General features: G+C 61.9%; 63 protein-coding genes and 1 tRNA gene (2 of these 64 cut by a window edge). 8 read left to right on the top strand and 56 right to left on the bottom strand.

From position 1 onward, the window contains the following. The 40 genes from JL811_RS14105 to JL811_RS14300 form a co-directional block, all read right to left on the bottom strand. On the bottom strand, window positions 1-68 hold the 5' portion of the coding sequence (locus tag JL811_RS14105) for an ATP12 family chaperone protein (RefSeq protein ID WP_202689351.1). Its footprint begins 640 nt before the window's first position; 68 of the gene's 708 nt are visible here — the first part of the coding sequence; its start codon is at window positions 66-68; its stop codon lies beyond the left edge, outside the window. Next, a complete protein-coding gene (locus tag JL811_RS14110) occupies window positions 65-1,114 on the bottom strand; it encodes an RluA family pseudouridine synthase (RefSeq protein ID WP_202689352.1) in 1,050 nt (349 codons plus the stop codon). The genes JL811_RS14105 and JL811_RS14110 overlap by 4 nt, the downstream gene beginning before the upstream one ends. Then, a complete protein-coding gene (crcB, locus tag JL811_RS14115) occupies window positions 1,111-1,485 on the bottom strand; it encodes a fluoride efflux transporter CrcB (protein WP_202689353.1) in 375 nt (124 codons plus the stop codon). The genes JL811_RS14110 and crcB overlap by 4 nt, the downstream gene beginning before the upstream one ends. Before the next feature lie 52 nt (window positions 1,486-1,537). Next, window positions 1,538-2,854 (bottom strand): replication-associated recombination protein A, encoded by a 1,317-nt coding sequence (locus tag JL811_RS14120; RefSeq protein ID WP_202689354.1) that lies wholly within the window; start codon window positions 2,852-2,854, stop codon window positions 1,538-1,540. 39 nt (window positions 2,855-2,893) lie between these two features. After that, window positions 2,894-4,270: a Do family serine endopeptidase gene (locus JL811_RS14125; protein WP_202689355.1), complete on the bottom strand. Its 1,377-nt coding sequence runs from the start codon at window positions 4,268-4,270 to the stop codon at window positions 2,894-2,896. Window positions 4,271-4,354: 84 nt separating this feature from the next. Beyond that, window positions 4,355-4,942, bottom strand: a complete 588-nt coding sequence (locus tag JL811_RS14130) for an acyl-homoserine-lactone synthase (protein ID WP_202689356.1) — start codon at window positions 4,940-4,942, stop codon at window positions 4,355-4,357. Window positions 4,943-4,993: 51 nt separating this feature from the next. Then, window positions 4,994-5,599 carry an autoinducer binding domain-containing protein gene (locus tag JL811_RS14135; RefSeq protein WP_202689357.1) on the bottom strand — a complete coding sequence of 202 codons (606 nt, stop codon included), beginning with the start codon at window positions 5,597-5,599 and terminating at the stop codon, window positions 4,994-4,996. A gap of 201 nt (window positions 5,600-5,800) precedes the next feature. Next, entirely contained in the window at window positions 5,801-6,220 is a 420-nt protein-coding gene (rplQ, locus tag JL811_RS14140; RefSeq protein WP_202689358.1) for a 50S ribosomal protein L17, read from the bottom strand. A gap of 177 nt (window positions 6,221-6,397) precedes the next feature. Beyond that, complete coding sequence (locus tag JL811_RS14145; protein WP_202689359.1) at window positions 6,398-7,414, bottom strand: DNA-directed RNA polymerase subunit alpha; 1,017 nt, start codon at window positions 7,412-7,414, stop codon at window positions 6,398-6,400. Between the two features lie 119 nt (window positions 7,415-7,533). Next, window positions 7,534-7,923, bottom strand: coding sequence for a 30S ribosomal protein S11 (gene rpsK, locus JL811_RS14150; RefSeq protein WP_202689360.1), 390 nt, complete (start codon window positions 7,921-7,923; stop codon window positions 7,534-7,536). Between the two features lie 12 nt (window positions 7,924-7,935). Further along, the gene (gene rpsM / locus JL811_RS14155; RefSeq protein WP_202689361.1) at window positions 7,936-8,304 is read right to left on the bottom strand and encodes a 30S ribosomal protein S13; all 369 of its coding nucleotides are present in this window, start codon (window positions 8,302-8,304) and stop codon (window positions 7,936-7,938) included. A 181-nt stretch (window positions 8,305-8,485) separates the two neighbouring features. Continuing rightward, complete coding sequence (locus tag JL811_RS14160; protein ID WP_202689362.1) at window positions 8,486-9,139, bottom strand: adenylate kinase; 654 nt, start codon at window positions 9,137-9,139, stop codon at window positions 8,486-8,488. Between the two features lie 14 nt (window positions 9,140-9,153). Beyond that, the gene (secY, locus tag JL811_RS14165; RefSeq protein ID WP_202689363.1) at window positions 9,154-10,512 is read right to left on the bottom strand and encodes a preprotein translocase subunit SecY; all 1,359 of its coding nucleotides are present in this window, start codon (window positions 10,510-10,512) and stop codon (window positions 9,154-9,156) included. A gap of 110 nt (window positions 10,513-10,622) precedes the next feature. Then, on the bottom strand, window positions 10,623-11,102 hold the full coding sequence (gene rplO, locus JL811_RS14170; RefSeq protein WP_202689364.1) for a 50S ribosomal protein L15: 480 nt from the start codon (window positions 11,100-11,102) through the stop codon (window positions 10,623-10,625). 272 nt (window positions 11,103-11,374) lie between these two features. Then, window positions 11,375-11,575 (bottom strand): 50S ribosomal protein L30, encoded by a 201-nt coding sequence (gene rpmD, locus JL811_RS14175; RefSeq protein ID WP_202689365.1) that lies wholly within the window; start codon window positions 11,573-11,575, stop codon window positions 11,375-11,377. 2 nt (window positions 11,576-11,577) lie between these two features. Further along, on the bottom strand, window positions 11,578-12,150 hold the full coding sequence (gene rpsE, locus JL811_RS14180; protein WP_202689366.1) for a 30S ribosomal protein S5: 573 nt from the start codon (window positions 12,148-12,150) through the stop codon (window positions 11,578-11,580). 11 nt (window positions 12,151-12,161) lie between these two features. Next, on the bottom strand, window positions 12,162-12,521 hold the full coding sequence (rplR, locus tag JL811_RS14185) for a 50S ribosomal protein L18 (protein WP_202689367.1): 360 nt from the start codon (window positions 12,519-12,521) through the stop codon (window positions 12,162-12,164). Between the two features lie 11 nt (window positions 12,522-12,532). Continuing rightward, window positions 12,533-13,066: a 50S ribosomal protein L6 gene (gene rplF, locus JL811_RS14190; RefSeq protein WP_202689368.1), complete on the bottom strand. Its 534-nt coding sequence runs from the start codon at window positions 13,064-13,066 to the stop codon at window positions 12,533-12,535. A gap of 10 nt (window positions 13,067-13,076) precedes the next feature. After that, window positions 13,077-13,475, bottom strand: coding sequence for a 30S ribosomal protein S8 (gene rpsH, locus JL811_RS14195; RefSeq protein WP_202689369.1), 399 nt, complete (start codon window positions 13,473-13,475; stop codon window positions 13,077-13,079). Window positions 13,476-13,487: 12 nt separating this feature from the next. After that, the gene (gene rpsN, locus JL811_RS14200) at window positions 13,488-13,793 is read right to left on the bottom strand and encodes a 30S ribosomal protein S14 (protein ID WP_202689370.1); all 306 of its coding nucleotides are present in this window, start codon (window positions 13,791-13,793) and stop codon (window positions 13,488-13,490) included. Window positions 13,794-13,809: 16 nt separating this feature from the next. Next, a complete protein-coding gene (rplE, locus tag JL811_RS14205; protein WP_202689371.1) occupies window positions 13,810-14,370 on the bottom strand; it encodes a 50S ribosomal protein L5 in 561 nt (186 codons plus the stop codon). Further along, window positions 14,370-14,675: a 50S ribosomal protein L24 gene (gene rplX / locus JL811_RS14210; RefSeq protein WP_202689372.1), complete on the bottom strand. Its 306-nt coding sequence runs from the start codon at window positions 14,673-14,675 to the stop codon at window positions 14,370-14,372. Before rplX ends, rplE begins: the two co-directional genes overlap by 1 nt. A gap of 1 nt (window position 14,676) precedes the next feature. Next, on the bottom strand, window positions 14,677-15,045 hold the full coding sequence (rplN, locus tag JL811_RS14215; RefSeq protein WP_022705624.1) for a 50S ribosomal protein L14: 369 nt from the start codon (window positions 15,043-15,045) through the stop codon (window positions 14,677-14,679). 67 nt (window positions 15,046-15,112) lie between these two features. Then, window positions 15,113-15,352, bottom strand: coding sequence for a 30S ribosomal protein S17 (gene rpsQ, locus JL811_RS14220; protein WP_202689373.1), 240 nt, complete (start codon window positions 15,350-15,352; stop codon window positions 15,113-15,115). 11 nt (window positions 15,353-15,363) lie between these two features. Next, window positions 15,364-15,570, bottom strand: a complete 207-nt coding sequence (gene rpmC, locus JL811_RS14225) for a 50S ribosomal protein L29 (RefSeq protein WP_202689374.1) — start codon at window positions 15,568-15,570, stop codon at window positions 15,364-15,366. 331 nt (window positions 15,571-15,901) lie between these two features. After that, window positions 15,902-17,482: a hypothetical protein gene (locus JL811_RS14230; protein ID WP_202689375.1), complete on the bottom strand. Its 1,581-nt coding sequence runs from the start codon at window positions 17,480-17,482 to the stop codon at window positions 15,902-15,904. Window positions 17,483-17,666: 184 nt separating this feature from the next. Then, entirely contained in the window at window positions 17,667-18,080 is a 414-nt protein-coding gene (rplP, locus tag JL811_RS14235; RefSeq protein WP_202689376.1) for a 50S ribosomal protein L16, read from the bottom strand. 12 nt (window positions 18,081-18,092) lie between these two features. Beyond that, window positions 18,093-18,803: a 30S ribosomal protein S3 gene (gene rpsC, locus JL811_RS14240; RefSeq protein ID WP_202689377.1), complete on the bottom strand. Its 711-nt coding sequence runs from the start codon at window positions 18,801-18,803 to the stop codon at window positions 18,093-18,095. Next, window positions 18,803-19,183: a 50S ribosomal protein L22 gene (gene rplV / locus JL811_RS14245; protein ID WP_202689378.1), complete on the bottom strand. Its 381-nt coding sequence runs from the start codon at window positions 19,181-19,183 to the stop codon at window positions 18,803-18,805. Before rplV ends, rpsC begins: the two co-directional genes overlap by 1 nt. A gap of 3 nt (window positions 19,184-19,186) precedes the next feature. After that, the gene (rpsS, locus tag JL811_RS14250; protein WP_202689379.1) at window positions 19,187-19,465 is read right to left on the bottom strand and encodes a 30S ribosomal protein S19; all 279 of its coding nucleotides are present in this window, start codon (window positions 19,463-19,465) and stop codon (window positions 19,187-19,189) included. A 3-nt stretch (window positions 19,466-19,468) separates the two neighbouring features. Then, window positions 19,469-20,305: a 50S ribosomal protein L2 gene (rplB, locus tag JL811_RS14255; protein ID WP_202689380.1), complete on the bottom strand. Its 837-nt coding sequence runs from the start codon at window positions 20,303-20,305 to the stop codon at window positions 19,469-19,471. A gap of 127 nt (window positions 20,306-20,432) precedes the next feature. After that, on the bottom strand, window positions 20,433-20,729 hold the full coding sequence (locus JL811_RS14260) for a 50S ribosomal protein L23 (protein WP_202689381.1): 297 nt from the start codon (window positions 20,727-20,729) through the stop codon (window positions 20,433-20,435). Further along, a complete protein-coding gene (gene rplD, locus JL811_RS14265) occupies window positions 20,726-21,361 on the bottom strand; it encodes a 50S ribosomal protein L4 (RefSeq protein ID WP_202689382.1) in 636 nt (211 codons plus the stop codon). The genes JL811_RS14260 and rplD overlap by 4 nt, the downstream gene beginning before the upstream one ends. After that, the gene (gene rplC, locus JL811_RS14270) at window positions 21,351-22,211 is read right to left on the bottom strand and encodes a 50S ribosomal protein L3 (RefSeq protein ID WP_202689383.1); all 861 of its coding nucleotides are present in this window, start codon (window positions 22,209-22,211) and stop codon (window positions 21,351-21,353) included. The genes rplD and rplC overlap by 11 nt, the downstream gene beginning before the upstream one ends. A gap of 12 nt (window positions 22,212-22,223) precedes the next feature. Further along, window positions 22,224-22,532, bottom strand: coding sequence for a 30S ribosomal protein S10 (gene rpsJ, locus JL811_RS14275; RefSeq protein ID WP_103259193.1), 309 nt, complete (start codon window positions 22,530-22,532; stop codon window positions 22,224-22,226). A 70-nt stretch (window positions 22,533-22,602) separates the two neighbouring features. Beyond that, window positions 22,603-23,778: an elongation factor Tu gene (tuf, locus tag JL811_RS14280; protein ID WP_202689384.1), complete on the bottom strand. Its 1,176-nt coding sequence runs from the start codon at window positions 23,776-23,778 to the stop codon at window positions 22,603-22,605. 88 nt (window positions 23,779-23,866) lie between these two features. After that, window positions 23,867-25,990 (bottom strand): elongation factor G, encoded by a 2,124-nt coding sequence (fusA, locus tag JL811_RS14285; protein WP_202689385.1) that lies wholly within the window; start codon window positions 25,988-25,990, stop codon window positions 23,867-23,869. Between the two features lie 9 nt (window positions 25,991-25,999). After that, a complete protein-coding gene (gene rpsG / locus JL811_RS14290) occupies window positions 26,000-26,470 on the bottom strand; it encodes a 30S ribosomal protein S7 (RefSeq protein WP_202689386.1) in 471 nt (156 codons plus the stop codon). Between the two features lie 11 nt (window positions 26,471-26,481). Further along, on the bottom strand, window positions 26,482-26,853 hold the full coding sequence (gene rpsL, locus JL811_RS14295; RefSeq protein ID WP_136393618.1) for a 30S ribosomal protein S12: 372 nt from the start codon (window positions 26,851-26,853) through the stop codon (window positions 26,482-26,484). Window positions 26,854-27,175: 322 nt separating this feature from the next. Then, window positions 27,176-28,096 (bottom strand): DMT family transporter, encoded by a 921-nt coding sequence (locus JL811_RS14300; RefSeq protein ID WP_202689387.1) that lies wholly within the window; start codon window positions 28,094-28,096, stop codon window positions 27,176-27,178. Between the two features lie 181 nt (window positions 28,097-28,277). On the opposite strand from JL811_RS14300, the gene JL811_RS14305 reads away from it, so the two are divergent. Further along, on the top strand, window positions 28,278-28,634 hold the full coding sequence (locus JL811_RS14305; RefSeq protein WP_202689388.1) for a YigZ family protein: 357 nt from the start codon (window positions 28,278-28,280) through the stop codon (window positions 28,632-28,634). A 489-nt stretch (window positions 28,635-29,123) separates the two neighbouring features. On the opposite strand, the gene rpoC is transcribed toward JL811_RS14305, so the two are convergent. The 14 genes from rpoC to JL811_RS14375 all read right to left on the bottom strand — a co-directional run bounded on the left by rpoC (window position 29,124) and on the right by JL811_RS14375 (window position 48,339). Continuing rightward, window positions 29,124-33,353 carry a DNA-directed RNA polymerase subunit beta' gene (rpoC, locus tag JL811_RS14310; protein ID WP_202689389.1) on the bottom strand — a complete coding sequence of 1,410 codons (4,230 nt, stop codon included), beginning with the start codon at window positions 33,351-33,353 and terminating at the stop codon, window positions 29,124-29,126. 90 nt (window positions 33,354-33,443) lie between these two features. Next, window positions 33,444-37,577 carry a DNA-directed RNA polymerase subunit beta gene (rpoB, locus tag JL811_RS14315; RefSeq protein WP_202689390.1) on the bottom strand — a complete coding sequence of 1,378 codons (4,134 nt, stop codon included), beginning with the start codon at window positions 37,575-37,577 and terminating at the stop codon, window positions 33,444-33,446. Window positions 37,578-37,835: 258 nt separating this feature from the next. Then, a complete protein-coding gene (gene rplL / locus JL811_RS14320) occupies window positions 37,836-38,213 on the bottom strand; it encodes a 50S ribosomal protein L7/L12 (RefSeq protein WP_202689391.1) in 378 nt (125 codons plus the stop codon). 66 nt (window positions 38,214-38,279) lie between these two features. Further along, window positions 38,280-38,795 (bottom strand): 50S ribosomal protein L10, encoded by a 516-nt coding sequence (gene rplJ, locus JL811_RS14325; RefSeq protein WP_202689534.1) that lies wholly within the window; start codon window positions 38,793-38,795, stop codon window positions 38,280-38,282. Window positions 38,796-39,062: 267 nt separating this feature from the next. Continuing rightward, window positions 39,063-39,758: a 50S ribosomal protein L1 gene (gene rplA / locus JL811_RS14330; RefSeq protein ID WP_202689392.1), complete on the bottom strand. Its 696-nt coding sequence runs from the start codon at window positions 39,756-39,758 to the stop codon at window positions 39,063-39,065. A 3-nt stretch (window positions 39,759-39,761) separates the two neighbouring features. Further along, the gene (gene rplK / locus JL811_RS14335; protein WP_202689393.1) at window positions 39,762-40,214 is read right to left on the bottom strand and encodes a 50S ribosomal protein L11; all 453 of its coding nucleotides are present in this window, start codon (window positions 40,212-40,214) and stop codon (window positions 39,762-39,764) included. Window positions 40,215-40,312: 98 nt separating this feature from the next. Then, window positions 40,313-40,846 carry a transcription termination/antitermination protein NusG gene (nusG, locus tag JL811_RS14340; RefSeq protein ID WP_202689394.1) on the bottom strand — a complete coding sequence of 178 codons (534 nt, stop codon included), beginning with the start codon at window positions 40,844-40,846 and terminating at the stop codon, window positions 40,313-40,315. 186 nt (window positions 40,847-41,032) lie between these two features. After that, entirely contained in the window at window positions 41,033-41,230 is a 198-nt protein-coding gene (gene secE, locus JL811_RS14345; RefSeq protein ID WP_202689535.1) for a preprotein translocase subunit SecE, read from the bottom strand. Between the two features lie 158 nt (window positions 41,231-41,388). Further along, window positions 41,389-41,464: transfer RNA gene (locus JL811_RS14350), tRNA-Trp, on the bottom strand. A gap of 239 nt (window positions 41,465-41,703) precedes the next feature. Beyond that, window positions 41,704-42,879 (bottom strand): elongation factor Tu, encoded by a 1,176-nt coding sequence (tuf, locus tag JL811_RS14355; RefSeq protein ID WP_202689384.1) that lies wholly within the window; start codon window positions 42,877-42,879, stop codon window positions 41,704-41,706. Between the two features lie 88 nt (window positions 42,880-42,967). Next, window positions 42,968-43,531, bottom strand: coding sequence for a hypothetical protein (locus tag JL811_RS14360; RefSeq protein WP_237684976.1), 564 nt, complete (start codon window positions 43,529-43,531; stop codon window positions 42,968-42,970). A 110-nt stretch (window positions 43,532-43,641) separates the two neighbouring features. Continuing rightward, window positions 43,642-44,790: a M48 family metallopeptidase gene (locus JL811_RS14365; RefSeq protein ID WP_202689396.1), complete on the bottom strand. Its 1,149-nt coding sequence runs from the start codon at window positions 44,788-44,790 to the stop codon at window positions 43,642-43,644. Continuing rightward, window positions 44,791-45,978 (bottom strand): DUF898 family protein, encoded by a 1,188-nt coding sequence (locus JL811_RS14370; protein WP_202689397.1) that lies wholly within the window; start codon window positions 45,976-45,978, stop codon window positions 44,791-44,793. 45 nt (window positions 45,979-46,023) lie between these two features. Beyond that, entirely contained in the window at window positions 46,024-48,339 is a 2,316-nt protein-coding gene (locus JL811_RS14375; protein ID WP_202689398.1) for a DNA topoisomerase IV subunit A, read from the bottom strand. 163 nt (window positions 48,340-48,502) lie between these two features. Here JL811_RS14375 and JL811_RS14380 point away from each other — a divergent pair, with 163 nt between their 5' ends. The 6 genes from JL811_RS14380 (at window position 48,503) to JL811_RS14405 (ending at window position 52,851) form a co-directional block, all read left to right on the top strand. Continuing rightward, window positions 48,503-49,114 carry an SH3 domain-containing protein gene (locus tag JL811_RS14380; RefSeq protein WP_202689399.1) on the top strand — a complete coding sequence of 204 codons (612 nt, stop codon included), beginning with the start codon at window positions 48,503-48,505 and terminating at the stop codon, window positions 49,112-49,114. A 115-nt stretch (window positions 49,115-49,229) separates the two neighbouring features. Then, entirely contained in the window at window positions 49,230-50,063 is an 834-nt protein-coding gene (locus JL811_RS14385; protein WP_202689400.1) for an SDR family NAD(P)-dependent oxidoreductase, read from the top strand. Between the two features lie 115 nt (window positions 50,064-50,178). After that, on the top strand, window positions 50,179-50,382 hold the full coding sequence (locus JL811_RS14390; protein WP_202689401.1) for a twin transmembrane helix small protein: 204 nt from the start codon (window positions 50,179-50,181) through the stop codon (window positions 50,380-50,382). A 16-nt stretch (window positions 50,383-50,398) separates the two neighbouring features. Then, complete coding sequence (locus JL811_RS14395; protein WP_202689402.1) at window positions 50,399-50,995, top strand: cob(I)yrinic acid a,c-diamide adenosyltransferase; 597 nt, start codon at window positions 50,399-50,401, stop codon at window positions 50,993-50,995. Window positions 50,996-51,163: 168 nt separating this feature from the next. After that, on the top strand, window positions 51,164-51,925 hold the full coding sequence (locus JL811_RS14400; protein WP_202689403.1) for an electron transfer flavoprotein subunit beta/FixA family protein: 762 nt from the start codon (window positions 51,164-51,166) through the stop codon (window positions 51,923-51,925). Further along, on the top strand, window positions 51,925-52,851 hold the full coding sequence (locus tag JL811_RS14405; protein ID WP_202689404.1) for an electron transfer flavoprotein subunit alpha/FixB family protein: 927 nt from the start codon (window positions 51,925-51,927) through the stop codon (window positions 52,849-52,851). Before JL811_RS14400 ends, JL811_RS14405 begins: the two co-directional genes overlap by 1 nt. A 98-nt stretch (window positions 52,852-52,949) precedes the next feature. On the opposite strand, the gene JL811_RS14410 is transcribed toward JL811_RS14405, so the two are convergent. After that, a complete protein-coding gene (locus tag JL811_RS14410; protein WP_202689405.1) occupies window positions 52,950-53,780 on the bottom strand; it encodes a DUF6473 family protein in 831 nt (276 codons plus the stop codon). Window positions 53,781-53,980: 200 nt separating this feature from the next. Here JL811_RS14410 and JL811_RS14415 point away from each other — a divergent pair, with 200 nt between their 5' ends. After that, window positions 53,981-54,856, top strand: a complete 876-nt coding sequence (locus JL811_RS14415; RefSeq protein ID WP_202689406.1) for a 3-hydroxybutyryl-CoA dehydrogenase — start codon at window positions 53,981-53,983, stop codon at window positions 54,854-54,856. 55 nt (window positions 54,857-54,911) lie between these two features. Here the strand turns inward: JL811_RS14415 and JL811_RS14420 are convergent, their stop codons facing one another. Further along, on the bottom strand, window positions 54,912-55,064 hold the 3' portion of the coding sequence (locus JL811_RS14420) for an HPr family phosphocarrier protein (protein ID WP_202689407.1). The gene runs 117 nt beyond the window's last position; the window shows 153 of its 270 coding nt (coding positions 118-270); its start codon lies off the right edge, out of view; the stop codon is at window positions 54,912-54,914.

Here is a 55,064-nt window from a genome sequence, read left to right on the forward strand (position 1 = left end):
GCAAAGCCGCCCTCGACCGCCTCGGTGCGGGCCTCGGTCCAGAACCGTTTCGGAGCCCAGGCTGTCATTTGTGCAGTTTCTCGAACGGGTCGGCGGGCACATCGTTCGGGCCCCAGTCCAGCGCCTTCCATGTCCGGTCCATATGGTCGGGCAGCGGCGCGGTGAAGGTCATCGCAGCCTTGGTGATGGGATGTTCGATGCTCAGGCTGCGGGCGTGCAGATGCAGCTTCTTGCTGACCTCGCCGCCGATGGACGCCCCCCAGCCATCGCCAAGGTTTTCCGACCCCGAGCCGCCATATTTGCCGTCGCCCAGAATGGGATGGCCCAGTTCCGCCATATGGGCGCGCAACTGATGGGTGCGCCCCGTCACCGGCTCCAGCGCCATCCAGGAAAGGCGCGTGCCAAGAAACCAGAGCGTGAAGAAATCGGTATGCGCCCGCTTGGCATCGGGGAAATCGGCCATCTTGGCGGGATGGATGCAGATCATCTTCTCCCCCTCGCCGCCACGCCCGCGCCCCGGCGCCTTCATCAGCCCGTATTTGACAGACCCCTGACGCGGTGACGGCACGCCCGCGACCGCCGCCCAATAGATCTTGCGGGTGTTGCGGTGGCGCAAAGCCTCGGACAGCGCGCGCGCCACACGGTCGGTGCGGGCCAGCATCAGGACGCCTGATGTGTCCTTGTCCAGCCGGTGCACCAGTTTCGGGCGGTCCTTGTAGCCGAATTTCAGCGCCTCGGTCAGGCCATCCACATGTTTGTCGCCCTGCCCCGATCCGCCCTGACTGGCCAGACCCGGCGGCTTGTTCAGGATGATCAGATGTTCATCACGGAAGATCACCGCATTCTGGATCATCTTCGCATCCGCGGCACTTATGCTGTCGGACAGCGGGCGTGACGGCGCATCGCCTTGCGGAATGGGCGGCACGCGGATCACCATGCCGGGCGCGACCCGGTCGGATGCCTTGGCCCGCCCGCCATCGACGCGCACCTGCCCGGTGCGGCAGTATTTCTCGACAGCACCCTGCGTGATCTGCGGAAAACGCCGTTTCATCCAACGGTCCAGCCGCTGCTCGCCCTCATCCTCGGACACGGTCAGAAGTTTCACTTCGCTCATAGCACCTGCCTCGCAAGGAAAAGCCCCGCCGCGATACCACCCAGCGACAGACAGACCGTGGCCGCGACATAACCCAGCGCAAGCCCCGCCTGTCCCCGTTCCCACAGCGTCGCGGCATCAAGGGAAAAGGCTGAAAAAGTCGTGAACCCGCCCAGAATTCCGCTCATCAGGAACGGTGCATGACGGGTGCCGCCGAATTTCGCCAGAACCACCACCATGACCCCCATCAGAAAGCTGCCAAATGCGTTGATCAGCAGAATACCGAACGGGAAGCCATGACCGAAAAGCCGCGCAGCCCCTATATTCGCCAGATGGCGCAGCATAGAGCCGATGGCACCCCCGAGGGCGACTTGGGAAAGGGTCCAGATCATCGCCCTTCCTTCAACCCGACAAGGCGAATTGTCAACCGGAAGGGCCGCAGGGTCACTCTCCCTGCCGCTTGGCGCGCAGTTTCGCGAAATAGTCGATCCGCTTTTTCAACTCCCGTTCAAACCCGCGCTCGGGCGGCGCGTAAAGCACCGGGCGGCGCAGCCCGTCAGGAAAGTAGTTCTGCCCCGAAAATCCGTCCTCGGCGTTGTGGTCATAGGCATAATCCGCGCCATAGCCGATATCCTTCATCAGCCTGGTCGGCGCGTTCAGGATGTGGGCGGGCGGCATCTTGCTGCCCGTATCCCGCGCCAGCGCGCGCGCGGCCTTGTAGGCGGTATAGACCCCGTTCGATTTCGGCGCGAGGGCCAGATAGACCACGGCCTGCGCCAGCGCCAGTTCCCCCTCGGGACTGCCCAGCCGTTCATAGGTTTCCCAGCTTTCCAGACAGACCGATTGCGCCTGCGGATCGGCAAGGCCCACATCCTCGACCGCCATCCGGGTCAGGCGACGGGCCAGAAAGCGGGGATCCTCGCCGCCTTCCAGCATCCGCGCGAACCAATACAGGGCGGCATCCGGGTCCGATCCGCGCACCGATTTGTGCAGCGCGGAAATCAGGTTGTAATGCTCCTCGCCCGATTTGTCGTATTTCGCGGCGCGGCGCATCAGGCGGGTGGCCAGTGCCTCACGGGTCTGAGGTGAGTCCACCTTCCATGCCGCCACCTGTTCGATCAGGTTCAGAAGCGCGCGGCCATCGCCATCGGCCATTTCCAGCATCGCCTCGCGCGCCTCACCCTTCAGGGGCAGCGCGCGGCCCAGTTCCTGCTCGGCCCGCTGCGCCAGCAGTTCCAGATCGGCCAGCGTCAGGCGTTCCAGCACGATGACCTGTGCCCGGCTCAGCAATGCCGCATTCAGTTCGAAGGACGGGTTTTCCGTCGTCGCCCCGACCAGAAGGATCGTGCCATCCTCCATATGCGGCAGAAATCCGTCCTGCTGCGCCTTGTTGAAACGGTGGATCTCATCAACGAACAGCAAGGTTCCCTGCCCGTTGCGGCGGCGCAGTTTCGCCGCCTCGAATACCTTGCGCAGATCGGGCACGCCGGTGAAGATCGCGGAAATCTGGACGAAGGCCAAATCGGTCTCATCGGCCAGAAGCCGCGCGATGGTGGTCTTGCCCACCCCGGGCGGTCCCCAGAGGATCAGCGAGGACAGCGACCCCGCGCCCAGCATCGCTCCCAGCGGCCCTTCGGGCGACAGCACCTTGCTCTGCCCCACCACCTCGGACAGGCGGCGCGGCCGCAGGCGATCGGCCAGCGGGCGCGGACCCTCTGCCTTGGGTCCGTCATCGGGGATCTGATCGAAAAGGTCGGCCATCGGATCACGCTACGCGCTTCGCCTCACGGGCGGAAGGGGTCAGAAACGAAAGCGCAGGCGGACCCGCTGTCCCTGCCGCAGCACATCGAGGGCCCAGTTGCGCGTCTGCTGTTCCGACAGTTCGGCCAGATCGGCCAGCGTCTCGACTGCGACGCCGTTGATGCCAAGGATGACGTCCCCCGCCGCCAGCCCCGACCGCAGCAAGGGCCCCTCCAGCCCTGTCACGACAACCCCCTGAGCTGCCAGCGGCAGATCCAGTTCGACAATCGTAGACGGGTCAATTTCGGTGGCGGACAGTCCGGCCAGCGCGCCTTCTGTAATCGTCAGGGCGGGGCCATCGCCCCCCGGGGCTGCGTCAAGGCGCAGTGTGACCTCGGCCCGTGCGCCGTCGCGGGCATATTCAACGCTGGTTTCCTGCCCGATCCCGGCCACGGCCAGACGGAACATCACCTCTTGCGGGCTGTTCACCTCGGCCCCGCCAAGGGCAAGGATCACATCACCCGGCTGCAACCCTGCCGCCCCAAAGGGGCTTTGCGGATGCAGTTCGGTGATGACGATGCCCCCGGGCCGGTCCAGCCCCAAAGCCTCGGCCATGGCGGCATCCACCTCTTGCCCGCCAACGCCCGCCCAGGGGCGTTCAAACCGCGTGCCACCCGCCTCGGCCTGACGCAGCACCTCGGCGACCAGATTGGCAGGAATGGCAAAGCCGATCCCGTTTGAACCGCCGGATCGCGACAGGATCGCGGTATTCACCCCGATCAGGCGGCCATTCATGTCGATCAGCGCACCACCCGAATTGCCCGGATTGATCGCGGCATCCGTCTGGATGAAATAGCCCTGCCCCAATGAGGCCGAAGACCGCGCCAGCGCCGAAACGATGCCCGAGGTCACGGTCTGGCCCACACCGAACGGGTTGCCGATGGCCATGACAAGTTCACCCGCCTCAACCGCATCACTGTCGCGCAGGTCCAGCGCGGGCAGGTCAGATGCCCCCGACAGGCGCAGCACCGCCAGATCGCTGGCCTCATCGGCCATGATGACCTCGGCCGAATATTCCCGCCGGTCGGTCAGCACGACGCGGATATCGGTGGCGCCGCCGACAACATGGTAGTTCGAGACGACCAGACCATCCGGCCGCAGGATCACACCGGACCCCAATGAGTTTTCGACACGCGGGCGCACCGGCCCCAGATCGCGGAAGAATTGTTCAAAGAAGGGATCGCCCGAAAACAGCCCGGACCGCCCCTGCACCACCCGCTGCGCATAGATGTTGACGACGGCGGGGGACGCCTCACGCACCAGCGGGGCAAAGGACAGCGCGATCTCTTCGCGGCTTTCCGGAACGGTTTGCGCGCCGACGGCCGGAGCAGAGAGGATCAGCGCCAGCGCGGCGCCAAGAACAGGGTGCGGTTTCATCGTGACCTCGGTTTGCCGCTTTTGCGGATTGCAGCCTTGCCGCCGATATGGGGTATCGGCGGCAAAGCTGCAACAGACACGCCCTCAATGCAGTTTCGAGGCCATGTTGATCGTCACGCAGACGCAGGGCAGACCGTCGAAATCAAGGATCGGCCCGGCGGGTTCACATTCCAGACCGACGCGCCGCCCGATCCGGCGCGAGGCTTCGGGGATCAGACCCAGAACTGAAGTGGCCCCCAGCCGGCGCGCCGAATTCACCATCTCCTGCCGCAATTGCAACTGCACGCGCAGCCGCTGATTGGCGGGCACGCAGTCCGATACGAAGACCCGGCTGCTTTCCCAGATATGGTCCGCAATGGGAGCCTCGAAATCCAGAAGATTTGAGGGAATTGTGGACAAAAGACCCAATTGCGCATCGCGGATCATATAGGAATAGATGCCGCAGCGATGGGTCGTCGGCGTCAGTCGGATCCCGGCCAGAATGCGGCCGTTTTCATGCACCGCGACCCAACGGCTGGCGGGCGTGTCATACTGGTCGAACTCCATGCCATCGGCTTGCGGCAGATCCCATTTGTTCTGCACGATGAAAGCCTGATGGCGCGCGCGCAAGAGATTGGCGAAAAGTTCGCCGTGATTGTGCATGTTCTCGAAAGACAGGGTTGTGACTTCCATTTTCAGTCTCCTTCTGGGGGTTAAAACCTTGGGAAGGGGACCGTCACATGCCTAGAGCAGTCGGTATTCTCGCGCTTTCTTGACCGCCTCCGACGTCGTCCGGGCCTCCAGTCGGACTCGGGCAGAGGACAGCCGCGCCTTGAAGGCGCTTTCCGATATTCCCAGTTTCGCTGCGGCAGCAGTGTGGCGGTCCCCGTTGGCGATGCATTGCAACGCCTCGATCTGTGCCTTCGTGAGATCCGAAGGCGGCTTGGCCGCAATATGAAGTCGCGCAGTGATGTCGGCCAGAATCGTCAACTCTTCGTCACTGAACTCCCGGTCCGAACGGCAGATCCCTGCCATGGAACGGGAGGTAATCGGCCCATAGGACGAGACCACGCCGAAATTCATGTTATGGGCAGCGGCCTTTTTCAGCACCCCGAACGGGTCGGGAAGGGGGATCTCGCTCCATCGTGCTGTGCCCGTCGTGCCAATCCCCCAAAACACCAGTGGATCGCGAAGATAGTAGGAATTGGCATTGTAATACTCGACCCAGTCAGCCGGATACTTGCTGAAGTAGATCAGCGGATTGGCATAGCGGATATGAAGACCCACCGCATAACCCTCGGGGGCGAGGGCGGCGAGTTCATCATAGAGCTCGGTGAGGCTTCTGTTCACAGTATCAACTTATACAGATTCGGCTGACTCTCCATACAACCCTAGTGGCATAAATTCCGCTCTGCCAGATATCCTGTTAAGAAACAGTTTACATTGATTGCCAAAAGGTAAGGATTGTTGCCCCAATGACCTAAAATGGCGAAAGCCCGCCGACATGGCGGGCTTTCCAGAGGTGTTACCGGTCGGCGACCGGCGCCGGTCTCAGGCTTCGGCAGCGTCCTCGGCTTCCAGGCGGGCCTTGTCGGCGGCACCTTTCGCGGCCGGGTCGCGGTCGACGAATTCGATGATCGCCATCGGCGCCATGTCGCCATAGCGGAAGCCAGCCTTCAGCACACGGACATAGCCGCCCTGACGATCCTTGTAGCGCGGGCCCAGAATCTCAAAGAGCTTGGCCACGTCCTTGTCTTCCTTCAGCTGCGCACCAGCCTGACGGCGGGCATGCAGGTCACCGCGCTTGGCCAGCGTGATCAGCTTTTCGATCACCGGGCGCAGTTCCTTGGCCTTGGGCAGCGTGGTCTTGATCTGCTCATGCTCGATCAGCGAGCCGGCCATGTTGGAAAACAGCGCCTTGCGGTGCTCATGAGTGCGGTTGAGGCGGCGGTAGCCGCGGGCGTGACGCATGATGGTCTCCTATCGTCGCGTTATGCTTTGTGTTGCAACCCGTGCGTTGCGGGCGGCGTCGTTGGGGCGGGATTGCCCATGGATTCCCCGGCAGTCCGGGCATTTTCTTGCAAGGTGGCGCCCCCCCACCCTCTCCCTCCCCCTTGTGGGGAGGGAATGGGGGAGGGCGGCGCCCCCTCAGAACTGGTCTTCGAAGCGCTTGGCCAGATCCTCGATGTTTTCCGGCGGCCAGTCCTCGACATCCATGCCAAGATGCAGGCCCATGCCCGACAGCACTTCCTTGATCTCGTTCAGCGACTTGCGGCCGAAGTTCGGGGTGCGCAGCATCTCGGCTTCGGTTTTCTGGATCAGATCGCCGATATAGACGATATTGTCGTTCTTCAGGCAGTTCGCCGAACGGACCGACAGTTCCAGCTCATCAACCTTCTTCAGCAGCAGCGGGTTGAATTCCAACCCGTCATCCACATCCGAACGGCTGGCCGATTCCGGCTCGTCGAAGTTCACGAAGATCGACAGCTGATCCTGCAGGATACGCGCGGCATAGGCCACGGCATCATCCGGCGTCAGGCTGCCATCGGTTTCGATCTTCATCGTCAGTTTGTCATAATCCAGCACCTGCCCTTCACGGGTGGGCTGAACCTCATAGCTGACCTTCTTGACCGGCGAATAGATCGCATCAATCGGGATCAGACCGATCGGGGCATCCTCGGGGCGGTTCTTGTCGGCGGCGACATAGCCCTTGCCGGTATTCACCGTCAGTTCCATGAACACATCCGCGCCGTCATCCAGATGGCAGATCACGTGATCCTTGTTCAGGACCTCGATGCCGTTGGATTCCGAAATATCGCCCGCCGTCACGACGCCCGGCCCCTTGGCCGAGATCGACAGGCGCTTGGGGCCCTCGACTTCCATCTTCAGCGCCACACCCTTGAGGTTCAGCACGATGTCGGTCACGTCTTCGCGCACCCCGGCAACCGAGGAAAATTCATGCAGCACATTGTCGATCTGCACCGAGGTGATCGCCCCGCCCTGCAGCGAGGACATCAGAACCCGGCGCAGCGCATTGCCCAGCGTCAGACCAAAGCCGCGCTCCAGCGGTTCGGCGATAACGGTCGCGCTGCGCTGCGCATCGGCACCCGGTTTGACAACCAGTTGCGTCGGCTTGATAAGTTCAGCCCAATTTTTGTGGATCATGCGTGTCGCCTCCATACCTGTCTGCTGCCCATGTCCATTAAGCGGCAAACGCCCGAGGATTCAGAAATGCCGAAACCGGGCCATGCGTCCTCCGCATGGCCCGGCCTTTGAAACGATTTTCAGACGCGGCGACGCTTGGGCGGGCGGCATCCGTTATGCGCCAGCGGGGTCACGTCGCGGATCGAGGTGATGTTGAGGCCAACGGCGGCCAGCGCGCGAAGCGCCGATTCGCGGCCCGAACCGGGGCCCTGAACCTCAACCTCAATGGTTTTGACGCCATGATCCTGCGCCTTGCGGGCAGCATCCTCGGCGGCCATCTGGGCGGCATAGGGGGTCGATTTACGCGACCCCTTGAAGCCCATCGTGCCCGAGGAGGACCAGGAGATCGCATTCCCCTGCACGTCCGAAATCAGGATCTTGGTGTTGTTGAAAGACGAATTCACATGCGCCACACCGGCAGCAATGTTCTTGCGTTCTTTCTTCTTGACGCGGGTCTTGTCACGAGCCATCTGATCGCCCCCTTATTTCTTCTTGCCGGCAATGGCCTTTGCGGGGCCTTTGCGGGTGCGGGCATTGGTATGGGTGCGCTGGCCACGGACCGGCAGGCCCCGGCGATGACGCAGACCGCGGTAGCAGCCCAGATCCATCAGACGCTTGATGTTCATCGAGACTTCACGACGCAGGTCACCCTCGACGGTGAAGTTTGCGTCGATATGCTCGCGGATCGCCAGAACTTCGGCATCCGACAGCTCATTCACACGACGCGACAGGTCGATGTTGCAGGCTTCACAGATCTGCTGGGCGACATGATTGCCGATCCCGGTGATATAGGTCAGTGCGATCGGGACTCGTTTCCCGGTCGGAATGTTTACGCCAGCAATACGTGCCACGCGTTCTTCCTTTCGTTGCGGTTCCGTGATGCCAGAACCTTTTTTCACAACGCCCGGGAACAGCGTATCCGCCCCCGATCCGTCCGTCCCGCTTCCGTCATCCCGGAAACGCCGACGATTCCCTTGCGGGACGCCGTGCAATATGGGCTTTTGCCCCGCCCGTCAAGGGCGCGACGCAGATTTAACGACTGCTGTCAAGAACTTCGGAAATGGCAGCCGCCACCGCGTCCATCGCCGCCAGCCCATCCACGGCGCGCAGTTCACCGCGCGCATGGTAATAGCCGATCAGAGGCGAGGTTTTCTTGTAATATTCCATCAGCCGGGTGCGCAGAGCATCTTCATTGTCATCCGCGCGCCGCATAAGATTGGTTGAGCCGCAGGCATCGCAGACCCCGTCAACCTTGGTCGGCGTGATGCGGTCATGATAGACCGCCCCGCAATTGCCACAGCTGTAGCGGCCTGAGATCCGATCAACCAGTGCCGCGTCATCCACCTGCATCTCGATCACCGCATCCAGACGCAGATCCAGTTCCGCCAGCAGGTCCCCCAGCGCATCGGCCTGTTTCAGGGTGCGGGGAAAGCCGTCAAATATGACCCCGCCACTGGCGACCGTGGTCAGCTTTTCCCGGATCAGACCGATGACGATCTCATCGGTGACAAGCTCTCCGCGTGCCATGACCTCGGCCACGCGGCGCCCCATTTCCGAGCCGGAGGACTTCGCCTCGCGCAGCATGTCGCCGGTAGAAAGCTGGACCATGCCCCGCTCCTCGACCAGCCGCTTGGCCTGCGTGCCCTTGCCTGCGCCCGGGGGCCCCAGAAGGATGATATTGGCCATCTCTGCCCCCTCTCTCAGCGCCGTGCCGGTGCGCGCGAACCGCCGCGTTTCTTGCCGCGAAGCTGCGATTTCTCGATCAGCCCCTCATACTGATGGGCCAGAAGATGCGATTGCACCTGATTGATCGTATCCATCGTCACCGAAACCACGATCAGAACCGAGGTGCCGCCGAAATAGAACGGGATTGCCAGTTCATTGCGCAGGATCTCGGGCAGAAGACAGACTGCCGCCAGATAGGCCGACCCCAGCACAAGGATCCGGTTGACGACATATTCCAGATATTCCTCGGTCTTCTTGCCCGGCCGGATCCCCGGAATGAACCCGGTCTGATTCTTCAGGTTCTCGGCCACGTCTTCAACCTTGAACGACACATTATGCGTGTAGAAATAGGTGAAGAACACGATCATCGCCGTGAAGAACAGCAGATAAAGCGGCTGCCCCGGACCGAAATAGGCCAGGATCGTCGACATGATCGGCCCGGTCTGCTGGCCCGAAAAGGTCGAGATCGTGACCGGCAGCAGCAAAAGAGACGAGGCGAAGATCGCCGGGATCACACTGGCCGGGTTCACCTTGATCGGCAGATGGCTTGATCCGCCCTCATAGATCTTCATGCCCTGCTGACGGCGCGGATACTGGATGGTGATCTTGCGAAGCGCACGTTCCATGAACACGACAAAGCCGATCACCAGTACCACCATCACGATCACACCGACAATCACGGCGGGAGAGATCGCACCCGAGCGGCCCTGACTGAAGAACTGCGCCAGAGCGGCCGGAATCTCGGCCACGATGCCGACGAAGATGATCAGCGAGATGCCGTTGCCGATACCGCGCGCGGTGATCTGTTCACCCAGCCACATCAGGAACATCGTGCCACCGACCAGCGTGATGACGCAGGCGGTGATGAAAAAGGCCCCCGGACTGGTGACAAGCCCGCCCGATTGCAGGCTGACCGCGATGCCGTAAGCCTGAAAGATCGCCAGCGCCACCGTGCCATAACGGGTATACTGGTTCAGCTTCTTGCGGCCCTGTTCGCCCTCTTTCTTCAACTGTTCCAGCTTCGGCACCATGGAGGCCAGAAGCTGCACGATGATCGAGGCCGAGATATAGGGCATGATCCCCAGCGCGAAGATCCCCATGCGGGAAATCGCGCCGCCGGTGAACATGTTCAGCATGCCACCGATTCCGGTCGACAGCTCTTCCATGAACTCGCGCAGGGCGGTTCCGTCAATGCCGGGCACCGGAATATAGGTGCCGATCCGGTAGACGATCAGCAAACCGATTGTGAAAAAGATCCGCTGACGCAGATCCTTGGCCTTGCCGATTGAGCTCCAGCTCAGGTTTGCCGCCATTTGTTCCGCAGCAGATGCCATGGTGTCCTTACTCCGCGGTCGCTAAAGGAAGCGCCGCCTGACCGTTTTGCGGTCGGCGGCGCAAGAAACGTGAGGGAGATGTAAGCGGTCCTGCGACCGCTCACAACCTCTTATTCGGCTGCCGCCGCTGCCTTGGTCGCAAGTTTCAGCGAACCACCGGCCTTTTCAACCGCCGCAACCGCCGAGGCCGAGGCCCCCGTCACGACCAGATTGACCGATGCGCTGATCTCGCCCTTGGCCAGAACGCGGATGCCGTCATGCTTCGACTTGGTCAAACCAGCCGCAACCAGCGCATCCTCGTTGATCTCGGCCGAGGCGTCCAGCTTGCCGGCCTCGACGAATTTCTGGATCAGGCCAAGATTGATGACCGCGTATTCCTTGGCATTCGGCTTGGTGAAGCCACGCTTGGGCAGGCGGCGATACAGCGGCATCTGGCCGCCTTCATAGCCGTTCAGCGCCACACCCGAACGGGATTTCTGACCCTTGATCCCGCGCCCGGCGGTCTTGCCCTTGCCCGAGCCGGGACCACGCGCCACGCGCTTTTGCTTCTTGGCGGCACCCGGATTGTCCGAAAGTTCATGCAGTTTCATGTCGCAATCTCCTTGGCCGGAAGGCCCCCGCCTGCGACGGATGGGGGCAACACGGCATTTCTTGTTGATTCTCGTGGCCGGGAAGGCCACCCGGGGCGATTACAGGAGCCGCGTCACCAAGGCAAGGAGAAAGCCAATGATTGCCCGGGTCTCCCCTTTCTGCGGCGCATTGACACAGAGCAGCGGGAATGGCCGCAGAGAACTGCGCGCCGCACAACAAAAAACGCCCCGCAGTCACCTGCGGGGCGTTTCCGTTCAGTCAGAACCCGGACTTATCCGCGTTCTTCGATGATCTGCACCAGATGGCTGATCTTATTGACCATACCGCGCACCGAGGGCGTGTCTTCCAGCTCACGCGTGCGGTTCATCTTGTTCAGGCCCAGACCCTTGAGGGTCGCGGTCTGGATCGCCGGGCGGCGGGCAGCCGAGGCCACCTGCTTCACCACGATGGTTTTCTTCGGAGCATCAGCCATGATCACGCCTCCACGGTTTCGGCCGCAGCGGCATCAGCGGTGGGCTTGTTCAGGATATCGGCCACCTTCTTGCCACGACGCTGCGCGACCTGACGGGGGCTGGTTTCCTGACGAAGACCATCGAGGGTCGCGCGGATCATGTTGTAGGGATTCTGCGAACCGATGGATTTCGCCACCACGTCCTGAATGCCCAGCATCTCGAATACGGCGCGCATCGGACCACCGGCAATGATGCCGGTCCCCGCCACGGCCGTGCGCATCACGACTTTCCCGGCGCCGTGGCGCCCTTCCATGTCATGATGCAGCGTGCGGCTGTCCTTCAGCGGCACCCGGATCATCTGGCGCTTGGCCTGCTCGGTCGCCTTGCGGATCGCCTCGGGCACTTCCTTGGCCTTGCCCTTGCCGAAGCCGACACGACCGCGCTGATCGCCCACCACGACCAGAGCCGCAAAGCCGAAGCGTTTGCCGCCCTTGACCGTTTTGGAGACGCGGTTGATCGCAACCAGACGATCCTGGAATTCCGGGGTCTCCTCCGCGCGATCGCGGCGGTCCCGACGGTTTTCTTCTCTTGCCATCTGACTACTCCTCAGAACTTCAGGCCGCCTTCACGGGCAGCCTCGGCCAAAGCCTTGATCTTCCCGTGAAAGAGGAAACCGCCACGATCGAAATAGCATTCTTCGATCCCGGCCTTCTTGGCCCGCTCGGCAATCGCGGCACCGATCTTGGACGCGGCTTCGACATTGTTCTTGCCCATCAGCCCCAGATCCTTTTCGAGGGTCGAGGCTGCGGCAAGGGTCACGCCGTTCACGTCGTCGATCAGCTGAACGCTGATATTCTTGCTGGACCGATGGACCGACAGACGCGCACGCCCATTTGCCATCGCCTTGATTTTGTTCCGGACGCGCAAGCGGCGCTTGAGGAACAGCTGTCTTTTGTTGTTCGCCATTTTTGCGCCCCTTACTTCTTCTTGCCTTCCTTGCGGAAGACGTATTCATCCTTGTAGCGGATCCCTTTGCCCTTGTAGGGCTCGGGCTTGCGCCATTCACGGATGTTCGCCGCAACCTGACCAACAAGTTGCTGATCGGTGCCTTCCACAACGATTTCGGTCTGCTTCGGCGCCGTCACGGTCACACCGGCGGGCACTTCGAAGTTCACTTCATGGCTGTAACCCAGCGAAAGCTTCAGCACATTCCCGGCGATTGCGGCACGATAGCCGACGCCCTGGATTTCCAGCTCTTTCCGGAAGCCGGTGGTCACGCCCTGCACCAGATTGTCGATCTGGCTGCGGGTCATGCCCCATTGCTGACGCGCCCGTTTGGACGTGCCGCGCGGTTTCACGGTGACGGTATCGCCTTCGATGGCGATGGTCACATCGTCGGTCGCGCCGAAGCTGCGGGTACCTTTCGGACCCTTCACTTCGATGGTCTGGCCGGACAGGGAGGCAGTAACCCCCTTGGGCAGCTCGACCGGTTTCTTCCCAATACGAGACATCTTGCCCTCCTCAGAACACGGTGCAGAGCACTTCGCCGCCAACATTGGCAGCCCGTGCATTCGCGTCCGACAGCACACCCTTGGGCGTGGAGACGATGGAGACACCCAGACCGTTGCGCACGGACGGGATATCGTTGACGCCCATATAGACGCGGCGGCCCGGCTTCGAGACGCGCTTGAGGTCACGAATGACCGGCGTGCCTTCGAAATACTTGAGCGAGATCACCAGTTCACCCTGGCCGTTCTCGGTCTCGTTGCGCTCATATCCGCGGATATACCCTTCGGATTGCAGCACATCCAGAACCCACGCGCGCAGTTTGGACGCGGGGGTGGAGACGGTCGATTTGCCACGCATCTGCGCATTGCGGATGCGGGTCAGCATATCGCCGAGAGGATCGTTCATCGACATGGACCGGCCTCCTTACCAGCTGGACTTGACCATGCCGGGGATCTGACCGAATGAGGCCAGGTCCCGCAGCATGATGCGCGAGAGTTTGAGCTTGCGGTAATACGCATGCGGACGACCCGTCAGCTGGCAGCGATTGTGCAGCCGGACAGCAGAGGAGTTGCGGGGCAGTTGCGCCAGTTTGAGCGTTGCCTTGAAACGCTCCTCCATCGGACGCGACTGGTCTTCGATCACCGCCTTCAGTTCAGCGCGCTTGCCAGCATATTGCTTGACCAGCCGGGCGCGCTTCACTTCGCGGTTCACCATGGATTTCTTTGCCATATCTCGTGATCCTCGCTTACGACGTGAAGGGCATGTTGAATTGCTTCAACAGCGCCTTGGCTTCGGCATCGGTTTTCGCGGTGGTGCAGATGATGATGTCCATGCCGAGGATCTCATCGACCTTGTCGAAGTTGATCTCGGGGAACACGATCTGCTCCTTCAGGCCCATGGCGTAGTTGCCACGACCATCGAAGGACGTGCCTTTCACGCCGCGGAAGTCGCGGACGCGGGGCAGCGCGATGGTGATGAGACGGTCGAGGAATTCGTACATCCGGTCGCCGCGCAGCGTGACCTTGCAGCCAAGCGGCATTTCCTCACGCACGCGGAAGCCGGCGATCGACTTCTTGGCATGGGTGACGACGGCCTTCTGACCGGCAATCGCGGACAGTTCCTCGGCGGCCTGCTTGACCTTCTTGGTGTCCTTGACTGCCTCACCGACGCCCATGTTCAGGACGATCTTGTCCAGACGCGGGATCTGCATGTCATTCTTGTACGAGAATTCCTGCTTCAGCGCCGGACGGATCGTGTCCTTGTACAGCGTCTTGATGCGGGGGGTATAGCTGGTCTGGTCGAGCATCAGATCGTCTCCCCGGTGGTCTTGGCGAAACGCACCTTCTTGTCGTCTTCCATGCGGAAGCCGACGCGGGTGGCTTTCCCGTTCGCGTCGAGAAGACCAAGATTCGACAGGTCGATCGGCATCGCCTTGGGGATGCGGCCGCCCTGATTGGATTGCGATTGCTTGGTGTGGCGGATGGCGATGTTGACGCCGTCCACGATGGCCTTGTTCTCGGCTGGCATCACAGAGGTGATTTCACCTTGCTTGCCCTTGTCCTTGCCGGCGAGAACGACGACCTTGTCACCCTTTTTCAGCTTGGCAGCCATCTTACAGCACCTCCGGGGCGAGCGAGATGATTTTCATGAAGTTCTTTGCGCGCAGTTCGCGCACGACCGGCCCGAAGATACGGGTGCCGACCGGTTCGCCCTGATTGTTCAGGATGACGGCGGCATTGCGGTCGAAACGGATGGCGGTGCCATCCTCACGACGGACTTCCTTGGCGGTGCGAACGACAACGGCCTTGCGGACATCACCCTTCTTCACGCGACCGCGCGGAATGGCTTCCTTGACCGACACCACGATGATGTCGCCCACGGATGCATAGCGGCGGTGTGAACCGCCCAGAACCTTGATGCACTGAACTCGGCGTGCGCCGGAGTTGTCAGCAACATCCAGATTGGTCTGCATCTGGATCATTTGGTTTCTCCCGACCTTTGGAGACGTGGTTCACGCCCCAGGGTTTCGACATGTCTTGACGCTGGGATCACGCTTGCGCGTCGATCACAACCGTCCAGCGTTTGGTTTTCGAAATCGGCGCACATTCCTCGATACGGACCGTATCGCCGACCTTGTACTTGTTCTCCGCATCATGGGCGCGGTATTTTTTCGACTTCCGAACCGTCTTTTGCAGCAGCGGATGCTTGAAACGACGTTCCACCGAAACGGTGATGGTCTGCTCGTTCTTGTCCGAGGTCACGGTGCCTTGCAGGATACGTTTGGGCATGTCGCGGCTCCTCAGTTCGCGGTGGCGGCTTCAGCCGCCTTCTGGTTCAGAACCGTCTTGATCCGCGCGGCTTCGCGACGGACGGTGCGCATGCGCGCGGTGTTCTCAAGCTGGCCGGTGGCCTGCTGGAAACGCAGGTTGAAGGCTTCTTTCTTCAGCGCGACCAGCTGATCACGCAATTGGTCGGGCGTCTTGGCCCGGAGTTCTTCGGCGCTCATGCGCTTTTCCTTCTTCAAAACACCAGAGGGCCCCGGAACGGGTCACCTGCGACCTGGTGGATCATTGATAAACACGCGAATCCCGGCTGGCCGGAATCGCGGATGGCGCTGCATACGGGAGGTGCAAGCGGAAGGCAAGGGGAAGTTGCCGTCGCGCGGGCGGCGCCAGATCAGGGAATGTGCGCACTCCAACTGTCGGGTTCGCCCTGACAAGCTGTCGTGCAAGCCTTCGGTCAAGGCAAACAGACCATGCAGCGTCGCGTCACGGTCACACCAGCACACATGCGCGCAAACCGCAACCGACGTACACGGCCTCTTTCATTGATCAAATTCACTGGCTGGCAGAACCGCCCTCTCTCGTCAGGCGTTCACCGATACGAACCATGGTCTTGCCATACCAATTGCCGCCGCGTTCCTTTGCACGGTATTGAAAGGCGCGCAGGAAGGGGATCTTGGACAGCTCGGGCGCGGAAATCGCCAACAGATCGTCATTTGCCCTGTCCGTTATGCGATACTGCAAGGGAAGCGAGATCGCACGCTCAATCAGATAGCGGTCATTGAAAGGCGAGATATAGAAGTGATGGGTCAATCCATACATCTTGCCACCCTGCGACGATGCCAGATACAACTCATTGAAAATCATGTCATAGGGTTTTGTCTTCAGCGAACCCAAGGTCTCATACCATTCCAGGTAATGCGGCATCCAGCGTTCCGATAACTCGTCGGAATTGCCCGACCCACCTGTGATGAGCAGGCGCTTGATCCCATGCTCCGGGTCATGGGTTTCCGGTGTAATGGCACCATTCTTCCAGTGACTCGCCTGCATGAGGTCCATCACATTGCCCCGGATATGCCAGAGCCCCGGAGGCTGATGCCGGATCAACCCGTAAACCACTTCATTGGGTGGAGTACCCGTCATTCCGTTCGCGATCATGTAGTCGCGCGTCGCCACTCTGCGTTTGAAACGTCCATTCAACGCAGTTTTCGGGAAATCATCGACATCATAGATGTGATAGGGAAGCCCCATCTTCTCGGCAACGAGTGAACCTACGGCACAGTCGAGTCGCGAGTTGAAATGATGTCCAAAGGCAAAAAACTCACTGACTTGGTCAAGATGGTCGCGGCCAGCCGCCACAAGATTACGGGAGTCGCGACCCGCCGAAATCGGCATCACGCAGGGACGCGCCGAAACCAGGGTTCTCATGGTGCGCGCCAGACGATCCCGGATCTCCTCCAGCGCTGCGGGCGCTTCCTCAAGCGGGATATGAAACTCCTGTCCCTCCTTCGGCCAATGACGGCAATGGGTGAAATCGGAAAGATCAAGATAATGGTTCGGCAAAAGCCGACGCAGCCCCGCATCCGATGTATGCTGCAATGTGTAATTGCCCCTGCCGGCGAAGATCAGTTCTTCATCAAAAAGGGGATTGGGCTCCCTGTCGCGATCAAGGGCAAGCAAGACCGTAGATGCAACCGTCCGCGTCTTCGGGTCATAGACCGCGCCAAGCGCCGACACGGGGTCGATATAGATCCGTGCCTTGGTTCCACTTGTGATCATGACGATGTAGCGGCCTGCAAGCCCTTCGATCAGTCCTTCTGCCTTCGATAGAAAGGACTTCTCCGAGTTGGAAACAGCCAGATTGAGCGAGGATTCGATCAACCCACCATCAGGATGCAATGCGGCACCAAGCACCCAGCCAACGGCTCGCTGTCTGGAATCAAGGATCGGCGTCAAGGGCAAGGCCGAACCGGAATACAAGGTCCAATCGGAACCGAGCCGCTGGATTGAGAAACCGGGAAGCCGAAGATCGGGATTTTTGCTGAGCAGGAACTGATACTTGAACAATGACGTGAAATCGGCACCCGCAGCGATACATTCCTTCTCTGCGGTGGTCATTCCCTTCAGCATAAACATTCCTCACTCATCCCTACCCCGGCAAAGGGGAATACAAATCAAACCTCTGTTCCGGTCAATGATAGATCAGTTCCCGGACCCCGGCAATCACCAGCCGGAGGCACGCAAGCCTTCCGTGCACCCGTAGAACGAAACACGCCCGCCGGATGACCGGCGGGCGTGTTAAATGCATTCTTCCAGGCAGTCACCAGTCTTCGCGAACCACGACGCGGGTGGTGACCGGAAGTTTCATCGCGCCAAGACGCAGGGCCTCACGCGCGATGACTTCGTTCACGCCGTCGATCTCGAACATGACGCGACCGGGTTTGACCTTGGCCGCCCAGTAATCGGTCGAGCCCTTGCCTTTACCCATCCGAACCTCGGTCGGTTTCGACGAGACCGGAACATCCGGGAAAATCCGGATCCAGACCCGGCCCTGACGTTTCATGTGGCGGGTGATCGCGCGGCGGGCCGCTTCGATCTGCCGCGCGGTGACGCGCTCGGGCTCGGTCGCCTTGAGACCATAGGTGCCGAAGTTCAGAAGGAACCCGCCCTTGGCCTCGCCGTGGATCCGGCCCTTGTGCTGTTTGCGGAACTTCGTCCGTTTAGGTTGCAGCATCGTGCTTCTCCCTTACGCGCGCTCGCGGCGCGGCTGACGCGGAACCGCGCCTTCCTGTGCCTCGGCATGGCGGCGGTCATGTGCTTGCGGATCATGCTCAAGGATCTCGCCTTTGAAGATCCAGACCTTCACACCGATGATGCCATAGGGGGTCTTGGCCTCATGCAGTGCATAGTCGATATCCGCGCGCAGCGTGTGCAGCGGAACGCGACCCTCACGATACCATTCGGTCCGGGCGATCTCGGCCCCGCCAAGGCGGCCCGAAACATTCACCCGGATCCCCAGCGCGCCCATCCGCATGGCGTTCTGCACGCCGCGCTTCATGGCACGGCGGAAAGACACCCGGCGTTCCATCTGCTGCGCGATGGATTCAGCGACCAGTTTCGCATCCATCTCGGGCTTGCGGACCTCAACGATGTTGAGATGCAGTTCCGAGCTGGTGAAAGCCGTCAGCTTCTTGCGCAGACCTTCGATATCCGCGCCTTTCTTGCCGATGATGACACCCGGACGGGCAGCATGGATCGTGACGCGGCACTTCTTGTGCGGGCGCTCGATGATGACCTTCGACACGCCGGCCTGCTTGGCCTCTTCATGGATGAAGTCGCGCATGCGCAGGTCTTCCAGCAGCAGATTGCCGTAATCCTTGCTGTCCGCGAACCAGCGGCTGTCCCAGGTCCGGTTGACCTGGAGGCGCATCCCGATGGGGTTTACCTTCTGTCCCATTATGCAGACTCCCCGGTTTGACGCACCTTGATGGTCAGCTGGCTGAACGGTTTCATGATCTTGCCAAACCGGCCACGCGCCCGCGGACGACCCCGCTTCAGCGTCAGGTTCTTGCCGCAATAGGCTTCGGCCACGACCAGATCATCCACGTCAAGACCGTGGTTGTTCTCGGCATTGGCAATCGCCGATTGCAGGCATTTCTTCACATCGGCCGCGATCCGTTTCTTCGAGAAGGTCAGATCGGCAAGCGCCTTGTCCACCTTCTTGCCGCGGATCAGCGCGGCCACGAGATTGAGCTTCTGCGGCGAGGTGCGAAGCATGCGCGCAAGCGCCATCGCTTCGTTATCGGCCACGCGGCGCGGGTTCTTTTCCTTACCCATGGCTTACTTCCTCTTGGCTTTCTTGTCGGCGGCGTGACCGTAATAGGTCCGCGTCGGCGAATATTCACCGAACTTCTGGCCGATCATTTCCTCGGACACCGCGACGGGGATGTGCTTCTTGCCGTTGTAAACGCCAAAGGTCAGCCCGACGAATTGCGGCAGGATGGTGGAACGGCGCGACCAGATCTTGATCACCTCGTTTTTGCCCCCTTCGCGCGACTTCTCGGCCTTTTTCAGGACGTAGCCATCGACGAACGGGCCTTTCCAGATTGAACGTGCCATGGATCAGCGCCCCTTCTTCGCGTTGCGCGAACGGACGATATACTTGTCCGTGGTCTTGTTCTTGCGGGTCTTGGCGCCCTTGGTGGGCTTGCCCCACGGGGTCACCGGGTGACGGCCGCCCGAGGTGCGGCCTTCGCCGCCGCCATGCGGGTGGTCGATCGGGTTCATCGCGACACCGCGAACGGTCGGGCGAACGCCCTTGTGGCGCATCCGGCCCGCTTTGCCGAAATTCTGGTTCGAGTGGTCGGCATTCGACACCGCACCCACGGTCGCCAGACATTCCTGACGGACCATGCGCAGTTCACCCGAGGACAGCCGGATCTGCGCATAGCCGCCATCGCGGCCAACGAATTGCGCATAGGTTCCGGCGGCACGGGCCAGCTGACCACCCTTGCCGGGCTTCAGCTCGACATTGTGCACGATCGTCCCGATCGGCATACCCGAGAAGGGCATCGCATTGCCGGGCTTCACGTCGGTCTTGGAACCGGCGATCACAGAGTCACCGACAGCCAGACGCTGCGGCGCGAGGATATAGGCCAGTTCGCCATCCTCATATTTCACCAGCGCGATGAAGGCGGTTCGGTTGGGATCGTATTCGATCCGCTCGACGACTGCCGCCATGTCGAACTTGGTGCGCTTGAAGTCCACAACGCGGTACAGGCGCTTTGCCCCGCCGCCCTTGTGCCACATCGTGATCCGTCCGGTATTGTTCCGACCGCCCGATTTGGTCAGACCCTCAACGAGGGACTTGACCGGGCGGCCTTTCCAAAGCTCCGAACGGTCGATCAGAACCAGCCCACGCTGGCCAGGCGTCGTCGGCTTATACGACTTGAGTGCCATGCTCTCTGTCTTCCGTCAGCTTGAGGATCGCATCAGATGCGATCCGGGTGTGTAGGGCTCCGTAGATCCCCGATTGAAAAAATCCGCGGCCCCGGAAAACCGGGGCCGCAAGATTCGCCTTGCTTTATCAAAGCCCGGTAGTGACGTCGATGGTGTTTCCATCCTCAAGCGTCACATAGGCCTTCTTCTTGTCGGACCGAACGCCCGGACGACCCCGGAACCGCTTGGCCTTGCCCTTGGTGATGGTGGTGTTGACCGCCTTCACCTTGACGCCAAAAACGGCCTCGACCGCTTCCTTGATCATCGGCTTGGTCGCATCCATCGCCACCTGAAAGACAACGGCATTGGCCTCCGAGGCCAGGGTTGCCTTTTCGGTGACGATCGGCTTGCGGATCACTTCATAATGTTCGGGTTTCGCGCTCATTTCAGGTCACCTTTCCCGAGACGGGCCTCAAGTGCTTCGACACCCGCCTTCGTGATCACAAGCTGATCGCGCTTCAGGATGTCATAGACATTCGCGCCGATGGTCGGCAGCACGTCCACGGTCTCGATATTGCGGCAGGCGAGGGCAAAATTGCCGTCGATTTCCGCACCGTCGATGATGAGAACCCGCTTCCAGCCCAGTTCCTTGACCTTCTTGGCCAGGACCGAGGATTTCGCTTCGGTCAGCGCGATGCTGTCGATGATGATCAACTCACCCGCCTTGGCCTTGGCCGACAGCGCGTGACGCAGACCCAGCGCACGGAACTGCTTGGGCAGATCATGCTCGTGGCTGCGCGGGGTCGGGCCCTTGTAGACACCACCCTTGCGGAAGATCGGTGCCTTGCGGGACCCGTGGCGTGCGCCGCCGGTGCCCTTCTGGCGATAGATCTTCTTGGTCGAATAGCTCACATCCGACTTGCCCAGCGTCGAGTGGGTGCCGGCCTGGGCCTTGGCCCGCTGCCAGCGCACCACACGATGCAGGATGTCGGCGCGCGGCTCGAGGCCGAACAGCGCATCGTCCAGATCAATGGAACCGGCAGAGCCGCCGTCCAGCTTGATGACATCAGCCTTCATTCTTCTCGCCTCCATCCGCCGGGGTCTCGGCATCGGCGGAAATCTCCGCCTGTGCTGCCTCAAGCGCCGCTTCTTCTGCTGCTGCCTGCTCGGCCGCCAGCGCTTCGGCGCGGGCTGCTTCTTCAGCCGCTGCAGCCGCTGCAGCCTCTTCCGCCGCCTTGCGGGCCGCTTCAGCCGCCGAACGCAGGGCTGCGGGCAGGATCACATTGGCCGGAACCGGCTTCTTGACCGCATCCTTGACCGTCACCCAGCCGCCGCGCGATCCGGGAACCGCGCCCTTGACCATGATCAGGCCACGGTCGCTGTCGGTGCGCATCACCTGCAGGTTCTGGGTGGTCACACGGACCGCGCCCAGATGACCGGCCATCTTCTTGCCCTTGAACACCTTGCCAGGATCCTGGCACTGACCGGTGGAGCCGTGCGAACGGTGGCTGATCGACACACCGTGGCTGGCCCGCAGACCGCCAAAGTTGTGACGCTTCATCGCACCGGCAAAACCCTTACCGATCGAGGTGCCCGCGACATCGACATACTGACCCTGGAAGTAGTGGTCAGCCGTGATTTCCTCACCGACGCCGATCAGGCAATCAGGGGTCACGCGGAATTCGGCAATCTTGCGCTTGGGCTCCACATTCGCCTTGGCGAAATGGCCGCGCATCGCAGCCGTGGTGCGCTTGGCCTTGGCAGTGCCCGCGCCCAGCTGAACGGCGGTGTAGCCATCCTTGTCGGCGGTACGTTGTGCCACGACCTGCAGATTGTCGAGTTGAAGGACGGTCACAGGGATCTGTTTTCCGTCCTCGAGGAACAGCCGGGTCATGCCCAGTTTCTTTGCAATAACGCCAGAGCGCATGGTCATGCCCCCTTAAACTTTGATTTCGACATCAACGCCCGCCGCAAGGTCGAGCTTCATCAGCGCGTCCACGGTCTGGGGCGTCGGATCGACGATGTCGAGAAGGCGCTTATGCGTGCGGATTTCCCACTGGTCGCGCGACTTCTTGTCGATATGCGGACCACGCAGAACCGTGAATTTCTCGATCTTGTTCGGCAGCGGAATCGGGCCGCGCACTGTTGCGCCGGTCCGCTTGGCGGTGTTCACGATTTCCTGCGTGCTGGCATCCAGAACGCGGTAATCGAAGGCCTTGAGCCTGATACGGATAGTCTGACCTTGCATGTCATGCCCCTCGGGCTTGGCGGGAAGCGGGGGGCGCGAACGCCCCGCCGCCCCTCTTCCAGATTGCGGATTATTCGATGATTTTCGAGACGACGCCCGCGCCGACGGTACGGCCGCCTTCACGGATGGCGAAGCGCAGCTTCTCTTCCATCGCGATCGGCGCGATGAGCGAGACGTTGAACTTCAGGTTGTCGCCCGGCATCACCATTTCGGTGCCTTCCGGCAGTTCCACCGTGCCCGTCACGTCGGTCGTGCGGAAGTAGAATTGCGGACGGTAGTTCGCGAAGAACGGCGTGTGACGGCCGCCTTCTTCCTTGGTCAGGATATAGGCCTCGGCCTCGAACTTCGTATGCGGCTTCACCGAGCCGGGCTTGCACAGCACCTGGCCGCGCTCGATGCCCTCACGGTCGACACCGCGCAGCAGAAGGCCCACATTGTCGCCCGCCTCGCCCTGATCCAGCAGCTTGCGGAACATCTCGACGCCGGTGCAGACGGTTTTCTTGTTCGGGCGGATGCCGACAATCTCGACTTCCTCGCCGACCTTGACCACGCCACGCTCGATCCGGCCGGTGGCAACCGTGCCGCGGCCCGAGATCGAGAACACGTCCTCGACCGGCATCAGGAAGGGCTGGTCGACCGCACGGGCCGGTGTCGGGATGTATTCATCCACAGCCGCGATCAGCGCACGGATCGAGTTCTCGCCGATTTCCGGATCACGGCCTTCCATCGCCGCCAGCGCCGAACCCTTGATGATCGGGATATCGTCGCCGGGATAGTCGTAGGAGGACAGAAGCTCGCGGATTTCCATTTCCACCAGTTCGATCAGTTCCTCGTCATCCACCTGATCGACCTTGTTCATGTAGACGACCATGTAGGGAATGCCGACCTGACGGCCCAGCAGGATGTGTTCGCGCGTCTGCGGCATCGGGCCGTCAGCGGCGTTCACAACCAGGATCGCGCCATCCATCTGCGCCGCACCCGTGATCATGTTCTTCACATAGTCGGCGTGGCCGGGGCAGTCGACATGCGCATAGTGACGGTTCGCGGATTCGTATTCCACATGCGCCGTCGAGATCGTGATCCCGCGCGCCTTCTCTTCCGGCGCGCCGTCGATCTGGTCATAGGCCCGGAATTCGCCGAAATACTTCGTGATCGCCGCCGTCAGCGTCGTCTTGCCATGGTCAACGTGACCGATGGTCCCGATGTTAACATGCGGTTTGTTGCGTTCAAACTTTGCCTTGGCCATGATGGCTACTCCTCATCTCGTTGTTGCGGGCGGCGGGGTAAACCCCGCCCTACAGGGGTGGTAGGGCGGGGTTCTCCCCGCCACACCGTCAAGCGTATTTCTTCTGGATTTCCTGGCTGATATTGTCCGGAACCGTGTCGTAATGGTCGAATTCCATCGAGAACACGGCCCGTCCCGAGGTCATCGAGCGCAGGGTATTGATATAGCCGAACATGTTGGCCAACGGCACCATGCCGGCAATGGCATTGGCATTGCCGCGGGTGTCCTGTCCGTTGATCATGCCCCGACGCGAGGTCAGGTCACCGATCACACCACCGGTATATTCCTCCGGTGTCACGACCTCGACCTTCATGATCGGTTCCAGCAGCTTCGCCCCGGCTTTTTTCAGGCCTTCGCGCATGGCTGCCCGCGCGGCGATTTCAAAGGCGAGCACCGAGGAGTCGACGTCATGGAACGCCCCGTCGATCAGTTGCACCTTGAAGTCGATGACCGGGAAGCCCGCCAGCGGACCGGAATCCATGACCGACTTGATGCCCTTTTCGACGCCGGGGATATATTCCTTCGGCACCGCACCACCAACGATCTTGGACTCGAAGGAATATCCTTCGCCCGGCTCGGTCGGCGAGATGATGAGCTTCACGCGCGCAAACTGACCGGTGCCCCCGGTCTGTTTCTTATGCGTGTAGTCGATCTCGTATTCCCGCGAAATCGTCTCACGGTAAGCCACCTGCGGCGCACCGATATTCGCCTCGACCTTGAACTCGCGACGCATGCGGTCGACGAGGATGTCGAGGTGAAGTTCGCCCATGCCCTTCATGATGGTCTGACCGGATTCGATATCGGTCTCCACCCGGAAAGACGGGTCTTCGGCAGCCAGGCGGGCCAATGCGATGCCCATCTTTTCCTGGTCGGCCTTGGTTTTCGGCTCCACCGCGATCTCGATCACCGGGACCGGGAAGGTCATGGTTTCCAGAACAACCGGGCCCGCAGGATCACACAGCGTGTCCCCGGTGGTGGTTTCCTTCAATCCGCCAAGCGCGATGATGTCCCCTGCGAACGCTTCGGAGATTTCCTCACGTTCGATGGCGTGCATCATCATCATGCGGCCAACGCGCTCTTTGCGCTGCTTGGTCGCATTCAGCATCGCGTCGCCCTTGGCCAACTTGCCCGAATAGATCCGGGTGAAGGTCAGCGAGCCCACGAAGGGGTCGTTCATGATCTTGAAGGCCAGCGCCGAGAAGGGCTGCGCGTCATCGGCCGAACGGGCAATGCTGCGGGTTTCAGTCTCGTCGCCCGGCGCAAAGCCCATATAAGGCGGCACGTCCAGCGGCGAGGGCAGATAGTCGATGACCGCGTTCAGAAGGGGCTGCACGCCCTTGTTCTTGAACGACGAGCCCGCCATCACCGGCACAAAGTCGATGGCCAGCGTGCCCTTGCGGATCAGTTCGCGCAGCTTTTCCGGAGAAGGCTCATTGCCCTCCAGATAGGCTTCCATCGCCTCGTCATCCTGCTCGACCGCGGTTTCCAGCAGATTCATCCGCCATTCGACGGCCTCATCCTGCAGTTCGGCACGGATCGGCTGGCGCACCCAGGAGGCGCCCAGATCTTCGCCCTGATAGACCCACTCTTCCATGGTGACGAGGTCGATGATGCCTTCCAGCTTGTCCTCGGCCCCGATCGGCAGGACGATCGGAACGGCATTGGCGCCGGTCCGGTCCTTGATCATGCGTACGCATTTGAAGAAATCCGCGCCGGTCTTGTCCATCTTGTTGACGAACACGATCCGCGGAACTTCGTAGCGGTCGGCCTGACGCCAGACCGTTTCGGTCTGCGGCTCAACGCCCGCATTGCCGTCCAGCAGCACGACCGCGCCATCCAGAACGGCGAGCGAACGCTCCACCTCGATGGTGAAATCGACGTGGCCGGGGGTGTCGATGATGTTGAAGCGGAACTTCTCGCCAACATCACCGGTCACGCCGGAATCAATTGTCCGGTTCCAGAACGTGGTCGTCGCAGCCGAGGTGATCGTGATGCCACGCTCCTGCTCCTGCTCCATCCAGTCCATCGTGGCGGCGCCGTCATGGACTTCGCCGATCTTGTGGGACTTGCCGGTGTAGTAAAGGATACGTTCCGAAGTCGTGGTCTTGCCCGCGTCGATATGGGCGATGATCCCGAAATTCCGGTAACGCTCGAGAGGATAGTCGCGTGCCATTTTGTCCTCTTACCAGCGGTAATGGCTGAACGCTTTGTTCGCGTCGGCCATCTTGTGGGTGTCTTCGCGCTTCTTCACGGCCGTGCCACGGTTGTTCACCGCATCGGCCAGTTCAGCGGCAAGACGCTCTTCCATCGTGTGCTCGTTGCGCTTGCGCGCGGCGGTGATCAGCCAGCGGATCGCCAGCGCCTCACGACGCTCGATGCGCACTTCGACCGGCACCTGGTAGGTGGCACCGCCGACGCGGCGCGAACGCACCTCGACAGAGGGTTTCACGTTTTCCAGCGCTTCATGGAAGGCTTCGATGGGCGCGCGCTTCAGGCGGCCCTCGACGCGTTCCAGCGCACCGTAAACGATCGATTCTGCAACGGATTTCTTTCCGTCCAGCATCAGGTTGTTCATGAACTTGGTCAGAACCCGATCACCGTACTTGGCATCGGGGAGAATTTCGCGCTTCTCTGCGGCGTGACGACGGGACATCTCTCAAAACCTCACTTCGGACGCTTCGCGCCGTATTTCGACCGGCGCTGACGACGATCCTTGACGCCCTGGGTATCCAGAACACCGCGCAGGATGTGGTAGCGCACACCGGGAAGGTCTTTCACCCGGCCGCCGCGGATCAGAACAACCGAGTGTTCCTGCAGGTTGTGCTTTTCACCGGGAATATAGCTGATGACCTCGAAACCATTGGTCAGGCGCACCTTGGCGACTTTCCGCATGGCCGAGTTCGGCTTTTTCGGCGTGGTGGTATAGACGCGGGTACAAACGCCGCGTTTCTGCGGGCAGGACTCCAAGTGCTGAGACTTGGAGCGTTTAACGCGCGCTTCCCGCGGTTTGCGGATAAGCTGTTGGATCGTTGGCATACACTTTCCCCGTGTTGCAACTGTCAATACTCGTACCGGATCGTAGTTCCGGCACACTGCTTCTCGACGACGTCCCCGTGCCCATTCACGAAAACGCCAAAACCGCATCCGTCTCCTTCGCAGGGACGACGCGGTGGAATTACAGAGGATCGGGGCAGAGAGGGCCCGGATCTTGACCACTTCAATACTGGAACCTGAAGATCCGCATGCGCGGACCCCCGGGTGAGCGGCGTATAGGGGGAGTCGCGGGGGATGTCAACAGCGGCCCCCGGGACGCGGACCGGCGGATGGGGACCGGCGGATCGGGACCGGCCGCGGCATCTCAGCGGTCGGGTGTCGCTGTCCCCGTCATCGAGGCGCGGCTGGCCGCCAGCCGCCGTTGCAGGCGGTGTTCCCGCAGATAGGTGTAAAGGCCGGTTGCGACGACAATCCCGGCACCGGTCAGCGTCCAGCCATCGGGAAGGTTGCCGAAGGTCAGCCAGCCCAGAAAGATCGCCCAGATCAGCGCGGTATAGCGGAAGGGCGCGATCAGGGCCACATCGCCCACGCGCATCGCCATCACCACGAAGAGATAGCCCATCACCAGAAAACCCGCAGCCCCGGCAAGACGCGCCAGATCGGCCGATCCGACCGGCCCCCAATCCTCGAATGCAAGGCCCGCAAATCCGGTCAGGGTGATGGAAACCGCCGTCCAGACCGCAATCACCACCGAGGGCACCGAGGCCGAGAACCGCCGGGTCGCCAGATCGCGCAGCACGACGAAACCGACCGAGACCAGCGCGAGAACCGACCATTGATTGAAGCCTTCGGTGCCCGGCCGCACAATCAGCATGACCCCGGCAAAGCCGACCAGAATCGCGCTCATCCGCCGCCAGCCGACCTGTTCGCGCATGAACAGCGCTGCGCCCAGCGTGACCGCCAATGGCAGCACCTGCATGATCGCGGAAAGATTGGCCAATGGCATATGCTGCAAAGCCAGAAGGAAGGTGATCGTGCCGCCGATCTCACCCAGCGTGCGCCAGCCCAGCCTTCGGCCATCCTGTCCGGGCACCCGGAATTGCATATGTCCCATCATCCGCGCAAGGATCAGCAGCGCCCCGAGTGTCAGCATCCCCCGGATCGCGATGGCCTGAAACAAGGGCACCGTTTCGGTCGCCTGTTTCATCATCGCATCATTGAGTGTGAAGCTCGCCATGGCGACATTCATCGCCAGAATGCCGCGCGAATTGTCCGACAGTGCCAAAGCGCCCTCCCCTGCTGCTTGCCATCCATTCCCCCGCCGGTGGCAAAGGTCAAGATGCGCTGACGGGATCGGGACAGACCGGCACCGTTCCAGACGCTTACAAGGTTCGAGAGAATACGCCGCGTTTCCTCTCGCAATCGATCACCTTGCCGCCGTGGGACGTGGAGGTTAGGCCTGACCCATGCTTATCCTTGAGAACATCATCAGCGACCGTGGGTCGAAATATGCAGTCTCGGGCGGGCCCTGCAGCACCGAGCAGGAGGCGAAGTCCTTCATAAAGGCGCTTTGCCAAAAGAAGAAGTTCGCCAAGGCGACCCATAACAGTTGGGCGTTGTTGACCGCTGAGACCCCGATAAAGCACGATGATGGTGAGGCAGGTGCAGGCATGGTGATCTTGCGGATGCTGGAGCGCGAAGGGCTGCGCGACCATGTTGTCGTGGTCACGCGATGGTTCGGCGGCAAGCATCTGGGCGGCGACCGTTTCCGACATGTGCAGGACGCGGTGCGGATCTACCTCGACCATTTGCGAGACAGTTGAGGTGTTCGAGCGAGCGCAGTCCTGCTCATATTGATTTCCAGTCTGCCATGGCTGCGGGGATCAGCCTCTTCGAGGACTCCATCAGCGGGAAAAGGCGCGTTACCCGAAGGTGCAGCAAGCGGTCCGTCCCTGACGCGATCTCAGGCCTTTCGGAACGGGATGACGTTGTCGCCAGGCATGAAGTTGACGGCGCGCTTGGTCTCGATCGCTTCGATTGCAGTATTCCGGGCATCCTTTTCGGATGCGAACCGGTCAGCCGCCGAGCCGGATTTGCCGCACGCTTCCGGCAAGCGGGCCGTGAAGGCGCGGGCGCCATCATCCGACCCCACCCGAACAACCCGACGGGTGCGGGGTGCCCCCTGCCCCGGAACGCCACAGGGTCTGCATTGACAATGCCCCCCTGCCCAGAATGCCCCCTGCTCAGAACGACAGGGCCCCCGCCGTTTCCGGCGGGGGCCCTGCCCTGTTCAGTAACCCGAAGGTCCGGGTTTACTCGTCGCGGCTTTCGGCAACCTCGACAGGGTCGGCTGCGACATCCAGCGCCGGCGCGGCAAGCGCCGCTGCGGCTTCGGCCTCGCTGCGGCGGGCCTCCACCACCACCAGATCGCGGTCGGCTGCGATCTTCTTGACCCGGGTCGTGGCGCCACCGGTGCCTGCCGGGATAAGCCGGCCGACGATGACGTTCTCTTTCAGCCCGACCAGTTTGTCGCGCTTGCCCTGAACCGATGCCTCGGTCAGCACGCGGGTCGTCTCCTGGAAGGAGGCGGCCGAGATGAAGGACCGCGTCTGCAGCGAGGCCTTGGTGATCCCCAGAAGGATCGGCTCTGCCACGGCCGGGCGCAGGCCCAGCTTGTGCGCCTTGGAGTTCACCTCTTCGAGTTCGGCCTTGTCGACATGCTCACCCTTCAGCAGCGTTGTCTGTCCGGATTCCAGAACCTCAAACTTCTGCAGCATCTGGCGGACGATCACCTCGATATGCTTGTCGTTGATCTTCACGCCCTGCAGCCGGTAAACGTCCTGCACCTCGTCGATCATGTAATTGGCAAGCGCCTCGACCCCCATGATCCGCAGGATGTCATGCGGAGCCGGGTTGCCGTCCATGATGTAATCGCCCTTCTGGACGAAATCGCCTTCCTGCACCGGAATATGTTTGCCCTTGGGCACCATGTATTCCATCGGCTGAAGCGTATCGTCCACAGGTTCGATCGCGATGCGACGCTTGTTCTTGTAGTCCTTGCCAAAGCGGACATAGCCATCGGCCTCGGCGATGATGGCGTTGTCCTTGGGACGACGGGCCTCGAACAGTTCCGCCACGCGGGGAAGACCCCCGGTGATGTCCTTGGTCTTGGCGCCTTCGCGCGGGATCCGGGCCACGACGTCGCCGGGCTTGATATCCTGTCCGTCTTCGACCGACAGAACCGCATCCACCGACATCGGATAGGAGATCGGATTGCCCGAATCGCCCCGCACGGGTTCCCCCGTGGCCGGGTCCATGATGATGACCTCAGGCTTGAGGTCATTGCCCTTGGGCGCCGACCGCCAGTCCGACACGATCTTCTGGGTCATGCCCGTCGCATCATCGGTATCTTCACGCACCGAGATGCCCGAAACCAGATCGACAAACCGCGCAACCCCCGCCTTTTCGGCGATGATCGGCAGGGTATAGGGGTCCCATTCGAACAGTTTGGTGCCGCGCTTGACCGACAGCCCGTCCTTCACATGGACCTTGGCGCCATAGCTGATCTTGTGGCTTGCGCGTTCCTGACCGGCCTCGTCGATGATCGCGATCTGCATGGAACGGCCCATGACGATCTGTTCACCATTGGCGTTTTCCAGCAGGTTCGGGTTGCGGAACTCGATCCGGCCTTCCTGACTTGCCTCAAGGAAGGACTGCTGCCCGCCCTGCGCGATACCGCCGATGTGGAAGGTCCGCATCGTCAGCTGCGTGCCGGGTTCCCCGATGGACTGGGCGGCGATGATGCCGACCGCCTCACCCTGGTTGACCAGCGTGCCGCGGGCAAGGTCGCGCCCATAGCACATGGCGCAGACGCCTTCATCGGCCTCACAGGTCAGCGGGCTGCGGATGCGCGCCGAAGCGACACCCGCCTGGTCGATCAGATCGGCCCGGCGTTCGTCGATCAGTTCACCCCGCGCGACAATCACCTCATCCGCGCCCGGCACAAGGATATCCTCAGCCGCGACCCGACCCAGAACCCGCTCTGCCAGCGAGGCGACAACCTCACCGTCATTCACCGCCGCAACAGCGGTGATCGAGTTTTCGGTGCCGCAATCATGCGACCGCACGATGCAATCCTGCGCCACATCCACCAGACGCCGCGTCAGATAGCCCGAGTTCGCGGTCTTGAGCGCCGTATCGGCCAGACCTTTCCGCGCACCATGGGTCGAGTTGAAGTATTCAAGAACGGTCAGACCTTCCTTGAAGTTACTGATGATCGGCGTCTCGATGATCTCACCCGACGGTTTGGCCATCAGGCCGCGCATCCCGCCAAGCTGTTTCATCTGGGCAGGCGAACCCCGTGCCCCGGAGTGGGACATCATATAGACCGAGTTCGGCTCTTTCTCGGCACCCGCATCGTCGTAGCGAACCGCCGAAATCTCGGCCATCATCTCACCCGCCACCTTGTCGGAACATTTCGACCAGGCATCGACGACCTTGTTGTACTTCTCACCCTGGGTGATCAGACCGTCCATATACTGCTGTTCGAATTCCTTCACCTGATCGCGAACCTCGTTCACGATGTCCCATTTGGTGTCGGGGATCAGCATGTCGTCCTTGCCGAAGGAAATCCCGGCACGGAACGCCTCACGGAAGCCCATGGTCATGATCTGGTCACAGAAGATGACCGATTCCTTCTGACCGCAATAGCGGTAGACGGTGTCGATGACGTTCTGGACGTCCTTCTTGCGCAGCAGGCGGTTGACCAGTTCGAACGGTGCCTTGGCATTGACCGGCAGAAGCGCCCCAAGCCGCAGCCGGCCCGGAGTGGTTTCATAACGCTTCAGAACCTCATTGCCCTCATCGTCGATCTGCTTGATCCGCGCGGTGATGCGGGCATGCAGATGCACGGCGCCAGAGGACAGCGCATGTTCCACCTCGGTCACATCGGCAAAGGCCATGCCTTCACCGACCATGCCCTTGCGTTCCATGGTGGTGTAGTAAAGCCCCAGCACCATGTCCTGCGACGGCACGATGATCGGCGCGCCGTTGGCGGGCGACAGCACGTTGTTCGTGGACATCATCAGAACGCGTGCTTCCAGCTGAGCCTCAAGGCTCAGGGGCACATGCACCGCCATTTGGTCACCGTCGAAGTCGGCGTTGAAGGCCGAGCAGACCAGCGGATGCAGCTGGATCGCCTTGCCCTCGATCAGGATCGGCTCAAACGCCTGAATGCCCAGACGGTGCAGCGTCGGCGCGCGGTTCAGCAGGACCGGGTGTTCGCGGATCACCTCATCCAGGATATCCCAGACCTCGGGACGTTCCTTTTCGACCAGCTTCTTCGCCTGTTTCACGGTCGAGGAAAGCCCTTTGGCCTCCAGACGCGAATAGATGAAGGGCTTGAACAGCTCCAACGCCATCTTCTTCGGCAGGCCGCATTGATGCAGCTTCAGTTCGGGCCCGGTCACGATGACCGAACGGCCCGAGAAGTCGACCCGCTTGCCCAGCAGGTTCTGCCGGAACCGGCCCTGCTTGCCCTTCAGCATGTCGGACAGCGATTTCAGCGGGCGCTTGTTGGTGCCCGTGATGACCCGGCCACGACGGCCGTTGTCGAACAGCGCATCGACCGCTTCCTGCAGCATCCGCTTTTCGTTGCGCACGATGATATCGGGCGCACGCAGCTCGATCAGCCGCTTCAGACGATTGTTGCGGTTGATGACCCGGCGATAGAGGTCGTTCAGGTCGGACGTGGCAAACCTGCCCCCATCCAGCGGCACCAGCGGGCGCAGTTCCGGCGGGATCACCGGCAGCACGGTCAGGATCATCCATTCCGGGCGGTTGCCGGATTCAAGGAAGCTTTCAACGATCTTCAGACGCTTGATGATCTTCTTCGGCTTCAGCTCGCCCGTGGCTTCCTTCAGCTCTTCACGCAGATGTTCGGCGGTCGAATCCAGATCAATTGCCGCCAGCATCTCACGGATCGCCTCGGCGCCGATATTGGCGGTGAAGGCATCCGCGCCATACTGGTCCTGCGCGTCGAGGAATTCTTCCTCGGTCATCAGCTGGCCATAGGTAAGATCGGTCAGACCCGGCTCGATCACCACATAGTTTTCGAAATAAAGGATCCGCTCCAGATCGCGCAGCGTCATGTCCAGCATCAGACCGATGCGGGAGGGCAGCGATTTCAGGAACCAGATATGCGCGACCGGCGCGGCCAGTTCGATATGGCCCATGCGTTCACGGCGCACCTTTTGCAGCGTGACCTCAACGCCGCACTTCTCGCAGACGACGCCGCGATATTTCATGCGCTTGTATTTGCCGCAAAGGCATTCGTAATCCTTGATCGGCCCGAAGATACGGGCGCAGAACAAGCCATCACGCTCCGGCTTGAACGTGCGGTAGTTGATGGTTTCCGGCTTCTTGATCTCACCGTAAGACCACGACAGGATCCGCTCCGGCGAAGCCAGAGAGATCTTGATTTCGTCAAAGGTCTTGACCGGCGCAACCGGGTTGAACGGGTTGGTGCTAAGTTCCTGGTTCATTTCATCATCCTTGAAAGGGGGCGGGGGTGCGGGGCGGGCTGATGCCCGCCGCCGCAGGGGGCCGAAGGGCGGGGATCACCCGCCAGCCGGTCACTCCTCCTCCGCGTCCAGGAGTTCCATGTTGAGGCCGAGGCCGCGCACTTCCTTGACAAGGACGTTGAACGATTCCGGAACCCCGGCCTCGAAATTGTCCTCGCCCTTGACGATGCTTTCATAGACCTTGGTCCGGCCCGCCACGTCATCGGATTTGACCGTCAGCATTTCCTGCAGGGTATAGGCGGCACCATATGCCTCAAGGGCCCAGACCTCCATTTCCCCAAGACGCTGACCACCGAACTGCGCCTTACCACCCAAGGGCTGCTGCGTGACAAGGCTGTACGGCCCGGTCGAACGCGCATGCAGCTTGTCATCGACAAGGTGGTGCAGCTTGAGCATGTATTTCACGCCCACGGTCACCGGACGGGCGAACTGTTCCCCCGTGCGGCCGTCAAACACAGTGGACTGGCCCGATTCATCGAAACCGGCCCGGCGCAGGGCGTCATTCACATCCGCCTCTTTCGCACCGTCAAAGACCGGGGTCGCGATCGGCACGCCGCCGGTGACATTCGAGGCCAGTTCGACAAAGGCTTCCTCACCCTGATGGGCAAAGGCTTCCTCATAGGTCTCGTCACCGTAAGCCAGACGCACGGCTTCCTTGACCGGGGTCAGGTCGCCATTGCGGCGATAGCCCTGCAGGGCCTCGTCGATCTTGATGCCCAGACCGCGTGCGGCCCAGCCCATATGGGTTTCAAGGATCTGCCCGACATTCATGCGCGACGGCACGCCCAGCGGGTTCAGTACGATATCGACCGTGGTGCCATCCGTCAGGAAAGGCATATCCTCCATCGGGACCACTTTCGACACCACACCCTTGTTGCCGTGACGTCCTGCCATCTTGTCGCCCGGCTGCAGCTTGCGCTTCACCGCGACGAAAACCTTGACCATCTTCATCACGCCCGGAGGCAGATCGTCGCCGCGACGGACCTTTTCGACCTTGTCATCGAACCGGTGGTCAAGCGCGCGTTTCTGCGCCTCGAACTGGTCATGCAGGGCCTCGACATCCTTGGCCTCGCTTTCCTCACCAAGGGCAAGCTGCCACCACTGGCCACGGCTCAGCGTGCCCAGCAGGTCCTCGTCGATGGTCGAACCGGGTTTGACGCCTTTCGGCCCCTTCACGGCGGTCTTGCCAAGGATCAGCGTTTTCAGGCGCGCATAGATGTTGCGCTCCAGAATGGTCAGCTCGTCATCACGGTCGCGGCTCAGGCGTTCGACTTCCTCACGCTCGATCTGCAGCGCGCGCTCGTCCTTGTCGACGCCATGCCGGTTGAACACCCGCACCTCGACAATCGTGCCATAGGCGCCCGGGGGCAGACGCAGGGACGTGTCGCGCACATCGCTGGCCTTTTCCCCGAAGATCGCGCGCAGCAGTTTTTCCTCGGGCGTCATCGGGCTTTCGCCCTTGGGGGTGATCTTGCCCACCAGAATGTCGCCCGGCTGCACTTCGGCGCCGATATAGACGATGCCCGCCTCGTCAAGGTTGCGCAGGGCTTCCTCACCGACATTCGGGATATCGCGGGTAATCTCTTCCGGTCCCAGCTTCGTGTCCCGGGCCGCGACCTCATATTCGTCGATATGGATCGAGGTGAACACGTCATCCTTGAGGATGCGTTCCGAGATCAGGATCGAGTCCTCGTAGTTGTAGCCGTTCCACGGCATGAAGGCGACGATGATGTTCCGCCCCACCGCCAGTTCGCCCAGATCCGTACAGGGGCCATCGGCGATGACCTCATTGCGGTGCACCAGATCGCCCACCTTCACCAGCGGACGCTGGTTGATGCAGGATGACTGGTTGGACCGCTTGAACTTGCGCAGACGGTAGATGTCCACGCCCGGCTCACCCGGTTCCAGCATCTCGGTGGCGCGCACAACGATCCGCTGCGCATCAACCTGGTCGATGACGCCTGCGCGGCGCGCCATGATGGCGGCCCCGGAATCGCGGGCCACGACGCCCTCGATGCCTGTGCCGACGAAAGGCGCGTCGGACTTCACCAGCGGAACCGCCTGACGCATCATGTTCGAGCCCATCAGTGCCCGGTTCGCGTCGTCATTCTCAAGGAACGGGATCAGGGAGGCCGCGACCGACACAAGCTGCTTCGGCGAAACGTCGATCAGGTCAACCGCCTCGGACGGGTTGAGCATGAACTCCCCCCCTTTCCGGGTGGAGACCAGATCATTGACGAAACGCCCCTCGTCATCGAGCTTGGCGTTGGCCTGTGCAACCGTGTGGCGCATTTCCTCGGTCGCGGACATATAGACCACGTCATCGGTCACCTTGCCATCCACCACCTTGCGGTAGGGGGTCTCGATGAAGCCGTATTTGTTGACCCGCGCGAAGGTGGCGAGGCTGTTGATCAGACCGATGTTCTGACCTTCCGGCGTCTCGATCGGGCACATCCGGCCGTAATGGGTCGGGTGAACGTCGCGCACCTCAAAGCCCGCGCGTTCGCGCGTCAGACCACCCGGCCCAAGCGCCGAAAGACGGCGCTTGTGGGTGACTTCCGACAGCGGGTTGGTCTGGTCCATGAATTGCGACAGCTGCGACGAGCCGAAGAATTCACGCACCGCAGCGGCGGCCGGTTTCGCGTTGATCAGATCCTGCGGCATGATCGTGTCGATCTCGACCGAGGACATGCGTTCCTTGATCGCGCGTTCCATGCGCAGAAGGCCGACGCGATACTGGTTTTCCATCAACTCGCCCACCGAGCGGACGCGGCGGTTGCCCAGATGGTCGATATCGTCGATCTCGCCCTTGCCGTCGCGCAGTTCGGTCAGCGCCTTGATGCAGGCGATGATATCCTCACGGTCCAGCGTGCGTTGGGTATCGGGCTTGCCCAGATCCAGACGCATGTTCATCTTGACCCGGCCCACGGCCGAAAGATCATACCGCTCACTGTCGAAGAACAGCGTGTCGAACAGCGACGACGCCGCCTCGACCGTCGGCGGTTCGCCCGGACGCATGACGCGGTAGATGTCCATCAGCGCGGTATCGCGGCCCATGTTCTTGTCGGCCGCCATGGTGTTGCGGATATAGGGGCCGACATTGACATTGTCGATGTCCAGCACCGGAATGTCCGTGATGCCCTGATCCAGCAGCACCTTCAGCGAGCCGCCCTTCACTTCGCCGTCGCGGTCGTATTCCATCGTCAGTTCGTCGCCGGCTTCGACCCAGATCTCGCCGGTTTCTTCATTGATGATGTCCTTGGCGACATATTTGCCAAGGATCTGATCGAAGGGCAGCAGCAGTTCCGTCACCTTGCCCGCGTCGATCAGTTGCTTGACCATGCGCGGCGTCATCTTGTCGCCCGCCTTGCAGATCACCTCACCGGTGGCCGCATCGACAAGGTCAAAGGCCGGGCGGGTGCCGCGCACGCGCTCGGGGAAGAAACGGGTAACCCAGCCGCGGTTCTTCTCATGACGATAGCTGACGGTCTGGTAATAGGCATCCATGATGCCTTCCTGATCCATGCCAAGCGCATAAAGCAGCGTCGTCACCGGCAGTTTGCGACGGCGGTCGATGCGCGCAAAGACGATGTCCTTGGCGTCGAATTCGAAATCCAGCCACGACCCGCGATAGGGAATGATCCGGCAGGCGAACAGCAGCTTGCCCGAGGAATGGGTCTTGCCCTTGTCATGGTCGAAGAATACGCCCGGAGAGCGGTGCATCTGGCTGACGACAACCCGTTCGGTGCCGTTCACGATGAACGTGCCGTTCGAGGTCATCAGGGGCATGTCGCCCATGAAGACGTCCTGTTCCTTGATGTCCTTGACCGACCGTGCGCCCGTGGTCTCGTCGACATCGAACACGATCAGACGCAGCGTCACCTTCAGCGGTGCCGCATAGGTCATGTCGCGGGACTGGCATTCGTCCACATCGTATTTAGGCTTTTCCAGTTCGTATTTCACGAATTCCAGAACGGCGGTTTCATTGAAATCCTTGATCGGAAAAACCGATTGGAACACGCCCTGAATACCGTCTCCATCTTGCGGCTTCGGGCCGTCGCCCGATTTCAGGAACAGATCGTAAGAGGATTTCTGAACCTCGATAAGGTTCGGCATCTCGAGGACTTCGCGGATTTTGCCGAAGTAGCGGCGGATACGCTTCTGACCAACGTAGCTCTGAGCCATGCTCATCGTCACCTTTCATCGTTTCGCCGGTGCCGGTCCCGTCGGGCTACGGGGCCGCACCGCTGGCGATAGGGGGATCAGGTTCCATTCATGCCCCCCGTCCCACCGGAAGGCTCCCGAACCTGAAACCGCGCCTTGGAAGGGGCTTGTCGTGTCAAGCCACTGCCAGGACGGGTTTACAAGACGCAGATAGCCGGGCGCGGAAGGATCCGCGCCCAGCCGGTATTCAGACCTTCGATGCCTGACGCATCGAACCGATTACTTCAGTTCGACTTTCGCGCCGGCTTCTTCCAGCTTCTTCTTCATGGCTTCGGCGTCGGCCTTCGAGATGGCCTCTTTCACCTTGCCACCCGCTTCGACCAGGTCCTTGGCTTCTTTCAGGCCCAGACCGGTGATCGCGCGGACTTCTTTGATGACGTTGATCTTGTTCGCGCCGGCATCGGTCAGCACGACGTCGAACTCAGTCTGCTCTTCGGCCGGGGCCGCAGCAGCGCCAGCCGCAGGGCCAGCCATCATGACGGCGCCGCCAGCAGCGGGCTCAATGCCGTATTTGTCTTTCAGGATGGTTTTCAGCTCCTGGGCTTCCAGAAGGGTCAGACCAACGATTTCTTCGGCGAGTTTGTTCAGATCAGCCATTTTACAGTTCCGTTCAGGTTAGATGGGTTCCGACAGGCAGGGTTCAACCCCATACCGGCATCAGGATCAGGCGGCAGCCTTCTCCTCAATGGTCGACAGGATGCTTGCGATGTTCGAAGCAGGCGCGCCAATGGCACCGGCGATGTTAGAGGCGGGCGCACCGATGCAGGACACGATCTGAGCGATAAGCTCTTCACGCGACGGCATGGCGGCCACGGCTTTCACACCGGCCGGGTCCAGGATCGTGTCGCCCATTGCCCCGCCCAGAATCACGAACTTGTCGTTCTTCTTGGCATAGGCATCCGCAACCTTCGCCGCAGCGACGGGGTCATCGGAATAGGCCATCACGGTCATACCCGTCAGCAGGTCACCCATCTTTGCAGCGGGCTTCCCTTCGAGGGCGATCTTGGCGAGCTTGTTCTTGGCAACGCGAACGGACCCGCCAGCTTCGCGCATTTGCGCGCGCAGGTCCTGCATCTGTGCGACCGTGATACCGGCATAGTGTGCGACCACAACCACGCCAGAGCTTTCAAAGATCTGGCCGAGTTCCTCGACCACTTTCTCTTTCTGGGCTCTATCCACAGGTTCACTCCAAGTCATGGGGGTTTCCCCCCGGCTCTCATCTGCCCCGCGAATGCGGGGCGTTCGGGTCCGTATGAGGGACCGAGGCCAGATCGCCCGGGGACAGCCCCGGCTGAAACGTCTCGCTTCCCCATCTCGGGCAGGAATTACGGTGTTTGCGCACCACCCGCCTTCTCGGACAGGAGCAGGCGTTGCCGCCTGCCCATCCCGCCCCCCGAAGGGACCGGGAATTCAGTTCGGGTGCGGGTCATCCCCGCACCCGGAAAATCACTTCGCCGCAGTGGCGAGATCCAGCGCCACGCCCGGCCCCATGGTGGAGCTGAGCGAGACCTTCTTGACATAGGTGCCCTTGGCGCCGGTCGGGCGCGCACGGGTCACCGCATCCACGAAGGCGCGGACGTTTTCGGCCAGCTTGCCCTCGTCAAAGGACACTTTGCCGATCCCGGCATGAATGACCCCGGCCTTTTCGACCTTGAACTGGACTTCACCGCCCTTGGCATTGCCCACGGCTGCCGCGACATCCATCGTCACCGTACCCACCTTGGGGTTCGGCATCAGGTTGCGCGGGCCCAGGATCTTGCCCAGACGACCGACGATCGGCATCATGTCCGGCGTCGCGATGCAACGGTCGAACTCGATCTTGCCTTGCTGGATCGTCTCCATCAGGTCTTCGGCGCCGACGATATCGGCACCGGCGGCCTTGGCCTCATCGGCCTTGGCGCCCCGTGCGAACACCGCGACGCGGACGGTTTTACCCGTGCCGTTCGGCAGTTGCACCACGCCGCGCACCATCTGGTCGGCGTGACGCGGGTCAACGCCCAGGTTCATCGCGATTTCGACGGTCTCATCGAATTTGGCCGAAGCCGCCTTCTTGATCAGCGCCACCGCATCCTCGATCGACAGCACGTCCTTGCCGGCAAAGGCGTCCCGCGCCGCGCGCGTCCGTTTTCCAAGCTTCGCCATAACTTACCCCTTGATCTCGATGCCGCAGGACTTGGCCGAGCCAAGAATGATCTGCATTGCGCCCTCGATATCGACCGCGTTCAGATCCTTCATCTTCGCTTCGGCGATCTGACGGATCTGTGCGACAGTGACCGAACCCGCGACCTCACGGCCGGGCTTGGCCGAGCCTTTGGCACGGTTGCGTTTGCCGACGGGGGGCAGGCCGGCCGCTTTTTTCAGCAGGAACGACGCCGGAGCGGTCTTGGTCTCAAGCGAGAAAGACTTGTCCTGATAATAGGTAATGATGACAGGCGTCGGGGTGCCCGGCTCCATGTCCGCAGTCCGGGCGTTGAACTCCTTGACGAAGGCCATGATGTTCAGACCGCGCTGGCCCAGTGCGGGGCCGACCGGCGGGGAGGGGTTGGCCTGTCCGGCCTTCACTTGCAGCTTCAGCTGCCCGATTACTTTCTTGGCCATCTGGCCTCTCCTTTGTCACTGCCGTCCCGGCGCCATGCCGGTGACGAAGTTTAGTGGTGCGGTCCGGGCGCTGCCCTCGCCTCCCACGGGCTTGCACGTCAGGCGGCTTTCGTCACCTGCGTGAATTCCAGTTCGACCGGCGTTGCCCGGCCAAAGATCGACACGGTGACCTTCAGGCGGCCATGCTCCTCATCAACCTCTTCGACCATGCCCGAGAAGCCCTCGAAGGGTCCGTCGGTCACGTTCACATTCTCGCCGATCTCGAAACGGATCAGGTTGCGCGGCGCGGCCTCGCCCTCTTCAACCCGGTTGAGGATCGCATTCACCTCGGCATCGCGCATCGGCATCGGCTTGCCCTGCGGGCCCAGAAAGCCGGTGACGCGGTTGATCGAGGAAATCAGGTGATAGCCGCGATTCGTCATTTCCATGCGCACCAGCACATAGCCGGGCATGAAACGCCGCTCGGACGTGACCTTCTTGCCGCGACGGACCTCCAGCACCTCTTCGGTCGGAACGAGAACTTCCTCGATCTCGTCCTCCAGCCCCGCATCGGCCACAGCAGTCTTGATCTGCTCGGCAATCTTCTTCTCGAAATTCGAGAGAACGCTCACCGAATACCACCGCTTTGCCATGCCGAAGCCACCTGTCCTGACCGGGCAACCCCGGATTTTCCTGCAATCTCCAGCAGTTACCCACCGGAACCGGAACAAAAAACAACGCGCGACCCGAATCGCCGCGCGTTCCTGCATTCCGCTGAATGGCCCGGATACAGCCACCGCCCCCTGATTTCAAGGGGGAGCCTGCACGAGGCGCAGGTTTCAGCCGAAACCGTTGATGATGAGGCTCAGCCCGGTGCGGATCGACATATCCACCAGCGCAAAGAATGTCGCCGTCAGCGCCGCCATAATGAAGACCATCACCGTGGTCAGCAGAACCTCGCGGCGCGTCGGCCAGATGACCTTGGCAACCTCGTTGCGCACCTGCTGGATGAACTGAAGCGGATTGGCCTTTGCCATCGTCATGTCCTGACTGCTCGGAATGTTCGGGGCGAGATACGCGCTTGGCCCGTGAAGTTCAAGCCCGGAGCGTCACGGATCCCGAATTGGCCCTTGTCAAAGCATTTCCTGCGCATCTGCAACAGGATAACGGCAAGCGGTATTATCGGGGAAAAGGCTGGCAGGAGTTGGGGGACTCGAACCCACGACCCTCGGTTTTGGAGACCGATGCTCTACCAACTGAGCTAAACTCCTGTGCCTGACGGGGAGTTACGGCAGGCATGGCGGGAAATCAAGGGCCATCCGCACAAAAGCGGGATGAAATCCGCTTGATCGGGCCACCCCTTGGCCCCTGCGCCGGTCCATGAAAAACGCGCGGAGGGGACCCCTCCGCGCGTTCAACATCAATCCGGTGCTGGATTATTCGATGATTTTCGAGACGACGCCCGCGCCGGCCGTGTTGCCGGTTTACGCGAACGCGCCGGTTTCCAGGATCATTCGATGATCTTGGAAACCACCCCTGCTCCAACCGTACGGCCGCCTTCACGGATGGCGAAGCGCAGCTTCTCTTCCATCGCGATCGGCGCGATGAGCGAGACGTTGAACTTCAGGTTGTCGCCCGGCATCACCATTTCGGTGCCTTCCGGCAGTTCCACCGTGCCCGTCACGTCGGTCGTGCGGAAGTAGAATTGCGGACGGTAGTTCGCGAAGAACGGCGTGTGACGGCCGCCTTCTTCCTTGGTCAGGATATAGGCCTCGGCCTCGAACTTCGTATGCGGCTTCACCGAGCCGGGCTTGCACAGCACCTGGCCGCGCTCGATGCCCTCACGGTCGACACCGCGCAGCAGAAGGCCCACATTGTCGCCCGCCTCGCCCTGATCCAGCAGCTTGCGGAACATCTCGACGCCGGTGCAGACGGTTTTCTTGTTCGGGCGGATGCCGACAATCTCGACTTCCTCGCCGACCTTGACCACGCCACGCTCGATCCGGCCGGTGGCAACCGTGCCGCGGCCCGAGATCGAGAACACGTCCTCGACCGGCATCAGGAAGGGCTGGTCGACCGCACGGGCCGGTGTCGGGATGTATTCATCCACAGCCGCGATCAGCGCACGGATCGAGTTCTCGCCGATTTCCGGATCACGGCCTTCCATCGCCGCCAGCGCCGAACCCTTGATGATCGGGATATCGTCGCCGGGATAGTCGTAGGAGGACAGAAGCTCGCGGATTTCCATTTCCACCAGTTCGATCAGTTCCTCGTCATCCACCTGATCGACCTTGTTCATGTAGACGACCATGTAGGGAATGCCGACCTGACGGCCCAGCAGGATGTGTTCGCGCGTCTGCGGCATCGGGCCGTCAGCGGCGTTCACAACCAGGATCGCGCCATCCATCTGCGCCGCACCCGTGATCATGTTCTTCACATAGTCGGCGTGGCCGGGGCAGTCGACATGCGCATAGTGACGGTTCGCGGATTCGTATTCCACATGCGCCGTCGAGATCGTGATCCCGCGCGCCTTCTCTTCCGGCGCGCCGTCGATCTGGTCATAGGCCCGGAATTCGCCGAAATACTTCGTGATCGCCGCCGTCAGCGTCGTCTTGCCATGGTCAACGTGACCGATGGTCCCGATGTTAACATGCGGTTTGTTGCGTTCAAACTTTGCCTTGGCCATAGCAGGGCGCCTCATCAGTTAGGGGGCCACAGCGCGGCCCGTTCCACACGCGGCGCGAGATAGCCACGAAATCAGGGGAAATCAAGCGTCAGTTCGCGGATGGCGCCGCACGTCCGGGTTTCGGCGGCAGGCCGAACCATTGCGGGTTGTCGGCCAGATAGCGCTCGATCCGCCGCGCGGCATTGAAGCTCAGCGCCGCCATCTGCTCATCCGCTGTGCGGGTCAGGCCCGACCCCATCAGGGTCTCGCCGTCCAGCCCTTCAAAAATGGTGAATTGTTCAGGTTCCGCGTTCAGTTTCGCCTGTGCCGCATCATCCCAGACCGTGACTGACACGACCAGCGCCGATTTCGGCGAGACAACCAGCGGGATGCCGGGCGGCGCCAGCGCATAGGCATCGACCGAGACGCCGAGATTGTAGAATTTTCCGCCCTCATAGCGCTTGAGCCGCGCATCGAGCGATTCTTTCAGCACCCGCTTCCAGTCCTCGGGATCGGCGTCGCGGGAAATCGGAACCTTCTGCACCCCATCCGCCACGACCACCGCGAATCCCAGCTTGAAATCGCCAAGTTCCACCGGCGGTTCCACCGTTTCATTTCGGGCGCAGGCCCCCAGCAGGGTCAGGCTCATGGCAAGGGCGGCAATCAGGCGCATCGGCGGCATATCCCGGCAAGGTCGGTCCGGTCCTTCCTTACAGAAGCCCCCCCTGCCGCGCAACCTCGGGGGCGCGGGGGCATTTCGGGGGCGGTGCGGGCTCCGGCCGGTCAGGGCGCGACGCTGAACCCGTCGCAGATCGCGCGCAGGTCGCGCCACTCGTCTTCCGTCAGCACCGGCTCGCTGCCAGGCCGGGCCTGCGCATTTTCGGCGGCGCGGCCCGCGCGTGCCGCACTGGAGGGATGGCTGGACAGATATTCGGGAATGCTGCTTTCCGATTTTCCGCCGATGCGCAGAAAGAAATCCGCCATGCCCTGCGAGGACACGCCGGCGGCGTTCAGCATCTCCAGCGCAAAACGGTCGGCCCCGGCCTCGGCCTCACGGGTATAGGCGCTTTGCAGCAGGTATTCCCCGGCGATGGCAACCAGCGTGCCGCCCGAGACATCGCCCAGCACGATGGACACGATCCCCGCCGATCCGGCGGCCCGCAGCATCAGGCGGGTGGAGTCGCGCGCCTCGACATGGCCGATCTCATGCGCCAGCACGGCCGCCACCTCTTCAGGGCTTTCGGCCTGATCCAGCAGACCGCGCACCAGCATCACATGTCCGCCAGGGGCGGCAAAGGCATTGACCATCCGGTGATTGAGAACGCCGACCTGCAGCGGATAGGCCAGATCGCGCCCCTCGCTCAGCCGCGCGACCATCCGGTTCAGCGCGGCCACCCCCTCGGGCGCCTCACAGGTCAGGTTCTGTCCATCGCGCGCGCCCAGAAACCGCTGCATCTGATCGACCACGGCGCGGCCGAATCGCTGTTCGGTTTCCAGCGGCAGGCGTTCGGCCATGAAATCGGACATGCGGGGCAAGATGACGAACAGCATGACCAGAATGGCTGCCACCGCCAGCGCAAGCCGTGTCACGATCCGCCGCGCCGTGCCCTGCCGGGTATCGCGCCGGTCCAGACCCGGCGCATTCTGCGTGACCCAGCCGATCAAGCCGGGATCGGACAGTACCAGACGGGCCACATCACGGGGGGATTCGTCCTCGGTCTCGGCCAGCCGGGTCAGGATCAGTTCCCCCCGTCCGGCAGTATCGGCCAGACGCCGCAACCGGTCCAGCGGCCAGATCTCGGCGGTGCCGCCGCGCTCGGCCCGTTCAATCATCAGGCCGGACCCGTCCCGCGTGGGCGAGACAAGAACTGCATGGCGCCGCGCCGAATGCCCGTCGAAGAACTGCGCCGGGACCGGCGCGGCGCCGGTCATTCAGAACGCCCCGCCCATATCCAGCGCATCGGCAAAGCCCTCGGCATCGGCACCCTTGTCGGCGGCGCGCTGATGCACCGCGTCCAGCGCCCGGACATTCTGCACTTCCAGCCGCTCACACAGATAGGCGGTGATCGGCTGGGTGATGAAGACCAGCGACAGCGCACCAAGGGCGACGATCAGCAGCAGATAGGCGACCGCCATCACGACAATGGTCGCGATACCGGGCCCCATGCCATAAGCCGCCATCTGCATCGTTCCGGCAAAGATCGCCGCAAGCGCCGCAAAACCGACTGCGGCGATCAGGCCGACGATCAGCCCACCAAGGATGAACCGCTTGAGAACCTGCCCCGTCGCAGGGGTCGCGATAAAGCCGACCTTGCCATCCAGTGTCATATTCGAGGTCATATAGGCCCAGGACTGCACCCCATAGGCGACAAAGCCCACGATCAGCCAGATATAGCCGACCACACCCAGCACCGCCGCCAGTACGCCCGAATTCAGCACCCCGCCCGCCACTGCGGCCAGAACCAGTATCACGATGGCGATGAAGACATGTTTCATCGCGCCGTATAGATCCTGCCAGCGGCCGCCCTGTTCAAACCGGGCATCACCGTAATGGCTGCGGTCGGTCATGTATTTGCCCAGCCAGAAGGTCTGGCGCGGCAGCAAGATACCCAGCGTCAGGATCGTGAGGATCCAATGCACGATCGCGCGCCAGACATAGCCGCCTGCGGCATTGTCCATGCCAAAGCGGATGCCGCGGAACCGGGTGCGGGCCAGCTTGTAGCGCTGCGCGCGATAGGTCGCGAAAAAGAGGAAAGGCACGATGGCAAAGAAGGAAATATAGATCGACAGGATCTGCGCGATCACTTCCCATTGCGATTGCGGTTCAAGCGAGAACCCCAGGCCGACAAAGGTCAGCAGCAATTGCACGATCCCCAGATAGATCGCCAGAAAGACCACCGCGATCAGGAATCCGAGAAGTTTCTCCAGCCCGGTGCCGGTATATTCGAAACGGTCGCCGTCAAGGCTGGCCGCAGACCAGACATATTTGCGGATCCGCGTCTTGGCCCAGAAACGATAGATGCCCAGCGTCACGACCGTCAGAAGACCGGTCTTCATCGCCAGTTTGAAAAGCGCCCCGCGCTCGCCGTCATACCGGACGGTGCCGTTTCCCTGAGACATTCCGATTATCCCCTTTCGTTCAATCATTGTTGGTACCAAGTCTGTTCAGTTAAATTTGTTGTCGCGCGGAAAGCCCCTCGGGGCCATCCGCCCGGCAGTCGCACGCTTGGCCAGCCAATCGCCAAGTTCGGTCTCGGTCCGGGTGCGGCCCGCAGGGTCTTTCCAGCTCAGCCCCGATGCAAGGTTGAAGGTCGTCGCATCCGACAGCCCGCCATCCTTGTATTTCTGCAGCCGGACACCTTTACCTTTCGCCATTTCCGGCAATTCGTCCAGCGGGAAGATCAGCACCTTGCGGTTCTCACCCACCACGGCAACATGATCGCCCACCACAGTCTTGCACAGCGCCGCGCGCACGCCGTCGCGCAGCGTCAGCACCTGCTTGCCTGTGCGGGTCTGGGCCACCACCTCATCCGCCGCCACGACAAAACCGTCGCCTTCGGTCGAGGCGACCAGCAGCCTTTCTCCGGGGCGGTGGATGCGCAGATCGACGATCTCGGCCTCATTCGGCAGATCGACCATCAGGCGCACAGGTTCGCCCATGCCGCGCCCGCCGGGCAGATTGGCCCCGATCAGCGTGTAGAAGCGGCCATTGCTGCCCACGAGCACAATTTTGTCCGTCGTCTCGGCATGGAACAGGAACCGGCCCTCATCACCATCCTTGAACTTCGCCTCGGTATCGAGGGGCACATGGCCCTTCATCGCGCGGATCCAGCCCATTTTCGAACAGATCACCGTGATCGGCTCCCGCTCGATCATCGCCTCGAAGGGCACATCCTCGACCACGCCCGCCTCGGCGAATGTCGTGCGTCGGCGGCCCTTGTCCCATGAATTGCCAAAGGTCTTCTGCACATCGGCCAGATCGGCACCGATGCGCTTCCATTGCAGGCGCGGATCGGCCAGGAGGTCATCAAGTGCCGCTCGTTCCTTCATCAGCGCGTCACGCTCGGCGATCAGCTCCATCTCTTCCAGCCGCCGCAAGGACCGCAGCCGCATGTTCAGGATTGCCTCGGCCTGCACCTCGGTCAGTTCGCCCTCTCCCGCTGGGGGGGAAACATAGTCCTTTTCCGAAGTGGCCCGAACGTGTTTGCGGCCCCAGTCCTCGGCCATCAGCGCGCGCTTGGGATCGGCGTCATAGCGGATGATGTCGATCACCCGGTCAAGGTTCAGAAAGGCGGTGATGAACCCTTCCAGAATTTCCAGCCGGTGGTCGATCCTGTCCATCCGGTGCTGGCTGCGCCGAAGCAGCACATCGCGCCGGTGATCGAGAAAGGCGCGCAGAACCTCTTTCAGGCTGCAAACCTTCGGCGTGCGCCCGTCGATCAGCACATTCATGTTCAGACTGAAACGCACTTCCAGATCGGAATTGCGGAACAGCATTCCCATCAGCATATCCGCCTCGACCGTGCGTGCGCGCGGTTCCAGAACGATGCGCAGATCCTCGGCGCTTTCATCGCGCACATCGGCCAGAAGCGGCACCTTCTTGGTCTGGATGACCTCGGCCAGCTTCTCGATCAGTCTGGATTTCTGCACCTGATAGGGGATTTCCGTGACCACGATCTGCCACTGGCCGCGCCCCAGATCCTCGACCTGCCAGCGGGCGCGCAGACGGAAGGCGCCACGCCCGGTGCGGTAAGCCTCAAGGATGCTCGACTGCGGTTCGACGATCACGCCCCCGGTGGGAAAATCCGGTCCCGGCACCAGCCCGACCAGCGATTCATCGGCGCAATCGGGGTTCTTCAGCAGCAACTGGCAGGCGTCGATCAATTCATGCAGGTTATGCGGCGGAATATTCGTGGCCATGCCGACCGCAATGCCGCTGGACCCGTTGGCCAGCAGATGCGGAAAGGCGGCAGGCATCACGACCGGTTCTTCCAGCGTGCCGTCGTAATTGGGGCGGAAATCAACCGCGTTTTCCGCCAGCCCTTCCATCAGCCGTTCGGCAATCGCCGTCAGCCGGGCCTCGGTGTAGCGGCTGGCCGCCGGGTTGTCGCCGTCGATATTGCCGAAATTGCCCTGCCCGTCGACCAACGGGTAGCGCATGTTGAAATCCTGCGCGAGCCGCGCCATCGCGTCGTAGATCGCGGCATCGCCATGCGGGTGATAGTTGCCCATCACATCGCCCGAAATCTTGGCCGATTTGCGGAACCCGCTGGTGGGCGACAGCTTCAGCTCCCGCATCGCATACAGGATACGGCGGTGAACCGGTTTCAACCCGTCCCGCGCATCCGGCAGCGCCCGGTGCATGATCGTGGACAGCGCATAGGTCAGATACCGGTCCCCGATCGCGCGGCGCAGCGGTTCGGAAACAGTCATCGGTGCGGAATCGGGCCCGATCTTGGGGGTGTCGGCGTCACTTGTCATGGATGTTGTGTAATCGCGCCGCGTCAGCCGGTCCAGCCGGAATTGTGGAAGCGGCGCGCGGGGATGATTGTTTCGGCGCGGCGGGCGATTGTGCGGTTTTTTCGGGGAACGAATCCGGCGATAAGGCATTATCCAAGTCATATCCCTCTGAGTCGGTGCCAAAATGATCCGTCTGCTGCTTCTGCTCTCCGCCACCATGTTCGTGACGATGCTGATCGGTGGACAGGATCGCGGCCAGATGCGGCAAGGCCTGATCGCCGCGGCCGAATCCGAACTGCCGTTACCCGCCGATCCCGTGCAGCAGGCTCCCGCAGCCCAGACTCCCGCAACACAGACGATGGTCGAAACACCCATCGCGCCCCCTGCCGATCCGCAGACAGCGCCGGTCACGCTGGCATCCCTTACCCCGCTTTCGCCTGCCCTTCCGGCGCAGGACGGGTCGGCAGTGGCCCAGCCGGCGCTGTATCTGAGTGCCGAAACCCCGGCGCCGGTGGCCGACCAGATAACTTTGGCCGAGCCTGTTTCGACGCCCGAACCCGTTACAGAAGCCGAACCCGAATTCCTGCCGCTGCTTTACGTCAACAGTGCCGCGATCAATGTCCGGCAGGGTCCGTCAACCGACCATGCGGTGATCGGACGCCTGACCCGGAATGAGTCCGTTCTGGTGGTGGAACCGGAATTTGCAGGCTGGGTGCGCATCCGCATCGAAGGCGACGGGGTCGAGGGGTTTGTCGCCGCCCGCCTGATGACCGAACAGGATCCGGCCGGAAACTGACCGCAACACCCGCTTTCCCCTGACGGCTTTCCCCTGCCCCCTTTCAGCGGACCGTCTTTGACCATAAGCCTTGCAGCACAGGCCTTTCGGGGACGCGCAGGGCAAGGGGTGTGGCATGGACGAACGGCGCAGCATTCTGATCACCGGTTGTTCTTCGGGCATCGGGCTGAATGCCGCGCGAACTCTGCAGGCCCGGGGCTGGCGGGTCTTTGCGACTTGTCGCGACATTGCGGATTGCGCGCGCCTGCAGGGCGAAGGTCTGGAAAGCCTGCCGCTGGATATCGCATCAGAGGACAGCATCACGGCAGCGATGGACGAGATCCTGACCCGCACCGGCGGGCGGCTGGATGCGCTGTTCAACAATGCTGCCTATGCCTGCCCGGGCGCGGTCGAGGATCTTCCGCGCGGCGCGCTGCGCGAAATTTTCGAGACCAATCTTTTCGGCACCCATGACCTGACCCGCCGGGTGATCCCGGTGATGCGCGCACAGGGCCATGGCCGGATCGTCAACAATTCCTCGGTTCTGGGGCTGGTGGGGATGCGCTGGCGCGGCGCCTATGTCTCTACGAAGTTCGCGCTGGAGGGCCTGAGCGATGTGCTGCGGATCGAGATGCGCGATACCCCGGTCAGGATCATCCTGATCGAGCCCGGTCCGATCCCGACCAAGATCCGGCAAAACTCGGTGCCGCATTTCGAACGCTGGATCGACTGGCGCGCCTCGGCCCGCCGCAGCCAGTATGAGGACAGCCTGCTGGCGCGGCTGTATGGCCCGGCCAGACCCGACCGCTGGGAAATGCCCTGTTCCGCCGTCACCGCGAAACTGATCCATGCGATTGAAAGCCCCCGCCCCCGGGCGCGCTATTTCGTCACCCATCCGACGCATCTGATGAATATCGCGCGGCGCATCCTGCCGACCCGCGCGCTGGACTGGCTGATTGCCAAGGTCTGACCATTACCCCCCACTCTTTCCGCGCGAATTGCCGCAAGCGCGCCTTTCGGGCAAGATTGCCCTTCGCCTTTTGTCCCGAACCGCCTAGATGCAGGGGATCAGCAAAGGACAGCCCATGCTCAGCGATCCGCTTTTCATCGTCGCCGCCATTGCCTGCCTCGGCGTTCTGGTCATCCTGATGATCGGCATCGGCGGCTTTGCCCGGGGGGGCGATTTCAACCGCAAACATGCCAACCGCTTGATGCGCTGGCGCATTTATGCACAGTTCGGGGCGGTCGTGCTGATCCTGATCTTCGTGCTGGTCAGGCGCATGGCGTAACCAGCCGGAGGGAACCATGGTCGTCCTGTCGAAAATCTACACGAAAACCGGTGATGGCGGGCAGACCGCCCTTGGCAATGGCGACCGGGTCGCGAAACACTCCGCCCGGGTCAGCGCCTATGGCACCGTGGATGAGACCAATGCCACCGTCGGCCTTTGCCGTCTTCATGCGGCGGGGGGAGAACTGGACGCGGCCCTTCAGCGGATCTCGAACGATCTGTTCGATCTGGGTGCCGATCTTTGCACCCCTGACCGCGACAAGGATGCCGAAGCCCCCTATCCGCGCCTGCGCATGATTGCGGCACAGGTCGAACGGCTTGAGACGGAAATCGACGCGATGAACAGCCGCCTGACGCCGCTGCGCAGCTTCATCCTGCCCGGCGGCAGCGCGCTGGCCGCCCATCTGCATCTGGCCCGCACCGTCTGTCGCCGGGCAGAACGGCTGACCGTGGATCTGGCCGTGCAAGAGGATGTGAACCCCGAAGCGGTGAAATACCTCAACCGTCTTTCCGACTGGTTCTTCGTCGCAGGCCGCATCGCGAATGAGGACGGGGCAAAGGATGTTCTCTGGGTGCCCGGCCTGACGCGCCCGCCCAAGCCGGGCAGCACCTGAACCGAATCCCGAACCGGCCCCGGCGCATTGCGTCATGGCCCGAAACGCGACGTCCCGTCGCCCGGACCGGTCGGTTTTGATCTGTATTCCCCCGCCCCGACAGGCTAACACAGGCGCAATCGCTTGGACCGGCCCTGTCCGGGGGCTGCTGAATGGGAGAATTGCGCGATGAAGGTTTTGGTGCCTGTCAAACGTGTGATCGACTACAACGTGAAGGTGCGCGTGAAGGCGGACGGAAGCGGCGTCGATCTGGCGAATGTCAAGATGTCGATGAACCCGTTCGACGAGATTGCCGTCGAAGAGGCGATCCGTCTGAAGGAAAAGGGGCTGGCCGAGGAAATCGTCGTTGTCTCGATCGGCGTGAAGCAGGCGCAGGAAACGCTGCGCACAGCGCTGGCCATGGGGGCCGACCGCGCCATCCTGATCGTGGCCGCCGATGACGTGCATACCGATATCGAGCCGCTGGCCGTGGCAAAACTGCTGGCCGCCGTCGTGAAGGAAGAGGCCCCGGGCCTTGTTCTGGCCGGGAAACAGGCCATCGACAATGACATGAACGCGACCGGCCAGATGCTGGCCGCCTTGCTGGGCTGGAGCCAGGCAACCTTTGCCTCGTCGCTGGACATCGCGGGCGACAAAGCCCGCGTCACGCGGGAGGTGGATGGCGGTCTGCAGACCATCGAGGTTGCCATGCCGACCGTCGTGACGGTTGATCTGCGCCTGAACGAGCCGCGCTATGCCAGCCTGCCCAATATCATGAAGGCCAAGAAAAAGCCGCTGGAGGAAAAGACCGCCGCCGATTACGGCGTCGATGTCACCCCGCGCCTTACGGTCGTGAAAACCACCGAACCGGCGGGCCGCAAGGCCGGTGTGAAGGTCGGTTCGGTCGATGAGCTGATCGCGAAACTGAAAGACGAAGCGGGGGTGATCTGATGGCTGTTCTTCTTCTGGGTGAGGTCACCGACGGCGCGCTGAACATGGATGCGACCGCCAAGACCGTTTCGGCCGTCAAGGCATTGGGTCCGGTGACGGTGCTCTGCGCCGGGGCCAAGGCCGCCGATGCCGCCGCTGCGGCTGCCGGGATAGAAGGTGTCGCCAAGGTGCTGTGCGCCGAGGATGCATCGCTGGGCCACCGTCTGGCCGAACCGACCGCCGCATTGATCGTCGGGCTGGCCGGGGACTATTCCCATATCGCCGCGCCCGCGACGACCGATGCCAAGAACGTGCTGCCGCGCGTGGCGGCGCTGCTGGATGTGATGGTGATCTCGGATGTCTCGGGTATCGTCGATGCCGAAACCTTTGAGCGTCCGATCTATGCCGGCAATGCGATCCAGACCCTGCGCTCGGTTGACAAGATCAAGGTATTTTCGGTGCGCACGGCCAGCTATGAGGCCGCCGCGCAGGGCGGTTCGGCCCCGGTCGAGACGGTTGCCGCCGCAGGGGGCTCGGATCTGTCGAACTGGGTCGAGGACAAGGTCGCGGCTTCGGACCGGCCCGAACTCACCTCGGCGGGGATCGTGGTATCGGGCGGGCGTGGCGTCGGCTCCGAGGCTGATTTCGCGCTGATCGAGAAACTGGCCGACAAGCTGGGTGCCGCAGTCGGCGCATCCCGCGCGGCGGTCGATTCGGGCTATGCGCCGAATGACTGGCAGGTGGGCCAGACAGGCAAGGTCGTCGCCCCCGATCTGTATGTTGCGGTCGGCATTTCGGGTGCGATCCAGCATCTGGCCGGCATGAAGGACAGCAAGGTCATCGTCGCGATCAACAAGGATGAAGAGGCCCCGATCTTTCAGGTGGCCGATTACGGGCTGGTCGCGGATCTGTTCACCGCAGTGCCGGAACTGATCGAGAAACTCTGACCCGCACCGGGGGCTGTTTGCCCCGGGCCTTTGCCGCGACCTGCGGGAATGTTTCAATGCTGACGAAAGGGGCACCGGCAAGGTGCCCCTTTTGCGTTTTAGCCAAGGATCCGGGTGACGACCGGGATCAGCGCCTCGGCGACCTCTCGATGGGCAAGCGTGCCGGGCACTTCCTCGGCTGCAGGACGCTCAAGCCCCGAGAAATAGAGGTTTTCCACGCCTTCGCGGCGGGCAGCCTCGGAATAGACCACCTGCAGACCATTGCGCGCGGCGGGCCCGAGGGCGGCCAGCATCGCAGCATCGACCAGCAGTGGATCGCGGGCCAGATCAAGCGGCGCATCTTGTGGGCCGGGCGCATGTCCGGCCATCCAGAGCAGCAGAACCGGGCCGGGAAGGCGGTCCAGCAGGGCCTGCATCCGGACAATCCATGCTGCCCGCAGTTCCGTCACCACAAGGTCGAACCGGTCAACCGAGACATCGTGAAGCCGGTGCAGCATATGGCGCGTGAAATGGAACTCGGTGAAATCCACCTCCCGATACAGCGTGCGCAGCCATGGTGAGGCGCGCAGGAACCGGTCATTGCGGCGCGGATGAACGTCATAAAACCGGTTGCTCAGATTGGCCGCACCGGTGATCTGCAGGATGGTCAGCCCCGCCTGCGCGGCAAGGTCCAGCACCGTGGCATCCTGCAGAAAGACATCGGGACCGGCATTCAGGCAGCCCAGATTGACGACATGCCGCCCGGTCTTATGTTCCAGAATCGCCGGAAAGGGACTGGCGACGAATTTGCCATAGGTCTCGGTCCCGCCCAGAACCGCGACATAGGGCGCGGCGAGCGCCCGTTTCGGCCCCCGGAAGATCAGCCGCGACCCTCCATAGGAACACGGAAAATAGTCAAGCGCCGACGCGCCCGCAAATGCGAAAGCCATTGCACCCACCCGTTTTCAGAACACCCGGTGACCAGTTTCTGCCGCAAGCCTTTCCAAACCGCTAAATTCTGGATTGGATTTGAATTCTATACACTTGCCGCCATTCCGCCCGGATCCTGTCGCACTGGCCTTGCACCGCGCCCCCCGCCGGGCCTATGGTTTGGCCGGAACGCGCATCAGGGCGCCAGTGGAGCAGAAGCATGGAAATCAGGTCGGTCGGCATTGTCGGGGCGGGACAGATGGGAAGTGGCATCGCCCATGTCTTTGCTCAGGCCGGCTATGACGTGCTGCTGAATGACATCAATGCCGAAGGGCTGGAAAAATCGGTCGGGCTGATTGCACGCAACATGGACCGGCAGGTCCAGCGCGAAAAGATCACCGCAGCGGAACGCGATGCCGCCATGGCGCGCATCCGCACGACCCTTGCCCTGCCAGAACTGGGTGCCAGCGATCTTGTCATCGAGGCCGCGACCGAGAATGAGGCGGTCAAGCACAAGATCTTTGCCGAACTGCTGCCGCATCTGCGGCCCGAGACGATCCTGACCTCGAACACCTCGTCGATCTCGATCACACGGCTGGCCTCTCGCACCGACAGGCCCGAAAAATTCATGGGCTTCCATTTCATGAACCCGGTGCCGGTGATGCAACTGGTCGAACTGATCCGGGGCATCGCGACCGATGCGGAAACCTATGACAGCCTGCTGGCGGTCGTCGGCAAGCTGGGCAAGACCGCCGCCAGCGCCGAGGATTTTCCCGCCTTCATCGTCAACCGTATCCTGATGCCGATGATCAATGAAGCCGTCTATACGCTGTATGAGGGCGTTGGATCGGTGAAATCCATCGACGAGTCGCTGAAACTGGGTGCCAATCACCCGATGGGTCCGCTTGAACTGGCCGATTTCATCGGGCTGGACACCTGCCTTGCAATCATGAATGTGCTGCATGACGGGCTGGCGGATACGAAGTACCGCCCCTGCCCGCTGCTGACCAAATATGTCGAGGCGGGCTGGCTGGGCCGCAAGACGCAGCGCGGTTTCTATGACTATCGCGGCGAGGTTCCGGTTCCGACGCGCTGAACGGTTCCGACGCGGGACCGGATCGCGTCACGGGGCTGGCGCCGGAGAGGCGGCGTCAGAAATCCTCTCCAAAGCGGCTGTCGATAAGGGCCGCCAGCGCCTCCATCAGCGCCTCGGCCGCCGCCCCGCTGGTGCGCACAAGGATCGTGCTGCCCCGCGACGCGCCCAGCATCAGCAGCCCCATGATCGAATCGCCTGAAACCCGCTC

Source organism: Szabonella alba (assembly GCF_016765775.1).
In the GTDB taxonomy this organism is placed as follows: Bacteria; Pseudomonadota; Alphaproteobacteria; order Rhodobacterales; family Rhodobacteraceae; genus Szabonella; species Szabonella alba.

What these genes read in the sequence shown, in the direction of transcription:
- JL811_RS14110 (WP_202689352.1), bottom strand. Translation starts at nt 1,114, where the DNA reads ATGAGCGAAGTGAAACTTCTGACCGTGTCCGAGGATGAGGGCGAGCAG.
- crcB (WP_202689353.1), bottom strand. Translation starts at nt 1,485, where the DNA reads ATGATCTGGACCCTTTCCCAAGTCGCCCTCGGGGGTGCCATCGGCTCT.
- JL811_RS14120 (WP_202689354.1), bottom strand. Translation starts at nt 2,854, where the DNA reads ATGGCCGACCTTTTCGATCAGATCCCCGATGACGGACCCAAGGCAGAG.
- JL811_RS14125 (WP_202689355.1), bottom strand. Translation starts at nt 4,270, where the DNA reads ATGAAACCGCACCCTGTTCTTGGCGCCGCGCTGGCGCTGATCCTCTCT.
- JL811_RS14130 (WP_202689356.1), bottom strand. Translation starts at nt 4,942, where the DNA reads ATGGAAGTCACAACCCTGTCTTTCGAGAACATGCACAATCACGGCGAA.
- rplQ (WP_202689358.1), bottom strand. Translation starts at nt 6,220, where the DNA reads ATGCGTCACGCCCGCGGCTACCGCCGCCTCAACCGCACTCATGAGCAC.
- JL811_RS14145 (WP_202689359.1), bottom strand. Translation starts at nt 7,414, where the DNA reads ATGATCCACAAAAATTGGGCTGAACTTATCAAGCCGACGCAACTGGTT.
- rpsK (WP_202689360.1), bottom strand. Translation starts at nt 7,923, where the DNA reads ATGGCTCGTGACAAGACCCGCGTCAAGAAGAAAGAACGCAAGAACATT.
- JL811_RS14160 (WP_202689362.1), bottom strand. Translation starts at nt 9,139, where the DNA reads ATGGCCAATATCATCCTTCTGGGGCCCCCGGGCGCAGGCAAGGGCACG.
- secY (WP_202689363.1), bottom strand. Translation starts at nt 10,512, where the DNA reads ATGGCATCTGCTGCGGAACAAATGGCGGCAAACCTGAGCTGGAGCTCA.
- rplO (WP_202689364.1), bottom strand. Translation starts at nt 11,102, where the DNA reads ATGAAACTGCATGAACTTTCGGACAATCCGGGTGCCGCCAAGAAGCAA.
- rpmD (WP_202689365.1), bottom strand. Translation starts at nt 11,575, where the DNA reads ATGGCTGATGCTCCGAAGAAAACCATCGTGGTGAAGCAGGTGGCCTCG.
- rpsE (WP_202689366.1), bottom strand. Translation starts at nt 12,150, where the DNA reads ATGGCAAGAGAAGAAAACCGTCGGGACCGCCGCGATCGCGCGGAGGAG.
- rplR (WP_202689367.1), bottom strand. Translation starts at nt 12,521, where the DNA reads ATGGCGAACAACAAAAGACAGCTGTTCCTCAAGCGCCGCTTGCGCGTC.
- rplF (WP_202689368.1), bottom strand. Translation starts at nt 13,066, where the DNA reads ATGTCTCGTATTGGGAAGAAACCGGTCGAGCTGCCCAAGGGGGTTACT.
- rpsH (WP_202689369.1), bottom strand. Translation starts at nt 13,475, where the DNA reads ATGTCGATGAACGATCCTCTCGGCGATATGCTGACCCGCATCCGCAAT.
- rpsN (WP_202689370.1), bottom strand. Translation starts at nt 13,793, where the DNA reads ATGGCAAAGAAATCCATGGTGAACCGCGAAGTGAAGCGCGCCCGGCTG.
- rplE (WP_202689371.1), bottom strand. Translation starts at nt 14,370, where the DNA reads ATGCTCGACCAGACCAGCTATACCCCCCGCATCAAGACGCTGTACAAG.
- rplX (WP_202689372.1), bottom strand. Translation starts at nt 14,675, where the DNA reads ATGGCTGCCAAGCTGAAAAAGGGTGACAAGGTCGTCGTTCTCGCCGGC.
- rplN (WP_022705624.1), bottom strand. Translation starts at nt 15,045, where the DNA reads ATGATCCAGATGCAGACCAATCTGGATGTTGCTGACAACTCCGGCGCA.
- rpsQ (WP_202689373.1), bottom strand. Translation starts at nt 15,352, where the DNA reads ATGCCCAAACGTATCCTGCAAGGCACCGTGACCTCGGACAAGAACGAG.
- rpmC (WP_202689374.1), bottom strand. Translation starts at nt 15,570, where the DNA reads ATGAGCGCCGAAGAACTCCGGGCCAAGACGCCCGACCAATTGCGTGAT.
- JL811_RS14230 (WP_202689375.1), bottom strand. Translation starts at nt 17,482, where the DNA reads ATGTTTATGCTGAAGGGAATGACCACCGCAGAGAAGGAATGTATCGCT.
- rplP (WP_202689376.1), bottom strand. Translation starts at nt 18,080, where the DNA reads ATGCTGCAACCTAAACGGACGAAGTTCCGCAAACAGCACAAGGGCCGG.
- rpsC (WP_202689377.1), bottom strand. Translation starts at nt 18,803, where the DNA reads ATGGGACAGAAGGTAAACCCCATCGGGATGCGCCTCCAGGTCAACCGG.
- rplV (WP_202689378.1), bottom strand. Translation starts at nt 19,183, where the DNA reads ATGGGTAAGGAAAAGAACCCGCGCCGCGTGGCCGATAACGAAGCGATG.
- rpsS (WP_202689379.1), bottom strand. Translation starts at nt 19,465, where the DNA reads ATGGCACGTTCAATCTGGAAAGGCCCGTTCGTCGATGGCTACGTCCTG.
- rplB (WP_202689380.1), bottom strand. Translation starts at nt 20,305, where the DNA reads ATGGCACTCAAGTCGTATAAGCCGACGACGCCTGGCCAGCGTGGGCTG.
- JL811_RS14260 (WP_202689381.1), bottom strand. Translation starts at nt 20,729, where the DNA reads ATGAGCGCGAAACCCGAACATTATGAAGTGATCCGCAAGCCGATCGTC.
- rplD (WP_202689382.1), bottom strand. Translation starts at nt 21,361, where the DNA reads ATGAAGGCTGATGTCATCAAGCTGGACGGCGGCTCTGCCGGTTCCATT.
- rplC (WP_202689383.1), bottom strand. Translation starts at nt 22,211, where the DNA reads ATGCGCTCTGGCGTTATTGCAAAGAAACTGGGCATGACCCGGCTGTTC.
- rpsJ (WP_103259193.1), bottom strand. Translation starts at nt 22,532, where the DNA reads ATGCAAGGTCAGACTATCCGTATCAGGCTCAAGGCCTTCGATTACCGC.
- tuf (WP_202689384.1), bottom strand. Translation starts at nt 23,778, where the DNA reads ATGGCCAAGGCAAAGTTTGAACGCAACAAACCGCATGTTAACATCGGG.
- fusA (WP_202689385.1), bottom strand. Translation starts at nt 25,990, where the DNA reads ATGGCACGCGACTATCCTCTCGAGCGTTACCGGAATTTCGGGATCATC.
- rpsG (WP_202689386.1), bottom strand. Translation starts at nt 26,470, where the DNA reads ATGTCCCGTCGTCACGCCGCAGAGAAGCGCGAAATTCTCCCCGATGCC.
- rpsL (WP_136393618.1), bottom strand. Translation starts at nt 26,853, where the DNA reads ATGCCAACGATCCAACAGCTTATCCGCAAACCGCGGGAAGCGCGCGTT.
- JL811_RS14305 (WP_202689388.1), top strand. Translation starts at nt 28,278, where the DNA reads ATGCTTATCCTTGAGAACATCATCAGCGACCGTGGGTCGAAATATGCA.
- rpoC (WP_202689389.1), bottom strand. Translation starts at nt 33,353, where the DNA reads ATGAACCAGGAACTTAGCACCAACCCGTTCAACCCGGTTGCGCCGGTC.
- rpoB (WP_202689390.1), bottom strand. Translation starts at nt 37,577, where the DNA reads ATGGCTCAGAGCTACGTTGGTCAGAAGCGTATCCGCCGCTACTTCGGC.
- rplL (WP_202689391.1), bottom strand. Translation starts at nt 38,213, where the DNA reads ATGGCTGATCTGAACAAACTCGCCGAAGAAATCGTTGGTCTGACCCTT.
- rplA (WP_202689392.1), bottom strand. Translation starts at nt 39,758, where the DNA reads ATGGCGAAGCTTGGAAAACGGACGCGCGCGGCGCGGGACGCCTTTGCC.
- rplK (WP_202689393.1), bottom strand. Translation starts at nt 40,214, where the DNA reads ATGGCCAAGAAAGTAATCGGGCAGCTGAAGCTGCAAGTGAAGGCCGGA.
- nusG (WP_202689394.1), bottom strand. Translation starts at nt 40,846, where the DNA reads ATGGCAAAGCGGTGGTATTCGGTGAGCGTTCTCTCGAATTTCGAGAAG.
- secE (WP_202689535.1), bottom strand. Translation starts at nt 41,230, where the DNA reads ATGGCAAAGGCCAATCCGCTTCAGTTCATCCAGCAGGTGCGCAACGAG.
- tuf (WP_202689384.1), bottom strand. Translation starts at nt 42,879, where the DNA reads ATGGCCAAGGCAAAGTTTGAACGCAACAAACCGCATGTTAACATCGGG.
- JL811_RS14360 (WP_237684976.1), bottom strand. Translation starts at nt 43,531, where the DNA reads ATGCGCCTGATTGCCGCCCTTGCCATGAGCCTGACCCTGCTGGGGGCC.
- JL811_RS14365 (WP_202689396.1), bottom strand. Translation starts at nt 44,790, where the DNA reads ATGACCGGCGCCGCGCCGGTCCCGGCGCAGTTCTTCGACGGGCATTCG.
- JL811_RS14370 (WP_202689397.1), bottom strand. Translation starts at nt 45,978, where the DNA reads ATGTCTCAGGGAAACGGCACCGTCCGGTATGACGGCGAGCGCGGGGCG.
- JL811_RS14375 (WP_202689398.1), bottom strand. Translation starts at nt 48,339, where the DNA reads ATGACAAGTGACGCCGACACCCCCAAGATCGGGCCCGATTCCGCACCG.
- JL811_RS14380 (WP_202689399.1), top strand. Translation starts at nt 48,503, where the DNA reads ATGATCCGTCTGCTGCTTCTGCTCTCCGCCACCATGTTCGTGACGATG.
- JL811_RS14385 (WP_202689400.1), top strand. Translation starts at nt 49,230, where the DNA reads ATGGACGAACGGCGCAGCATTCTGATCACCGGTTGTTCTTCGGGCATC.
- JL811_RS14390 (WP_202689401.1), top strand. Translation starts at nt 50,179, where the DNA reads ATGCTCAGCGATCCGCTTTTCATCGTCGCCGCCATTGCCTGCCTCGGC.
- JL811_RS14395 (WP_202689402.1), top strand. Translation starts at nt 50,399, where the DNA reads ATGGTCGTCCTGTCGAAAATCTACACGAAAACCGGTGATGGCGGGCAG.
- JL811_RS14400 (WP_202689403.1), top strand. Translation starts at nt 51,164, where the DNA reads ATGAAGGTTTTGGTGCCTGTCAAACGTGTGATCGACTACAACGTGAAG.
- JL811_RS14405 (WP_202689404.1), top strand. Translation starts at nt 51,925, where the DNA reads ATGGCTGTTCTTCTTCTGGGTGAGGTCACCGACGGCGCGCTGAACATG.
- JL811_RS14410 (WP_202689405.1), bottom strand. Translation starts at nt 53,780, where the DNA reads ATGGCTTTCGCATTTGCGGGCGCGTCGGCGCTTGACTATTTTCCGTGT.
- JL811_RS14415 (WP_202689406.1), top strand. Translation starts at nt 53,981, where the DNA reads ATGGAAATCAGGTCGGTCGGCATTGTCGGGGCGGGACAGATGGGAAGT.